58 protein-coding genes, 1 tRNA gene and 1 riboswitch (1 of these 60 cut by a window edge) are annotated in these 53908 nt (G+C 68.8%); of the genes, 25 read left to right on the top strand and 34 right to left on the bottom strand.

All coding sequences use genetic code 11. The features are described from left to right. Nucleotides 1–344 carry the 3' portion of a YajQ family cyclic di-GMP-binding protein gene (locus ACODTB_RS05130; protein WP_291112818.1) on the top strand. The gene continues 148 nt to the left of window position 1, outside the view, so the window shows 344 of its 492 coding nt (coding positions 149–492); its start codon lies beyond the left edge, outside the window; its stop codon occupies nucleotides 342–344. After that, nucleotides 345–1082 carry a retropepsin-like aspartic protease family protein gene (locus tag ACODTB_RS05125; RefSeq protein ID WP_291112819.1) on the top strand — a complete coding sequence of 246 codons (738 nt, stop codon included), beginning with the start codon at nucleotides 345–347 and terminating at the stop codon, nucleotides 1080–1082. An 86-nt stretch (nucleotides 1083–1168) separates the two neighbouring features. On the opposite strand, the gene ACODTB_RS05120 is transcribed toward ACODTB_RS05125, so the two are convergent. The 4 genes from ACODTB_RS05120 to ACODTB_RS05105 form a co-directional block, all read right to left on the bottom strand. Beyond that, nucleotides 1169–1543 carry a RidA family protein gene (locus tag ACODTB_RS05120; RefSeq protein WP_291112820.1) on the bottom strand — a complete coding sequence of 125 codons (375 nt, stop codon included), beginning with the start codon at nucleotides 1541–1543 and terminating at the stop codon, nucleotides 1169–1171. Next, a complete protein-coding gene (gene plsY, locus ACODTB_RS05115) occupies nucleotides 1540–2163 on the bottom strand; it encodes a glycerol-3-phosphate 1-O-acyltransferase PlsY (protein WP_291112821.1) in 624 nt (207 codons plus the stop codon). The genes ACODTB_RS05120 and plsY overlap by 4 nt, the downstream gene beginning before the upstream one ends. A 61-nt stretch (nucleotides 2164–2224) precedes the next feature. Further along, nucleotides 2225–2716: an aminoacyl-tRNA deacylase gene (locus ACODTB_RS05110; RefSeq protein ID WP_291112822.1), complete on the bottom strand. Its 492-nt coding sequence runs from the start codon at nucleotides 2714–2716 to the stop codon at nucleotides 2225–2227. Nucleotides 2717–2724: 8 nt separating this feature from the next. Next, nucleotides 2725–3768: an aldo/keto reductase gene (locus tag ACODTB_RS05105; RefSeq protein ID WP_488929141.1), complete on the bottom strand. Its 1044-nt coding sequence runs from the start codon at nucleotides 3766–3768 to the stop codon at nucleotides 2725–2727. Between the two features lie 113 nt (nucleotides 3769–3881). On the opposite strand from ACODTB_RS05105, the gene ACODTB_RS05100 reads away from it, so the two are divergent. Next, nucleotides 3882–4556, top strand: a complete 675-nt coding sequence (locus tag ACODTB_RS05100) for a YiaD family glycine zipper/OmpA-like lipoprotein (RefSeq protein ID WP_488929140.1) — start codon at nucleotides 3882–3884, stop codon at nucleotides 4554–4556. Between the two features lie 110 nt (nucleotides 4557–4666). On the opposite strand, the gene ACODTB_RS05095 is transcribed toward ACODTB_RS05100, so the two are convergent. The 5 genes from ACODTB_RS05095 to ACODTB_RS05075 all read right to left on the bottom strand — a co-directional run bounded on the left by ACODTB_RS05095 (nucleotide 4667) and on the right by ACODTB_RS05075 (nucleotide 10251). Next, nucleotides 4667–6121 carry a gamma-aminobutyraldehyde dehydrogenase gene (locus ACODTB_RS05095; RefSeq protein WP_488929139.1) on the bottom strand — a complete coding sequence of 485 codons (1455 nt, stop codon included), beginning with the start codon at nucleotides 6119–6121 and terminating at the stop codon, nucleotides 4667–4669. Between the two features lie 33 nt (nucleotides 6122–6154). After that, a complete protein-coding gene (locus ACODTB_RS05090) occupies nucleotides 6155–6961 on the bottom strand; it encodes an ABC transporter permease (protein ID WP_291115280.1) in 807 nt (268 codons plus the stop codon). Beyond that, on the bottom strand, nucleotides 6951–7907 hold the full coding sequence (locus ACODTB_RS05085) for an ABC transporter permease (RefSeq protein WP_291115281.1): 957 nt from the start codon (nucleotides 7905–7907) through the stop codon (nucleotides 6951–6953). The genes ACODTB_RS05090 and ACODTB_RS05085 overlap by 11 nt, the downstream gene beginning before the upstream one ends. Beyond that, complete coding sequence (locus tag ACODTB_RS05080; RefSeq protein WP_291115282.1) at nucleotides 7904–8920, bottom strand: ABC transporter ATP-binding protein; 1017 nt, start codon at nucleotides 8918–8920, stop codon at nucleotides 7904–7906. Before ACODTB_RS05080 ends, ACODTB_RS05085 begins: the two co-directional genes overlap by 4 nt. Nucleotides 8921–9063: 143 nt before the next feature. Next, complete coding sequence (locus ACODTB_RS05075) at nucleotides 9064–10251, bottom strand: ABC transporter substrate-binding protein (protein ID WP_291115283.1); 1188 nt, start codon at nucleotides 10249–10251, stop codon at nucleotides 9064–9066. Between the two features lie 211 nt (nucleotides 10252–10462). On the opposite strand from ACODTB_RS05075, the gene ACODTB_RS05070 reads away from it, so the two are divergent. Then, complete coding sequence (locus ACODTB_RS05070; RefSeq protein ID WP_291115284.1) at nucleotides 10463–11383, top strand: LysR substrate-binding domain-containing protein; 921 nt, start codon at nucleotides 10463–10465, stop codon at nucleotides 11381–11383. 406 nt (nucleotides 11384–11789) lie between these two features. Here ACODTB_RS05070 and ACODTB_RS05065 read toward each other — a convergent pair whose 3' ends face one another. Beyond that, the gene (locus ACODTB_RS05065) at nucleotides 11790–13535 is read right to left on the bottom strand and encodes an acetate--CoA ligase (protein WP_488929138.1); all 1746 of its coding nucleotides are present in this window, start codon (nucleotides 13533–13535) and stop codon (nucleotides 11790–11792) included. Between the two features lie 35 nt (nucleotides 13536–13570). Here ACODTB_RS05065 and ACODTB_RS05060 point away from each other — a divergent pair, with 35 nt between their 5' ends. The 7 genes from ACODTB_RS05060 to aqpZ all read left to right on the top strand — a co-directional run bounded on the left by ACODTB_RS05060 (nucleotide 13571) and on the right by aqpZ (nucleotide 20952). Next, on the top strand, nucleotides 13571–14488 hold the full coding sequence (locus tag ACODTB_RS05060; protein ID WP_291121837.1) for an alpha/beta fold hydrolase: 918 nt from the start codon (nucleotides 13571–13573) through the stop codon (nucleotides 14486–14488). 62 nt (nucleotides 14489–14550) lie between these two features. After that, entirely contained in the window at nucleotides 14551–15096 is a 546-nt protein-coding gene (locus tag ACODTB_RS05055; protein WP_291121838.1) for a hypothetical protein, read from the top strand. A 78-nt stretch (nucleotides 15097–15174) separates the two neighbouring features. After that, nucleotides 15175–16279, top strand: a protein-coding gene (prfB, locus tag ACODTB_RS05050; protein ID WP_291121839.1) for a peptide chain release factor 2 whose coding sequence is annotated in 2 segments (ribosomal slippage) — nucleotides 15175–15255 and nucleotides 15257–16279 — 1104 coding nt in all. Because the reading frame shifts where the segments join, the coding sequence is not laid out codon by codon here. Nucleotides 16280–16282: 3 nt separating this feature from the next. After that, entirely contained in the window at nucleotides 16283–18979 is a 2697-nt protein-coding gene (gene pepN, locus ACODTB_RS05045; protein WP_488929137.1) for an aminopeptidase N, read from the top strand. Between the two features lie 14 nt (nucleotides 18980–18993). Continuing rightward, nucleotides 18994–20001, top strand: coding sequence for a class 1 fructose-bisphosphatase (locus ACODTB_RS05040; protein WP_488929136.1), 1008 nt, complete (start codon nucleotides 18994–18996; stop codon nucleotides 19999–20001). A 28-nt stretch (nucleotides 20002–20029) separates the two neighbouring features. Then, nucleotides 20030–20105, top strand: a tRNA-Thr gene (locus tag ACODTB_RS05035). 142 nt (nucleotides 20106–20247) lie between these two features. Continuing rightward, on the top strand, nucleotides 20248–20952 hold the full coding sequence (gene aqpZ, locus ACODTB_RS05030; RefSeq protein ID WP_488929135.1) for an aquaporin Z: 705 nt from the start codon (nucleotides 20248–20250) through the stop codon (nucleotides 20950–20952). 33 nt (nucleotides 20953–20985) lie between these two features. On the opposite strand, the gene ACODTB_RS05025 is transcribed toward aqpZ, so the two are convergent. After that, the gene (locus ACODTB_RS05025) at nucleotides 20986–22233 is read right to left on the bottom strand and encodes an NAD(P)/FAD-dependent oxidoreductase (RefSeq protein ID WP_291121216.1); all 1248 of its coding nucleotides are present in this window, start codon (nucleotides 22231–22233) and stop codon (nucleotides 20986–20988) included. Between the two features lie 220 nt (nucleotides 22234–22453). Between ACODTB_RS05025 and ACODTB_RS05020 the strand changes: the two genes are divergently transcribed. Next, nucleotides 22454–23425 (top strand): porin, encoded by a 972-nt coding sequence (locus tag ACODTB_RS05020; protein ID WP_488929134.1) that lies wholly within the window; start codon nucleotides 22454–22456, stop codon nucleotides 23423–23425. A 233-nt stretch (nucleotides 23426–23658) separates the two neighbouring features. Here ACODTB_RS05020 and soxB read toward each other — a convergent pair whose 3' ends face one another. The 8 genes from soxB to soxC all read right to left on the bottom strand — a co-directional run bounded on the left by soxB (nucleotide 23659) and on the right by soxC (nucleotide 30864). Then, nucleotides 23659–25383: a thiosulfohydrolase SoxB gene (soxB, locus tag ACODTB_RS05015; protein ID WP_291121220.1), complete on the bottom strand. Its 1725-nt coding sequence runs from the start codon at nucleotides 25381–25383 to the stop codon at nucleotides 23659–23661. A gap of 89 nt (nucleotides 25384–25472) precedes the next feature. Next, nucleotides 25473–26123, bottom strand: coding sequence for a sulfur oxidation c-type cytochrome SoxX (soxX, locus tag ACODTB_RS05010; protein WP_291121222.1), 651 nt, complete (start codon nucleotides 26121–26123; stop codon nucleotides 25473–25475). A 16-nt stretch (nucleotides 26124–26139) separates the two neighbouring features. Next, entirely contained in the window at nucleotides 26140–26946 is an 807-nt protein-coding gene (soxA, locus tag ACODTB_RS05005; protein WP_488929133.1) for a sulfur oxidation c-type cytochrome SoxA, read from the bottom strand. 126 nt (nucleotides 26947–27072) lie between these two features. Continuing rightward, nucleotides 27073–27384, bottom strand: coding sequence for a thiosulfate oxidation carrier complex protein SoxZ (gene soxZ / locus ACODTB_RS05000; protein ID WP_291121223.1), 312 nt, complete (start codon nucleotides 27382–27384; stop codon nucleotides 27073–27075). A gap of 60 nt (nucleotides 27385–27444) precedes the next feature. Next, nucleotides 27445–27900 (bottom strand): thiosulfate oxidation carrier protein SoxY, encoded by a 456-nt coding sequence (gene soxY, locus ACODTB_RS04995; RefSeq protein ID WP_291121225.1) that lies wholly within the window; start codon nucleotides 27898–27900, stop codon nucleotides 27445–27447. Between the two features lie 37 nt (nucleotides 27901–27937). Next, nucleotides 27938–28267 (bottom strand): c-type cytochrome, encoded by a 330-nt coding sequence (locus ACODTB_RS04990; RefSeq protein WP_291121227.1) that lies wholly within the window; start codon nucleotides 28265–28267, stop codon nucleotides 27938–27940. 115 nt (nucleotides 28268–28382) lie between these two features. Continuing rightward, on the bottom strand, nucleotides 28383–29519 hold the full coding sequence (locus ACODTB_RS04985) for a c-type cytochrome (RefSeq protein ID WP_488929132.1): 1137 nt from the start codon (nucleotides 29517–29519) through the stop codon (nucleotides 28383–28385). Between the two features lies 1 nt (nucleotide 29520). After that, nucleotides 29521–30864: a sulfite dehydrogenase gene (gene soxC / locus ACODTB_RS04980; RefSeq protein ID WP_291121231.1), complete on the bottom strand. Its 1344-nt coding sequence runs from the start codon at nucleotides 30862–30864 to the stop codon at nucleotides 29521–29523. A 242-nt stretch (nucleotides 30865–31106) separates the two neighbouring features. On the opposite strand from soxC, the gene ACODTB_RS04975 reads away from it, so the two are divergent. The 4 genes from ACODTB_RS04975 to ACODTB_RS04960 all read left to right on the top strand — a co-directional run bounded on the left by ACODTB_RS04975 (nucleotide 31107) and on the right by ACODTB_RS04960 (nucleotide 35068). Beyond that, nucleotides 31107–31409 carry a c-type cytochrome gene (locus tag ACODTB_RS04975; protein ID WP_291121233.1) on the top strand — a complete coding sequence of 101 codons (303 nt, stop codon included), beginning with the start codon at nucleotides 31107–31109 and terminating at the stop codon, nucleotides 31407–31409. 11 nt (nucleotides 31410–31420) lie between these two features. Beyond that, nucleotides 31421–32698 (top strand): FCSD flavin-binding domain-containing protein, encoded by a 1278-nt coding sequence (locus ACODTB_RS04970; RefSeq protein ID WP_291121235.1) that lies wholly within the window; start codon nucleotides 31421–31423, stop codon nucleotides 32696–32698. 65 nt (nucleotides 32699–32763) lie between these two features. Further along, the gene (locus tag ACODTB_RS04965; protein ID WP_291121237.1) at nucleotides 32764–33561 is read left to right on the top strand and encodes an alpha/beta fold hydrolase; all 798 of its coding nucleotides are present in this window, start codon (nucleotides 32764–32766) and stop codon (nucleotides 33559–33561) included. A 30-nt stretch (nucleotides 33562–33591) separates the two neighbouring features. Continuing rightward, nucleotides 33592–33700: riboswitch (TPP riboswitch) on the top strand. A 66-nt stretch (nucleotides 33701–33766) separates the two neighbouring features. After that, nucleotides 33767–35068: a purine-cytosine permease family protein gene (locus tag ACODTB_RS04960; protein ID WP_488929171.1), complete on the top strand. Its 1302-nt coding sequence runs from the start codon at nucleotides 33767–33769 to the stop codon at nucleotides 35066–35068. A gap of 26 nt (nucleotides 35069–35094) precedes the next feature. Here the strand turns inward: ACODTB_RS04960 and thiD are convergent, their stop codons facing one another. Then, on the bottom strand, nucleotides 35095–35934 hold the full coding sequence (thiD, locus tag ACODTB_RS04955) for a bifunctional hydroxymethylpyrimidine kinase/phosphomethylpyrimidine kinase (protein WP_291121241.1): 840 nt from the start codon (nucleotides 35932–35934) through the stop codon (nucleotides 35095–35097). A 139-nt stretch (nucleotides 35935–36073) separates the two neighbouring features. Between thiD and ACODTB_RS04950 the strand changes: the two genes are divergently transcribed. From ACODTB_RS04950 to ACODTB_RS04935, 4 genes are all read left to right on the top strand, one after another. Continuing rightward, nucleotides 36074–37153: an FAD-dependent oxidoreductase gene (locus ACODTB_RS04950; RefSeq protein ID WP_291121243.1), complete on the top strand. Its 1080-nt coding sequence runs from the start codon at nucleotides 36074–36076 to the stop codon at nucleotides 37151–37153. Between the two features lie 16 nt (nucleotides 37154–37169). Continuing rightward, nucleotides 37170–37367 carry a sulfur carrier protein ThiS gene (gene thiS / locus ACODTB_RS04945; protein WP_291121245.1) on the top strand — a complete coding sequence of 66 codons (198 nt, stop codon included), beginning with the start codon at nucleotides 37170–37172 and terminating at the stop codon, nucleotides 37365–37367. Between the two features lie 18 nt (nucleotides 37368–37385). Further along, nucleotides 37386–38198 carry a thiazole synthase gene (locus ACODTB_RS04940; RefSeq protein WP_488929170.1) on the top strand — a complete coding sequence of 271 codons (813 nt, stop codon included), beginning with the start codon at nucleotides 37386–37388 and terminating at the stop codon, nucleotides 38196–38198. A 61-nt stretch (nucleotides 38199–38259) separates the two neighbouring features. Next, complete coding sequence (locus ACODTB_RS04935; RefSeq protein ID WP_291121248.1) at nucleotides 38260–39189, top strand: thiamine phosphate synthase; 930 nt, start codon at nucleotides 38260–38262, stop codon at nucleotides 39187–39189. Nucleotide 39190: 1 nt separating this feature from the next. On the opposite strand, the gene ACODTB_RS04930 is transcribed toward ACODTB_RS04935, so the two are convergent. After that, nucleotides 39191–39736: an MOSC domain-containing protein gene (locus ACODTB_RS04930; RefSeq protein ID WP_291121250.1), complete on the bottom strand. Its 546-nt coding sequence runs from the start codon at nucleotides 39734–39736 to the stop codon at nucleotides 39191–39193. A gap of 137 nt (nucleotides 39737–39873) precedes the next feature. Here ACODTB_RS04930 and ACODTB_RS04925 point away from each other — a divergent pair, with 137 nt between their 5' ends. Then, nucleotides 39874–40461, top strand: coding sequence for a glycine zipper 2TM domain-containing protein (locus tag ACODTB_RS04925; protein ID WP_488929131.1), 588 nt, complete (start codon nucleotides 39874–39876; stop codon nucleotides 40459–40461). A gap of 15 nt (nucleotides 40462–40476) precedes the next feature. Here ACODTB_RS04925 and ACODTB_RS04920 read toward each other — a convergent pair whose 3' ends face one another. Together ACODTB_RS04920 and ACODTB_RS04915 are read right to left on the bottom strand one after the other, a co-directional pair. Further along, on the bottom strand, nucleotides 40477–40962 hold the full coding sequence (locus ACODTB_RS04920) for a hypothetical protein (protein ID WP_291121254.1): 486 nt from the start codon (nucleotides 40960–40962) through the stop codon (nucleotides 40477–40479). A 149-nt stretch (nucleotides 40963–41111) separates the two neighbouring features. Further along, a complete protein-coding gene (locus ACODTB_RS04915) occupies nucleotides 41112–41633 on the bottom strand; it encodes a hypothetical protein (protein WP_291121255.1) in 522 nt (173 codons plus the stop codon). A 142-nt stretch (nucleotides 41634–41775) separates the two neighbouring features. On the opposite strand from ACODTB_RS04915, the gene ACODTB_RS04910 reads away from it, so the two are divergent. Next, on the top strand, nucleotides 41776–42015 hold the full coding sequence (locus ACODTB_RS04910; RefSeq protein WP_291121257.1) for a SlyX family protein: 240 nt from the start codon (nucleotides 41776–41778) through the stop codon (nucleotides 42013–42015). Between the two features lie 18 nt (nucleotides 42016–42033). Here the strand turns inward: ACODTB_RS04910 and ACODTB_RS04905 are convergent, their stop codons facing one another. The 6 genes from ACODTB_RS04905 to ACODTB_RS04880 all read right to left on the bottom strand — a co-directional run bounded on the left by ACODTB_RS04905 (nucleotide 42034) and on the right by ACODTB_RS04880 (nucleotide 47057). Continuing rightward, nucleotides 42034–42633 carry a flavin reductase family protein gene (locus tag ACODTB_RS04905; RefSeq protein ID WP_291121259.1) on the bottom strand — a complete coding sequence of 200 codons (600 nt, stop codon included), beginning with the start codon at nucleotides 42631–42633 and terminating at the stop codon, nucleotides 42034–42036. 24 nt (nucleotides 42634–42657) lie between these two features. Next, entirely contained in the window at nucleotides 42658–43383 is a 726-nt protein-coding gene (locus ACODTB_RS04900; RefSeq protein WP_291121261.1) for an enoyl-CoA hydratase/isomerase family protein, read from the bottom strand. 58 nt (nucleotides 43384–43441) lie between these two features. Next, nucleotides 43442–44182 (bottom strand): SDR family oxidoreductase, encoded by a 741-nt coding sequence (locus ACODTB_RS04895; RefSeq protein WP_291121263.1) that lies wholly within the window; start codon nucleotides 44180–44182, stop codon nucleotides 43442–43444. After that, nucleotides 44179–44637, bottom strand: coding sequence for a carboxymuconolactone decarboxylase family protein (locus tag ACODTB_RS04890; protein ID WP_291121265.1), 459 nt, complete (start codon nucleotides 44635–44637; stop codon nucleotides 44179–44181). The genes ACODTB_RS04895 and ACODTB_RS04890 overlap by 4 nt, the downstream gene beginning before the upstream one ends. A 242-nt stretch (nucleotides 44638–44879) precedes the next feature. Then, nucleotides 44880–45854, bottom strand: a complete 975-nt coding sequence (locus ACODTB_RS04885) for an RNA polymerase sigma-70 factor (RefSeq protein ID WP_291121267.1) — start codon at nucleotides 45852–45854, stop codon at nucleotides 44880–44882. Nucleotides 45855–45899: 45 nt separating this feature from the next. Then, a complete protein-coding gene (locus ACODTB_RS04880) occupies nucleotides 45900–47057 on the bottom strand; it encodes an aromatic ring-hydroxylating oxygenase subunit alpha (protein WP_291121269.1) in 1158 nt (385 codons plus the stop codon). 90 nt (nucleotides 47058–47147) lie between these two features. Here ACODTB_RS04880 and ACODTB_RS04875 point away from each other — a divergent pair, with 90 nt between their 5' ends. Then, on the top strand, nucleotides 47148–48119 hold the full coding sequence (locus ACODTB_RS04875; protein ID WP_291121271.1) for a diacylglycerol/lipid kinase family protein: 972 nt from the start codon (nucleotides 47148–47150) through the stop codon (nucleotides 48117–48119). Then, nucleotides 48116–48904, top strand: coding sequence for a metallophosphoesterase family protein (locus ACODTB_RS04870; protein ID WP_291121273.1), 789 nt, complete (start codon nucleotides 48116–48118; stop codon nucleotides 48902–48904). The genes ACODTB_RS04875 and ACODTB_RS04870 overlap by 4 nt, the downstream gene beginning before the upstream one ends. Nucleotides 48905–49026: 122 nt before the next feature. Here the strand turns inward: ACODTB_RS04870 and ACODTB_RS04865 are convergent, their stop codons facing one another. From ACODTB_RS04865 to ACODTB_RS04845, 5 genes are all read right to left on the bottom strand, one after another. Then, on the bottom strand, nucleotides 49027–49926 hold the full coding sequence (locus tag ACODTB_RS04865) for an NAD(P)/FAD-dependent oxidoreductase (RefSeq protein WP_291121275.1): 900 nt from the start codon (nucleotides 49924–49926) through the stop codon (nucleotides 49027–49029). Then, a complete protein-coding gene (locus ACODTB_RS04860) occupies nucleotides 49901–50374 on the bottom strand; it encodes an Rrf2 family transcriptional regulator (protein ID WP_291121277.1) in 474 nt (157 codons plus the stop codon). Before ACODTB_RS04860 ends, ACODTB_RS04865 begins: the two co-directional genes overlap by 26 nt. Nucleotides 50375–50431: 57 nt before the next feature. Beyond that, a complete protein-coding gene (locus ACODTB_RS04855; protein ID WP_291121279.1) occupies nucleotides 50432–50953 on the bottom strand; it encodes a GNAT family N-acetyltransferase in 522 nt (173 codons plus the stop codon). Beyond that, nucleotides 50950–51471, bottom strand: coding sequence for an Mpo1 family 2-hydroxy fatty acid dioxygenase (locus tag ACODTB_RS04850; protein WP_291121281.1), 522 nt, complete (start codon nucleotides 51469–51471; stop codon nucleotides 50950–50952). The genes ACODTB_RS04855 and ACODTB_RS04850 overlap by 4 nt, the downstream gene beginning before the upstream one ends. Before the next feature lie 79 nt (nucleotides 51472–51550). Then, nucleotides 51551–52351, bottom strand: a complete 801-nt coding sequence (locus ACODTB_RS04845) for a hypothetical protein (RefSeq protein WP_291121283.1) — start codon at nucleotides 52349–52351, stop codon at nucleotides 51551–51553. A gap of 33 nt (nucleotides 52352–52384) precedes the next feature. Between ACODTB_RS04845 and ACODTB_RS04840 the strand changes: the two genes are divergently transcribed. Next, nucleotides 52385–53908 (top strand): DEAD/DEAH box helicase (locus tag ACODTB_RS04840; RefSeq protein ID WP_488929130.1); only part of this gene is annotated, 1524 nt, incomplete at its 3' end.

Genomic DNA, 53908 nt, shown 5'->3' with positions numbered 1-53908 from the left:
TGCACGGCGACGCCGAGTTCCAGCTGCAGCAGATCGACGATGTGCTGCGCGGCAAGCTCACCAAACGCGGCGTGGACGCACGCTTCCTCGACGTCGGCAAGGTCGAAAAAGCCGGCGGCGACAAGGTCAAGCAGGTCGTCAAGGTGCGCAACGGCATCAGCACCGAAGACGGCAAGAAGATCCAGCAGGTCATCAAGGGCAGCAAGCTCAAGGTGCAGGGCGCGATCCAGGGCGATGCGGTGCGCGTGACCGGGGCCAAACGCGACGACCTGCAGACCGCCATGGCACTGATCCGCAGCGAGCTCAAGGACCTGCCGCTGTCCTTCAACAATTTCAGGGATTAAGTGAGCACCCCCTGCGCCGCCTTCGGCGTCACCCCCCTCCAGGGAGGCGGCGCTGGCGGCCCGGCAGAGCCGGTTCCGCGGCGCCTCTGGTCCAACAGCTTCGCGTTCGTGGCGGGCGTTCTTCTGGCGCTGCCCGCCCTGTCCCAGCAAGTCGCGCTGTCGGGTGTGGCCGGTGGCAAGGCGCTGGTGAACATCGATGGCGCCGCGCCGCGTTTCATGAGCCCCGGCCAGATCCAGCAAGGTGTGAAACTGCTGAGCCTGCAGGGCGAGGCGGCCGTGTTCGACATCAACGGCCAGCGCCTCACCCTGCGGGTGGGCGATGCGCCGGTCAGCCTGGGCCGGTCTTCATCGGGCCCGGATGGCGGTAGCGCCCAGCGCATCGTGCTCACCGCCGACGCCCAGGGTCACTTCATGCCCACTGGCCAGATCAACGGGCGCACCGTGCAGTTCATGGTGGACACTGGCGCGACGACGGTGATCCTCAGCGAATCCGATGCCAAACGCATCCAGCTGGACTACAGCAAGGGCCGCAAAGTGGGTGTGGCCACCGCCAATGGCCGCGTCGTTGGCCATCAGGTGCAACTGGAGTCGGTGCGCGTGGGCGATGCCCAGGTGTACAACATCGCGGCCATCGTGCTGCCGCAACCCATGACCTATGTGCTGCTGGGCAACAGCTTTCTCACGCGCTTCCAGATGCAGCGCCACAACGACCAGCTGACGCTGGAAAAACGCTATTAGAGCGTCACCCCCGCGGCGCTTCGCGCCACCCCCTCAAGGGGGCAACACCTGCGGCCCGGCAAAGCCGGTTCCGCGGTGTTTCTGGATCAAGAGGCCTGTGTTTGTGCGGCCGTCACCACGATCTCGATGCGCCAGGCCGGGTTGGCCAGCGCGGCCTGCACCGTGGCGCGCGGCGGCGCGGTGCCCGGCACCACCCACGCGTCCCACACCTCGTTCATGGCCGCGATGTCGCGGATGTCGGTGAGGTAGATCTGCGCGCGCAGGATGCGCGACTTGTCGCTGCCCGCTTCGAGCAGGCGCTGCTGCACCTGCTCCAGCACGTCCTGCGTCTGGCCCGCGATGTCGGTGTCGCCGCGCTCGGGCACCATGCCCGCGAGGTAGACCACGCCGTTGAACACGGCGGCCTCGCTGTAGCGCGCGGCCATGCCGATGCGGGTGATGTCCTTGTGCAGATCGCTCATTTCTTCTTCGCTCCGAGCTTGCTTTCCTTCCCGGCCAGCAGGCGGTTGATGTTTTCCGAATGCCGCCAGATCAGCAGCAGGCCCATGACGGCCAGGCTCAGCACCTGGACACCGGGCGCGTCCCAGGCCACGCGGTTGCCGAACAGGAAGTACGCGGGCGCGAAGACCGCCGTGACGATGGAGGCCAGCGACGAATAGCGGAAGAAGACCGCAATGATCAGCCAGGTCAGCAGCGAGGCCAGCCCCAGCCAGGGGTTGAAGGCCAGGATGACACCGGCCGCCGTGGCCACGCCCTTGCCACCCTGGAAGCGGAAGAACACCGGGTACAGATGGCCCAGGAAGGCCGCCAGCCCGACCAGCGCCACCGTGCCGTCGCCCAGGCCGTAGGGCTCACCCCACCACTTCACGGCCACCACGGGCAGCCAGCCCTTGAAGGCATCGAGCAGCAGGGTGATGACGGCCGCCGCCTTGTTGCCCGAGCGCAGCACGTTGGTGGCGCCCGGGTTCTTGCTGCCGTAGGTGCGCGGGTCGTTCAGCCCCATGAGGCGGCTCACCAGCACGGCGAAGGACAGCGAGCCGATCAGGTAGGCGGCCAGCGTGGCCAGCAAGGGGTAGGTCATGAAGAAAGCTCCTCGTTCTCGTGGGGCCACCGCGTCTGCGCGCGAAGCCGTGTCTGGGCGGCTATTCTGCCAGCGCGCAGTTCACCGGCTTGGCGCCCAGGGGACCAGCGAGCACCGCCGGATCGATGCCAACGAGGAAACCCCGGCGCCCGCCGTTGATCCAGATCTTCGGCAGGGTGAGCACCGTGGCTTCCACCCACACCGGCATGTCGCGCTTGAGGCCGAACGGCGAGGTGCCGCCCACGAAATAACCGCTGTGCCGGTTGGCGACCTCGGGCTTGCAGGGCTCGACCGACTTGGCGCCAATCTGCCGCGCGAGGTTCTTGGTGGAGACGGTGCGGTTGCCGTGCATCAGCACCGCCAGCGGCCTGGCCGCCTCGTCCTGCATGATCAGCGTCTTCACCACCGCGAAGGGGTCGAAGCCGAGCACCTGGGCGCTGTGCTGCGCGCCGCCGTGCTCCAGGTACTCGTAGGGGTGCTCGGTGAACACCACGCCGTGCGCCTTGAGCCAGGCGGTGGCGGGCGTTTCACTCACATGCGATTTTTTCGCCAACCTTCACCTCATTGCGCGGGATCGCGCGACTCCCAGCGGATGGCGTCGATCGCAGCCAGCAGTTCGGGCGAGAGTTTCGTGTCCCAGGCGTCCAGGCACTCGTCGAGCTGGGCCAGCGTGGTCACACCGATGATGGTGCTGGCCACGCGCCGGTTGGTGTAGCAGAAGGCCAGCGCGAGCTGCGAGGGCGTGAGGCCGTGCTCGCGCGCCAGCGCGTTGTAGCGGCGTGCGGTGTCCAGCGCCTCGGGGCGGCCCCAGCGTTGCTTGCGCATCGATTCGTAGATCGCCATGCGGCCGGCGTTGCCCACCAGGCCGGTTTCGTCGTACTTGCCGCTCAGCAGGCCGAAGCCCAGCGGCGAATACGCCAGCAGCGACACGTCCAGGCGGTGGCAGGTTTCATCGAGCCCGTTCTCGTAGCTGCGGTTGATCAGGCAATACGGGTTCTGCACCGTGGCCACGCGCGGCAGGCCGTGCTGCTCGGCCAGGCGCACGAACTCGTGCACGCCGTACGGGGTTTCGTTGGACAGGCCGACGGCCTTGACCTTGCCGGCCTTCACCAGCTCGGCCATCGCTTCAAGCTGCTCCAGCACCGAGGGCGCCGGCTTGTCCTTGGCCGGGTCGAAGTAGATTGCACCGAAGGCCGGCACGTTGCGCGCGGGCCAGTGGATCTGGTAGAGGTCGATCACCTCGGTCTGCAGGCGGCGCAGGCTGGCTTCGCAGGCCTCGATGATGCCGGCCTTGCTCATCTCCGGGCGCAGCCAGGGCATGCCGCGCGCCGGCCCTGCCACCTTGGTGGCCAGCACCACCTTGTCGCGCACGCCCGGGCGTTTGGCGAACCAGTTGCCCAGAATGGTTTCCGTCGAACCGCTGGTCTCGGCGCGCGCGGGCACCGAGTACATCTCGGCCGCGTCCAGGAAAGTGACCTCACGCTCCAGCGCGCGGTCCAGGATGCGGTGCGCGGTCGCCTCGTCCACCTGCTCGCCAAACGTCATGGTGCCCAGGCAGATCGGGGGCACGCTCAATGCGCTGGTGCCCAGTGAAACTTTTTTCATGCAAGTATTTGTAAATAGGAACGGGGGAAGGTTTTGTTGCAAACCCGCAGGGGTATAAGTTTAGGGTGCGTTGCACGTTTCAGCTGCCCATCAACAAACAGTGGAGAAAAACCATGAGCAACTTCAACATCCGAATGACCCGAGGCCTGACGGTCACCACCCTGGCAGCGGCACTGGCCCTGGCCGGCTGCGCGAACATGAGCGAAACCCAACAAGGCACGGCCAAGGGCGCGGGCATCGGCGCGGTCGCCGGGGCCCTGCTCGGTGCCGCCACGGGCGGTTCCAAGGGCGCGGCCACGGGCGCGGTGCTTGGCGCGGGTGCGGGCGCGGTGGGTGGCTACGTCTGGTCCAACAAGATGCAGGAACAGAAAAAGCAGATGGAAGCCGCCACCGCAGGCACCGGCATCGGGGTGAGCCAGACCACCGACAACCGCCTCAAGCTCGACGTGCCGGCCGACGCCGGCTTCGCCACCGGCCGCTCGACCGTGAGCCCCACGCTGCAGCGCGTGCTGGGCCAGTTCGCCGGCACGCTCAATGCCAACCCGGTGACCGCCGTGGCCATCGTCGGCCACACCGACAGCACCGGCAGCGACTCGGTGAACAACCCGCTGTCGTTCGACCGCGCCAACGCCACGCGCGACTACCTGGTCTCACGCGGCGTCGCCGCCAGCCGCATCGCCACCGACGGCCAGGGCTCGCGCCAGCCGGTCGCCGACAACGCCACGCCCCAAGGCCGCGCCGCCAACCGCCGCGTCGAGATCTACGTCGCCGAGCCGGCAGCAAGGTAAGAACAAGCCGGAGCGAGGCGTCCCCTCCAGAGACACCGAGGATCCGGCTCCGCCGGTCCCAGGTGTCGCCCCCCTTCAGGGGGGTCGCGCGCAGCGCGGCGGGGGGTGCTTCACAGCTTCGCCATCACATGGCGGGCAACGGTGTAGTCCTCCAGCGCGTACATCGACATGTCCTTGCCGTAGCCGCTGGCCTTCATGCCGCCGTGCGGCATCTCGTTGGCCAGCATGAAGTGGGTGTTGATCCAGGTGCAGCCGTACTGCAGCTTGCGCGCCACGCGCAGCGCGCGCGACACGTCCTGCGTCCACACCGATGAAGCCAGGCCGTACTCCGAATCGTTGGCCCAGGTCACGGCCTCCTCGGGGTCGGTGAAACGCGTCACCGACACCACCGGCCCGAACACCTCGCGGCGCACGATCTCGTCGTCCTGCCGCGCCCCCGCGATCACCGTGGGTTCGTAGAAGAAGCCGCCGCCCGGGCGCATCTTGCCGCCGGCGGTGATTTCCATGTGGCCCAGCATCTGCGCGCGCTCCACGAAGCTCGCCACACGGTCGCGCTGGCGGTCGGTGATCAGCGGACCCAGCTCCACGCCCGCCTCGTCCTGCGTGCCCATCTGGATCGTCTTGACCGCGCTGCTGAGGTCGGCCACCAGGCGGTCGTACACCTTGGCGCCGGCGTAGAGCCGGCAGGCCGCCGTGCAGTCCTGCCCGGCGTTGTAGTAGCCGAAGGTGCGGATGCCCTCGACCACGGCGTCGATGTCGGCGTCGTCGAACACCAGCACCGGGGCCTTGCCGCCCAGCTCCAGGTGCGTGCGCTTGAGCGTGCCGGTGGCGGCCTGCAGGATCTTGCGGCCGGTGGACACGTCGCCGGTGAGCGAAACCATGCGCACCAGCGGGTGCTCCACCAGCGGCTGGCCCACGCTGGGGCCGCGGCCGCAGACCACGTTGAACACGCCCTTGGGCAATATCTCGGCCACCACGCGCGCCAGCATCAGCGTGGTCAGCGGCGTCTGCTCGCTGGGTTTGAGCACCACGGTGTTGCCGGCCGCGAGCGCGGGCGCGCATTTCCACGCGGCCATCATCAGCGGGTAGTTCCAGGGCGCGATCGAACCGACCACGCCCACCGGGTCGCGCCGGATCATGCTGGTGTGCCCCGGCAGGTACTCGCCCGCCACCGAGCCGGTCATGCAGCGCGCCGCGCCCGCGAAGAAGCGGAAGCAATCGACGATGGCGGGGATCTCGTCCTCCAGCGCGCGCAGATAAGGCTTGCCGCAGTTGAGCGACTCCAGCCGAGCGAACTGCTCGGCACGCTGCTCGATCGCGTCGGCCACCTTGAGCAGCAGGCGCGAGCGCTCCATGGGCGTGGTCTCGCTCCAGCTGTCGAACGCGCGGCTGGCCCCCAGCACCGCCTTGTGGATCTGCTCGTACGAGGCCTCGGCCACCTGCGCGATGACCTCGCCCGTGGCCGGGTTCAGCACGCGCTCGCGCTCGCCCTCACCGGCCACGAACTGGCCATCGATGAACAGCTCGGTCGACATCGGGACTTGGAAATCGGGGGTCTTGCCCATGGTGGTCTCCGTCGGGGTGGAAGGGGTTCGGGCTCAGCGCCCGTTGGGTTGTTCGTCGGCGCGCGTCAGGTAGTACGCGGCCAGGATGGGAATGAAGGTGAGCGCGATGATGACCACCGCCACCACGTTGGTGACCGGCCGCTGGCGCGGACGGATCAGCTCCTGCAGCATCCAGATCGGCAGCGTGGTCTGCTGGCCGGCGGTGAAGGTGGTGACGATGACCTCGTCGAAGCTCAGCGCGAACGCCAGCAGGCCGCCGGCCAGCAGGGCCGAGCCGAGCTGCGGCAGGATCACGTAGCGAATCGTCTGGAAGCTGTCGGCGCCCAGGTCCATCGAGGCTTCGATCAGCGAAGGGCTGGTGCGCCGCAGCCGCGCGACCGCGTTGTTGTAGACCACCACCACGCAGAAGGTGGCGTGACCGACCACGATGGTCCAGAAGCTGAACGGGATCTCCATGGTGTGGTACGCGGTGCGCAGGGCGATGCCGGTGACGATGCCGGGCAGCGCGATCGGCAGGATCAGCAGCAGCGAGATCGCATCGCGTCCGAAGAAGCGCGTGCGCGCCAGACCGGCTGCGGCCAGCGTGCCCAGCACCATGGCCATTGCAGTGGCGATCAAGGCGACGCGGAACGACAGGCCGATGGCTGCCCACACGTCTTCGCGCGCCCAGGCCGCGGCAAACCATTGCGTGGTGAGGCCGGGTGGCGGGAACACGTAGCTCTTGTCCTCGGCGCTGAAGGCATAAAGGATGATGAGCGCGAGCGGGATGTGCAGGAACAGCACGCCGGCCCAGGTCGCGGCCTTCAGGCCCCAGCCGGCTTTGGACGGGTCAGAGCGCATCGAAAGCCCCCAGGCGTTTGGCGATCCACAGGTAGACGCCGATGACCACGATGGGCACCAGCGAGAACGCGGCGGCGAACGGCACGTTGCCCGCCACGCCCTGTTGGCGGTACACCACCTGGCCGATGAACAGCGTGGAGTCGCCGATCACCTGCGGAATGATGTAGTCGCCCAGCGTGAGCGAGAAGGTGAAGATGGAACCCGCCGCGATGCCCGGCATGGCGAGCGGAAAGATCACCTTCCAGAAGGTGGTGCCGCTGCGCGCGCCGAGGTCGCTCGAGGCTTCGAGCAGCGAGCCGGGGATGCGCTCGATGGCGGCCTGGATCGGCAGGATCATGAAGGGCAGCCACATATAGACGAACACGATGAAGGTGCCCAGGCGCGAGAACGAGAGCGAGTTGCCGCCGATGCCGGGTGTGGACAGCACGAGATCGAGCAGCCAGGTCATGTGCACCTCGGCCAGCACCCAGGAGATCGCGCCCTCCTTGGCCAGCAGCAGCTTCCAGGCGTAGAGCCGCACCAGGTAGCTGGACCACAGCGGCAGCATCACCGCGATGTAGAGCAGCGCCTTCTGCGGGCCGCGCGCATACCGTGCCATGCAGTAGGCGATGGGAAAGGCGATGAGCCCGCAGGCCAGCGTGACGCTGACCGCCATGGCCACGGTGCGCAGCACCACGTCCACGTTGGCGGGGTCGGTCATCTCGCGGAAGTTCTGCAGCGTGAAGCGCGTGCGGTCCACCACGCCGGAGAACTCGTCGAGCGCAAAGAAGCTGTTGGCCAGCAGCGCGAACAGGGAACCGAGGTAGATCACGCCGAACCACAGCAGCGGCGGCCCGAGCAGCGCGGCCATCAGCAGGCCACGGCGGGTGTAGAGCAGGTCCGAGAGCCGGCGCAGCGCGCCGCTGCGGGGCATCGGTGGTACCGAGGCGGACAGCGCCAGGCTCATGGCGCTGCGCCTGGCTGCAGCGGGTGCACGGCATCGGCCTGCCAGTGCAGGTGCACCGTGTCGCCGGGCACGGGCAGTTCGGGGTGCAACTCGGGGTTGAGATCCACCGAGATGGCCTCGCCACCCCAGTCCACCCGAACGCGCGAGAAGGAGCCGAAGTACTGCGCGTCGATCACCGCGCCGCTCAGGCGCGCCTGCGCCGAGGCACCCAGGCGGATGCGCTCGGGCCGCAGCATGACGCTGTCCACGCCCGCGATCTCGCGCGCCCGCGCGCCGTCGAACACATTGGCCGCGCCCACGAACTCGGCCACGAAGCGCGTGGCCGGCCGGTTGTAGATCGCCTGCGGCGCGCCCACCTGCTCCAGCCGGCCGTTGCTGAACACGCCGATGCGGTCGCTCATGGACAGCGCCTCGTGCTGGTCGTGCGTGATGAAGAGAAAGGTGATGCCCAACTGCCGCTGCAGGGCTTTCAGCTCGGTCTGCATCTGCTCGCGCAGCTTGAGGTCGAGCGCGCCCAGCGGCTCGTCGAGCAGCAGCACCTGCGGCTGGTTGATCAGCGCGCGCGCCAGCGCCACGCGCTGGCGCTGGCCACCCGAGAGCTGGCCCGGGCGGCGCTCGCCCACGCCCGAGAGCCGCACCAGGTCCAGCATCTGTTCGGCGCGCGCGTGCCGCGCCGGCTTGTCCACGCCCTGCACCATGAGGCCATAGGCCACGTTGTCGCGGATGTTCATGTGCGGGAACAGCGCGTAGTCCTGGAACACCGTGTTCACCGGCCGCGCGTACGGCGGCAGGTGCGACACGTCCTGCCCGCCGATGAGGATGCGGCCCGAGGTCGGCAGCGTGAAGCCGCCGATCATGCGCAGGCAGGTCGTCTTGCCCGAACCCGAAGGCCCGAGCAAGGTGAAGAACTCCCCGCCTTCGATGGTGAGGTCCACGCGGTCGACCGCGCGCACGGCCTGCGCGCCGGAGCCGAACACGCACGAGACAGCTTCCAGGGTGACAGCGACGGTCATGAAATAGATTCAGAAGAGGCGGCGAGAGAGAAGTGGCGCTTCATCCAGAGATGCCGAGGAACCGGCTTTGCCGGGCCTCAGGCATCGCCCCCTTGAGGGGGTGGCGCGAAGCGCCGCGGGGGTGTGCCGTCTCGAAGGCCGCTTCAGCGGCCGCCGAGAACGGCTATATAGTCCGAGACCCACTTGTGGTACGGCACGCAGTTGTTGTTCTGCGTGGTGCACTTGCTCGTCGGCGTCTTCCAGAACGAGATCTTGTCGAAGCTGTTGTAGCCCTGGTTGGCGCAGCCCTGGTCGCCCAGCAATTTGTTGCCCTTGCAGGCCGCAGGCACCGATGGCACCGAACCGAACCAGGCCGCGAGGTCACCCTGCAGCTTGGTGTTGAGCGAGTGCTCCATCCACAGGTAGGCGCAGTTGGGGTGCTTGGCGTCGGCGTGCAGCATGGTGGTGTCGGCCCAGCCGGTGGCGCCTTCGGCGGGCACCACGGTGGCCACGGGGCGGTTCTTGCTCTTGAGGATGTTGGCCATGAACTGCCAGCTGCTGGAGGCCACCACGCCTTCGTTGGTGAAGTCGTCGATCTGCACGAAGGCGTCGTGCCAGTACTTGCCGACCAGCTTGCGCTGGCCGCGCAGCAGGTCGAGCGCGGCCTTGTACTGGGCCTCGGTGAGTTCGTAGGGGTCCTTGATGCCCAGGGCCGGGTTCTTCTTCATCAGGTAGAGCGCGGCGTCGGCGATGTAGATCGGGCCGTCGAAGGCCTGCACGCGGCCCTTGTTGCTCTTGCCATCGGGCAGTGTGGTTTCCTCGAACACCACGTTCCAGCTGGTGGGCGGCTTGTCCTTGAAGACGGTGGTGTTGTACATGAGCACGTTCCAGCCCCACTGGTAGGGCGTGCCGTAGTGCGTGTTGTTCACGTAGTGCCAGGGCGCTTTCTGCAGGCGCGGGTCCACCGTCTTGTAACTGGGGATCAGGTCCACGTTGACGGGCTGCACCTTCTTGCCGGCGATCAGGCGCATGGAAGCGTCGCCCGAGGCGGTGACGAGGTCGAAGCCGCCTTCGTTCATGAGCGCCACCATTTCGTCGGAGGTGCCGGCGGTCTTCACGTTGACCTTGCAACTGGTCTTTTTCTCGAAGTCGGTGACCCAGTCGAAGTTCTTGTCGGTCTGGCCGCGTTCGATGTAGCCCGCCCAGGCCACGATGTCGACCTGGCCTTCGCCTTTGCCCAGTTTCTTGAGGGCCGACTGCGCCTGCGCGGCGGGGGCCAGGGTGGCCAGGGTGAGGGCCGTCGTCAGCAGACCCGCGACGGTGCGGGCGAGGGGGCGTTGTGCGAGTTTCATGGATCGATCACCTCTGGGTTGATAGCGGTTTCAGAAACGCAGCCCACCGCCCGGCGGGCCGACTGCAGCGCATCGTAGGAAGGCCGGCCGTGCTTTCAAAATTCAATATTGCTGCGGTAAGCTATCTCGAAAATAGGGAGCAAGGGTTTACCCATATCTTTTTTGCACCGCAACAGGGCAGCCCTCCCTGGCGTGGTGCGCAGGCCCCCGCATGAACCGGCACATCACGCTCAAGCAGTTCCGCTACTTCCTGGCGGTGGCCGAATCGGATTCCGTGGCCGCGGCTTCGCGCATGCTGAACATCGCGCAGTCGGCGATCACCAAGAGTGTGCTGGAACTGGAGGACGGGCTGGGCCTGGTGTTGTTCGAGCGCAGTCCGAAGGGGATGCGGCTGACGCCGGAGGGGCACCGTTTCCTGGTGAAGGCGCGGCGGGTGATCGGCGCGGTGGCGGATGCCACGCGGGGTGTGCACCAGGGGGCGACGCCCTTGGCCGGTTCGCTCACGATCGGGGTGACGAGTCTGGTGGCGGGGTACTACCTGTCGGAGGTGTTCGCGCGGTTCCGGCGCACGTGTCCGGGGGTGGATCTGCAGGTGGTGGAGGATGCGCCGCCCTTTCTGGAGCACCTGTTGATCAACGGCGAGCTGGACATCGCGATCATGGTGAGCAATGCGCTGGGTGAGCCGCAGGCTTTGGTGGCGGAGACGCTGACGCGGTCACCGAACCGGGTGTGGATGGCGGCGGACCATCCGCTGGCGTCGCAGGCGGAGGTGGGCTTGGCGGAGTGCGCGGGGCACGATCTGGTGGTGTTGCAGGCGGACCGCATCGAGTTGCTGATGCGCAGTGTGTGGGCACGCCATCAGCTGAAGCCGCGCACGGTGTTGCGCACGTCCTCTTTGGAAGCGGTGCGTTCTTTGGTGGGGGTGGGGGCCGGGCTGGCGGTGCTGCCGGATTTTCTGTACCGGCCTTGGACACTGGATGCGGAGCACGTGGAGGTGCGGACTTTGCGCGATGCCGTTCCGACTGTGGATGTGGGACTGGTGTGGCGGCGGGGGTCCCAGCCCCGGGCGGAGGTGCTGGAGTTCATCGAGGTGGCTCGGGATCAGTCTCGGTCTCGGCGGCCTCTCGCCTGAAGGCCTTCTGGCATGGACCTCGCGCTGCCGGATGGCGGGGTCCGCGTTCTCCGGCGCTGCTCGCGGGTGTCTGCCCGGGTCCGCCGCCATGACTTCATCAACCCCACCCCCTCGCTCACCCTCTGTAGCAACCGCGAATGGGCGCCTGCGCCCGCGAACCCCACCATCCGTCGAGAGGGAGGGAATGGAACGCCATTCAAGTGAAACTTGAATTCAACCACTTGAACACCACCATGCCACTGGGTCGATGGTGCGGGTGGGCGGGCGCAGGCGCCCATTCGCGGTTGCCACAGAGGCGGCTTGAGGCAACCGTGTTGACGAAGCGATGTGTGAGCGCCCGGGCAGCCGCCCGCGAGCAGCGCCGGAGAACGGCCACCCGCACCAGCGGCCCCGCACCAACGCAACGCTAGAAAGACGAGCGCGCCCTCTCCTCCTCCAGCAACCGCAAAACCCGCCGCTGCACCTTCCCCGTCGTCGTCATGGGCAAAGCATCGATGAACTCGATCTCCTTGGGGTACTCGTAGGGCGCCAACATCCCCTTCACATGCAGCTGAAGCGCCTTCACCAGCGCATCGTCCCCGGCGCACCCCGGGGCCAGCACCACAAAAGCCTTCACCACCGCCCCGCGTTCGGCATCCGGCTTGGGCACCACCGCCGCATTCGCCACCGCAGCGTGCTTCACCAGGCAGTTTTCGATCTCGCTCGGCCCGATGCGGTAACCCGCCGCCTTGAACACATCGTCCGCCCGCCCCTGGTACCAGAGATAGCCGTCGGCATCGCGCGTCGCCAGATCGCCCGTGCGGCACCAGCTGTCCGCCGGATCGCCCGTGTACTTCGCGCGCGTCGCACCCTCGTTCTTCCAGTAGCCGAGAAAAAACACCGGGTCGGGATGACCATGCACATCCCGCCGGTGCACCGCCACATCCCCCAGCACCCCTACCGGGCATTCCCGGCCTTCACCGTCCAGCACCGCCACCCGGTGCCCCGGGTAAGCCTTGCCCATGCTGCCCGGCTTCGCCGGCCATAACGGCGCGCAATTGCCCACGATGTAATTGATCTCGGTCTGGCCGAACATCTCGTTCACCGTCACCCCCAGCTGATCGCGGCACCATCCGAACACCGCATCCCCCACCGCCTCGCCGGCGCTCATCAGCGCCTGCAGCTTCAGCCGGTAGCGCGGCCGCACCACCGGCACCGCCTTCATCATCGCCTTCAGCGCCGTGGGAAACAGAAAGCTGTGCGTCACGCCGTGCCGCTGCATGAGCTCGAACGCCAGCTCGGGTGAGAAGCGGCCGTTGTGCCCCACGATGGGCCGGCCGAAGTACAGCGTGGGCAACAACGCATCCATGAGTCCACCCGTCCAGGCCCAGTCGGCCGGTGACCAGAACACCGCCTTCGACACCACCGAGGCATCGAAGGGGTCAAAGCCGAACCAGTTCTGGCTGCACACGAAACCGCTCAGATTGCCGATCAGCGCACGGTGCGGAATCAGCGCGCCTTTGGGGTTGCCGGTCGTGCCGCTGGTGTAGATCAACACGGCGGCCTCGTCGGCATAGGTGTTCACGGGCACGAAGTCCGTGGGCTCCTGCGCCAGCAGCTCGGTCCAGTCCAGGTCGGCGCGCATGCCCTCGGGCGTGCCGTCGCCATCGAGCCCGATCACCGCGCGCAGCAAGGGGCAGCGCTCGCGCACGCCCAGCAGCGCGGGCAGCGAAGGCTGGTCGCAGATGGCCACCACGGCCTCGCTGTCGTGCAGCCGGTATTCCAGTGCATCGGGGCCGAACAGCTGCGACAGCGGCATGCCCACCGCGCCCAGCTGCAGCACCGCCATGTAGGCCACGGCGGTCTCGAAGCGCTGCGGCAGCACGATGGCCACGCGGTCGCCGCGCTGCACGCCCAGCGCAGCCAGGGCGTTGGACAGGCGGTTGGCCTGGTCCATGAGTTCGGCGTAACGGTGGTGGCGCGGCTCGCGGCCCGGCGCGCAGGCGATCACCGCCGTGCGCAAGGCGGTGGCGGGCCGCTCGGCCCAGCGCCGCATGCAGACATCGGCGATGTTGAAATGCGTCGGCACCTGCCAGCCGAAGCGCCGGTGCAGGTGGTCGTAGAGGTCCTTCTCGGACTGGGGGGACTTGTCTCTGGCTTGACTCGATCGCATGGCCGGTCTCCGTCTCGTTCTCTATGATCGATCGAATGTACCAAGCCCGGAAACCATCCCGCACCGAATTCGTTCCGGTGCGCCACCTGAACTACCACGTGCGCCAATGGGGCCAGCCCCATGCCACGCAGGCACCGCTGGTGCTCGTGCATGGCTGGATGGACGTGTCCGCCTCCTGGCAGTTCGTGGTGGACGCGATGCGCGGCGATCGCTGGATCATCGCGCCCGACTGGCGCGGCTTTGGCCTCTCCAAGGCGGACGGCCCCGCGCCCGACAACTACTGGTTCCCCGACTACCTCGCCGACCTCGACATCCTGCTCGACCACTACGCCGGCGAACGCGCAGTGGACCTCGTGGGCCACAGCATGGGCGGCAACGTCGCCATGATCTACAGCGGCGTGCGGCCCCAGCGCATCCACCGCCTCGTCAACCTCGAAGGCTTCGGCATGCCCGAGACGCGGCCCGCGCAGGCGCCGGGGCGCTATGCGCAGTGGATCGACGAGGTCAAGGCCCTGCACCGGGGCGAGAACGGCCTCAAGGCCTACGGATCGGTCGACGGCGTGGCGCAGCGCCTCATGAAGACCAACCCGCGCCTGCCGCGCGACAAGGCCGACTGGCTGGCGCGCCACTGGGCCGCGCCGAACGCCGAGGGTGGCTGGGAGATCCTGGGCGACGCGGCGCACAAGGTGGTGGGCGCGAACCTGTACCGGCTCGACGAGGCGCTGGAGCTGTACCGCCGCATCAGCGCGCCCGTGCTCTCGGTGACCGCCAGCGACGACAGCCTGAGCCTGTGGTGGAAAGGCGCCTTCACCCTGGCCCAGTACCACGAACGCATCCAGGCTGTGCCCCGGCTGCGCAGCGCCGAGGTGCACGACGCCGGGCACATGATGCACCACGACCAGCCCGAAGCACTGGCCGGCCTGATCGAGGATTTCCTCCAGGCCCCGGGCTGATGTACGGATTGTTGCAGTCGCAACGCGGGTGGCGTGCATACTTGTGACCTATGGTTTTCAGCTTGCCCACACCCCCAGCCCGCCCCACTCCTTCACGCGCCCTGGCCACCTTCGCCCTGCTGGCGGCGCTGTCCTCGCCGGCCCTGGCCATCGACTGGACGCTGTGCCCCGGCATCAACGACCCCGTGGCCGAAGGTGCGACCGAACCCCGCTACGAGGGCTTTTTCTCGCCCTACACGCACCACTGGTCGCACGATCCGGAGCACAAGCCGGTGTTCGCCTTCAGCCTGAGCCGCCTGCTGCCCAACGACCGCAGCTGCGGCATCAGCCTGTTCCGCAACTCCTTCGGCCAGCCCTCGGCCTATGCCTTCGTGGGCAAGCAGTGGCCCGGCCTGCTGCCCAGCCAGCCCAAGGTGTATGTGTCGGTGACGGCCGGCATCCTGTACGGCTACGTGGGCCAGTACAAGGACAAGGTGCCCCTGAACGTGGGCGGGTTTTCACCCGCGATCATCCCGGCGGTGGGCTACCAGCTCTCACCCCGCTCCGCCCTCGAAGTCCAGATCCTGGGCACCGCGGCCTTCATGGTCGGGGCGAAGTGGCGCTTCTGACATCGGACGCCGCCTGCGGGCCCGGGCCGGCCATGAGAAAATCGCTGTCTTTGTACACAGACAGCAGGAAACAGTCCCATGGAAGCCGAACGCAGCAACGCCATCCGAAGCCAGCTCGAAGACCTGACCACCCGGGTGGTCGAGCTCCGGAGGTATCTTTGACTACGATGCCAAGGCATCGAAGCTGAAGGAAGTCGAGTCCGCGCTCGAGGACCCGACGGTCTGGAACGACCCCAAGCGCGCCCAGGACCTGGGCCGCGAGAAAAAATCCCTGGAAGACGTGGTGCTGGTGCTGGACCGCCTCACCGGCGAGCTGGCCGACAACACCGAGCTGTTCGAGATGTCGAGCGAGGACGGCGACACCGCCGGCCTGCTTACCATCGAAAGCGAAGCCGCCAAGCTGGCCGCCGAGGTGGAGAAGCTCGAATTCCGCCGCATGTTCAACAACCCGGCCGATCCGCTGAACTGTTTCGTGGACATCCAGGCCGGTGCGGGCGGCACCGAGGCCTGCGACTGGGCCAGCATGCTGCTGCGCCAGTACCTCAGGTACGCCGAACGCAAGGGTTTCAAGACCACCATCGAGGACGAGACCGAGGGCGACACCGCCGGCATCAAGAGCGCGACCATCAAGGTGGAAGGCGAGTACGCCTTCGGCCTGCTGCGCACCGAAACCGGCGTGCACCGCCTGGTGCGCAAGAGCCCGTTCGACTCCTCGGGCGGGCGCCACACCTCGTTCGCGTCCATCTTCGTCTACCCCGAGGTGGACGACTCGATCGAGATCGACATCAACCCGGCCGACGTGCGCACCGACACCTTCCGCGCCTCGGGCGCGGGCGGCCAGCACATCAACAAGACCGACTCGGCCGTGCGCCTCACGCACATCCCCACCGGCATCGTGGTGCAGTGCCAGGACGGCCGCAGCCAGCACAGCAACCGCGACGTGGCGTGGAAGCGCCTGCGCTCGCGCCTGTACGACCACGAAATGCGCAAGCGCATGGAAGAACAGCAGAAGCTCGAAGACAGCAAGACCGATGTGGGCTGGGGCCACCAGATCCGCTCGTACGTGCTGGACAACAGCCGCATCAAGGACCTGCGCACCAACGTCGAGATTTCCGCCACGCAGAAGGTGCTGGACGGCGACCTCGACCCCTTCATCGAAGCATCACTCAAACAGGGAGTTTGATCCATGAGCTCATTGCGTGAAGGCCCCACCACCGTGGTGCGCCGCGAGGACTACGCCGCCCCGGCCTACTGGATCGACACCGTCGATCTCAGCTTCGACCTGGACCCGGCCAAGACCCGCGTGCTCAACCGCATGCGCCTGCGCCGCAACCCGGACGTGCCGGCACAGGCCCTGCGTCTGGACGGCGAAGACCTCAGCGTCGCCCGGGTGCTGGTCAACGGGGCCGGCTGCTCCTTCAAGATCGAAGGCAGCCAGCTGGTGCTGGAGAGTCTCCCCGAGGGCAGCGAGGCCTTCGACCTGGAGATCTTCACGATCTGCGTGCCCGAGAAGAACACGCAGCTCATGGGTCTGTACGTGAGCCAGGGCACCTTCTTCACGCAATGCGAGGCCGAGGGCTTCCGCCGCATCACCTACTTCCTGGACCGCCCGGACGTGATGGCCAGCTACACCGTGACGCTGCGCGCCGACAAGGCCAAGTACCCGGTGCTGCTGTCCAACGGCAACCTGGTGGAAGAAGGCGCCCTGCCCGACGGCCGCCACTTCGCCAAGTGGGTCGATCCGCACAAGAAGCCGTGCTACCTGTTCGCCCTGGTCGCCGGCCAGCTGGTGGCGCGCGAGCAGCGCATCACCTCGCGCAGCGGCGGCAAGCACCTGCTGCAGGTCTACGTGCGCCCCGGCGACATGGACAAGACCGAGCACGCGATGAACTCGCTCATCGCCAGCGTGGCCTGGGACGAGGCCCGCTTCGGCCTGCCGCTCGACCTGGAGCGCTTCATGATCGTCGCTACCAGCGACTTCAACATGGGCGCGATGGAGAACAAGGGCCTCAACATCTTCAACACCAAGTACGTGCTGGCCAACGCCGCCACGGCCACCGACACCGACTTCGCCAACATTGAATCGGTGGTGGGCCACGAGTACTTCCACAACTGGACCGGCAACCGCGTCACCTGCCGCGACTGGTTCCAGCTCAGCCTGAAGGAAGGTCTCACCGTCTTCCGCGACCAGGAATTCAGCATGGACCTGTGCGCCGAGCCCTCGGCGCGCGCGGTCAAGCGCATCGAGGACGTGCGCGTGCTGCGCACCGCACAGTTCCCCGAGGACGCCGGCCCCATGGCCCACCCGGTGCGGCCCGACAGCTACTCCGAGATCAACAACTTCTACACCGTCACCGTCTACGAAAAAGGCGCCGAGGTCGTGCGCATGATGCAGACCCTGGTCGGCCGCGAGGGCTTCGCCAAGGGCATGAAGCTGTACTTCGAGCGGCACGACGGCCAGGCCGTCACCTGCGACGACTTCGCCCAGGCCATCGCCGACGCCAACCCCGAGAGCGACCTGCACCGACTGCTGCCCCAGTTCAAGCGCTGGTACAGCCAGGCCGGCACGCCGCACGTGCGCGCCGAAGGCGTGTACGACGCCGCCGCGCGCAGCTACACGCTCACGCTGTCGCAAAGCTGCATGCCCACGCCGGGCCAGGCGGCCAAGGAACCCTTCGTGATCCCGGTCTCGCTCGGCCTGCTCAGCCCCGAAGGCCAGCAACTGCCCCTGCAACTGGCGCACTGGACGCAAGCTGAGGCCGGCAGCCGCACCTTCGTGCTCACCCAGGCCAGCGAGAGCTTCACCTTCGTGAACCTCGACAGCGCGCCCGTGCCCTCGCTGCTGCGCGGCTTCTCGGCCCCCGTGGTGCTCGAATGCCACTACACCGATGCGCAGCTGCTCACCCTGCTCGCGGCCGACCCTGACCCGTTCAACCGCTGGGAAGCCGGCCAGCGCCTGGCCCTGCGCCGCGCGCTCATGGCCATCCTGGCCGAAGGCCCGGCGTCCACCGCCCCGCTCGACGGCGCCTTCCTCGGCGCCATGCGCGACGTGCTGCGCCACCAGCACCTGGACGCCGCGTTCAAGGAACTCGTGCTCACGCTGCCGAGCGAAACCTACATCGCCGAACAGCTCGCCGAGGTGGACCCGCAGCGCGTGCACGCGGTGCGCGAAGCCATGCGCGAACAGCTCGCCACCGCCCTGCAGGACGACTGGGCCTGGGCCTTCGAGCACCACAAGGACAACGGCGCCTACCACCCCGACCCGGTGAGCACCGGCCGCCGCGCGCTCGCCGGCCTGTCGCTCACCATGCTGTGCCTGGCCGCGCGCCACCACGGCGACGCCGTCTGGCCGGGCAAGGCCTACCAGCACTTCAAGGACGCCGGCAACATGACCGACCGCTTCAACGCGCTGTCGGCCCTGGTGGTGAGCGAACACGCGCTCGCCCGCGATGCGCTGGCCCGCTTCCACGCCCTGTTCCGCGACGAGGCCCTGGTGCTCGACAAGTGGTTCGCCCTGCAGGCGGGTGCGCCCGACCGTGCGGGCAACGTGCTGCCGACGGTGCGCAAGCTCATGGCGCACCCGGACTTCAACCTCAAGAACCCCAACCGCGCGCGCAGCGTGATCTTCAGCTACTGCAGCGCCAACCCGGGCGCATTCCACCGCGCCGACGCGGCGGGCTACCTGTTCTGGAGCGAGCGCGTGGTCGAACTCGACGCCTTCAACCCGCAGGTTGCCGCCCGCCTGGCGCGCGCGCTCGATCGCTGGAAGAAGCTGGCCGAACCCTACCGCGGTGCGGCGCGCGAAGCCATCGCCCGCGTGGCCGCCAAGCCCGACCTGAGCAACGACGTGCGCGAAGTAGTAACCCGCGCCTTGGCCGATTGACACGGAAACCCCACATGACCCAACGCATCTCCCTCACCCGCTACCTCGTCGAACAGCAACGCGTCGACGGCCACATCCCCTCCCAGCTGCGCCTGCTGCTCGAAGTGGTGGCGCGCGCCTGCAAGAGCATCAGCCAGGCCGTGAACAAGGGCGACCTCGGCGGCGTCCTCGGCGCGGCGACCACCGAGAACGTGCAAGGTGAAGTCCAGAAGAAGCTGGACATCATCGCCAACGAGGTGCTGATCGAGGCCAACGAATGGGGCGGCCACCTCGCCGCCATGGCCAGCGAGGAAATGGACAGCATCTACGTGGTGCCCAACCGCTACCCGCAGGGCGAGTACCTGCTGCTGTTCGATCCCCTGGACGGCTCCAGCAACATCGACGTGAACGTCAGCATCGGCACCATCTTCAGCGTGCTCAAGAAGCCCGACGGCAGTGCCGGCGTGAGCGAGCAGGACTTCCTGCAGAGCGGCGCCCACCAGGTGGCCGCTGGCTATTGCGTGTACGGCCCGCAGACCACGCTGGTGCTCACCGTGGGCGACGGTGTGGCCATGTTCACGCTCGACCGCGAGCAGGGCTCCTTCGTGCTGACCCAGGAAAACGTGAAGATCCCGGCCGACACCAAGGAATTCGCGATCAACATGAGCAACATGCGCCACTGGGACACCCCGGTGAAGCGCTACGTGGATGAATGCCTCGCCGGCCAGGAAGGCCCGCGCGGCAAGGACTTCAACATGCGCTGGATCGCCAGCATGGTGGCCGACGTGCACCGCATCCTCACGCGCGGCGGCATCTTCATGTACCCCTGGGACAAGCGCGAACCGAACAAGCCCGGCAAGCTGCGCCTGATGTACGAGGCCAACCCCATGAGCTGGCTGATCGAACAGGCCGGTGGCGCCGCCACCAACGGCCGCGAGCGCATCCTGGACATCGTGCCCGGCAAGCTGCACGAGCGCGTCAGTGTGATCCTGGGCTCGAAGAACGAGGTCGAGCGCGTCACCGCCTACCACCGGGAAGCCTGATCCACATCGGGCTATAATCTTAGGCGTTGCCGGTGTAGCTCAGTCGGTAGAGCAGCTCATTCGTAATGAGAAGGTCGGGTGTTCGATTCATCTCTCCGGCACCAACAAACGCTGAAAAGCCCGCCATGAAATCCATGGCGGGCTTTTTCTTTGGGGCGGCGCGGCCGTGCGCGCGCCCGTCGGCGTCGACCTAGAATCCGCCCACGCCCTGTGGCAACAGGCCGAACAACCCGACTTGGAGACAGCATGGAACACAGCAATCTGAAGAAGTGGTCTGCCGAATTTCTGGGGACCTTCTGGCTGACCTTGGGCGGCTGCGGCAGCGCGGTGCTGGCGGCGGCCTTTCCCCAGCTCGGCATCGGCTTCACCGGCGTCTCCCTGGCTTTCGGCCTGACGGTGCTGACCGGCGCCTACGCCTTCGGACCGATCTCCGGCGGCCATTTCAATCCAGCGGTCTCGGTGGGCCTCGCACTGGGGGGCCGCTTCCGCGCGGCCGAGCTGCCCGGTTATGTGATCGCGCAGGTGCTGGGCGCCGTGGTGGCGGCCGGCGTGTTGTACCTCATCGCCACGGGCAAGCCGGGCGCCAGTGTGGGCGGCTTCGCCACCAATGGCTACGGCCCGCACTCGCCCGGCGGCTACGGCCTCACGGCGGCGCTGATCACCGAGGTGGTGCTCACCGCCGTGTTCCTGCTCGTCATCCTCGGTGCCACGGCCAAGCGCGCGGCCGCCGGTTTCGGCGGCCTGGCCATCGGCCTGTGCCTGACCCTGATCCACCTGATCTCGATCCCGGTCACCAACACCTCGGTCAACCCGGCGCGCAGCACCGGCCCGGCGCTGTTCGGCCCGGCCGTCGCACTGGACCAGCTCTGGCTTTTCTGGCTGGCGCCGATCGTGGGTGCCGCGCTGGGCGCGCTGATCTGGCGCTCGCTGCTGGCCGCCGGCGACGACTGAACCGGCCGGGCGGCCGCGCCTCGCTCGGCCCGCCTACGCGAACCGGGCCGGCGAAAACGGCCGCACGTCCACGCGCGGCGTGGCGCCGGTCATCATCGCTGCCAGCAGCTCCCCCGTCACCGGCCCCAGCGTGAAGCCCTGGTGCCCATGGCCGAACGCGCACCACAGGCCGGGCACCGAGGGCACGGGGCCGAAGACGGGCTTCATATCGGGCATGCAGGGGCGCGTGCCCATCCAGGGTTCGGGGTCCACGCGCTCGCCGAGCGGGAAGCTCTGGCGCGCGATCGCCTCGGCGGCATCGATCTGCGTCGGCGTTCGCGGCGCGTCGACGTTCGCGAGTTCGGCGCCGGTGGTGAGGCGCAGGCCGTCCTTCATGGGCGCGACCACGTAGCCGTATTCGGCATCGATGACGGTGCTGTGCAGGGTCTTTCCCGGCAGGCGCGCGTAGTGCATGTGGTAGCCGCGCTTGGGGATCATGGGCGCCGTGTAGCCAAAGCGCGAGGTCAGCTGCAGGGTCCAAGGGCCCAGCGCCACCACCACCTGCTTCGCCGAGAGCGTGCGCCCGTCGGCGGTGTCCACCTGCCAGCCGCCCGAGCCGCTCTGGCGCAGGCCCAGGGCGTCACCCAGGTGCACCGCGCCACCGCGTTGTTCGAACAGGCGCGCATAGGCCTGCACCAGGTCGCCCGGGCTGCGGATGGCCACGGGGTCGGTCCAGCGCACCGCGCCGGCGAACTCGCCCACCAGCGCGGGCTCTTCGCGCGCCACGTCCGCGCCCGTGAGCTTGAGGTGGTGTACGCCGGCCTGGGCGCGCTCGTCGGCCACTTCGAAGAATTCGTGCAGTTCGCGCTCGCTGCGGTAAAGCATGAGGTAGCCCTGCCCCGCCACGAGATCCTCGGCGCCCGCGTCGCGCATCAGCGGCGCGTGCGTGTCCAGCGAGAGCGCAATCAGGGTCTCGTACTCGCGCGAGATCCGCTGATAGGGGCCGGTTGCCGAGTGGCGGTAGTAGGACCACAGCGGGCCCAGCATGCGCGCGGCATCACCGGCGTGGTAGCGCACGTCGACGCGCTGGTTGGTGGCCCCCGACAAGAGGAAGCCGAGGTCGCGCGGCAAGGCATAGGGTGCGATGGCTTCGCGCTGGATGATGCCGGCGTTGCCGTAGGAGGTTTCGAGCCCGGGCGCACGGCGATCGAGCAAGGCGACGGACTGGCCCCGGGCCTGCAGGTGCAGCGCGCAGCCCACGCCGACCATGCCCGCGCCGAGAACGATGATGTCGTGTGTCATGGTGCAGGTCATTCTAGTTGCTGCCCTTTTTATGGCGCGGTGATGACAGCCCTGGCACGTCGCAGGGCCATGTGTTGTATCTCGGGGCAAACCCGCTTGCGGGCGGCCGGTGTCACAGAGTTTTCGCCGCACTTCGATGAAATACGCAGGACTTCCTGCATGGTGCAGGGAGCAAGGGGACCTCCACGGGTCCCCCGTGCAATTTCATCGGAGCATCCAAATGAAGAAGAGCCTCGTCGCTCTGGCCGTTCTGGCCACCACGGGCGCCGCCCTGGCGCAGTCCAACGTCACGCTGTACGGCCGCATCGACACCTCGATCGGTTCCAACAAGGTCAATGGCGTGAGCAGCACGCAGATGTTCAGTGGCAACCTGTCGTCCACCCGCTGGGGCCTGCGCGGCAGCGAAGACCTGGGTGGCGGCCTCAAAGCGATCTTCGGTCTGGAGCAAGGCTTTGACAGCAGCGCCGGCACGCAAGCCGCTGGCAGCGCATTCGATCGCCAGTCCATCGTCGGCCTGAGCGGCGGCTTCGGCACGGTCAAGCTGGGCCGTCACGACACCTCGTTCGACGACATCCGCGACCTGAGCGTCAGCAGCAACCTCTGGGACTCGGAATTCAGCCCGACCAAGATCGCCTACACCGCCGGTGTGGCCGACTACTCGAGCCGCGCCAGCAACCAGATCCGCTACGAATCGCCGTCCTTCGGCGGCTTCAGCCTCGGCGCCAGCTACGGCCTGGACGAAGACGCGACCGTGAAGGCCGACACCACCGCGTTCAACCTGCGCTACCGCGCCGGCAATCTGGATGTGGGTGTGGGCTACCAGGAACAGAAGGCCAACAACCGCGAGTACACCACCGTCGGTGGCGCGTACAACTTCGGCGTGGCCCGCCTGTCGGCCGGCTACAACCGCGCTGAAATCAAGAACGGTGCCAAGGCCAACGGCTACGCCATCGGCGTGAACGTGCCGGTGGGCAACCTGGACTTCTCGGTGGGCTACGCCTACAGCAAGGCCGAGAACACCGCAGGTGCCACGACCGCCAAAGGTTCCGCGCTGTCCGCTGGCGTGACCTATGCCCTGTCCAAGCGCACCCGCGTGTACGGCGCCTACCTGGATGGCGACGTGGAGAACGGCGCTGGTGTCACCACGACCGACCGCCGCATGTACTCGGTCGGCGTGCGCCACGATTTCTGATCGGGCGCTCCCGCGTCAGTAAGTTACTTCCTTACCTTTTCCAAGGTTTCATGCCTCTCGCCCGGCAACGGGCGGGAGGCTTTTTGCGTTTTACCGAGCCTCAACGAGAGAGGCAACCCTCACCAGGGGCACCGAGGGTCCGGCTGCGCCGGCCCCAGGTGTCGTTCCCCCTCGAAGCGCCGAAGGCGCGCCACGGAGGGGGGAAGCCGCGAAGCGGCGCAGGGGGGTGTTTCTCACCCCGCCATGCCTGGGTTGCCTTCCATGCCGATGATTCGGGGGCTGTTGATCTTCACGCCCTTGATGACCTTCTTGTCACGCAGGTAGCCCGAGACCACGTCCCAGATCGGCTCGCCCTTGGCGCCTTCCTGCACCGACGCCCAGCCCGCGACCTTGTACGTCTTGCCGGCTTCAATGGGCTTGCCCTTGAGCATCATGTTGTTGATGCGCTGGCCCATCGCCGCCTTGGGCGAGACCGTGTACTGCATGCCGCCCACGCGCACCATGTCGCCGCCCTGCTGGTAGTAGGGGTCGGGGTTGAAGATGTTGTCGGCCACGTCTTCGAGGATGGTCTTGATCTGCTCGCCGGTGAACTCGTTGAGCGTGGTGGCCGGGTAGGTCATGGCCATCTGGTCCATCATGCGCTCGTAGGTGATGGTGTCGCCCGGCAGCAGCGAGGTGCCCCAGCGCACGCCGGGCGAGAAGGCCATGTCGGCGCCCTTGTTCTGCATCAGCGCGTCGCAGATGAGCTGATCCCACGAGCCGTTGAAGTTGCCGCGGCGGTACAGCAACTCTTCGGTGACGGCGAGCTTCTCGTCGAGCTTGTCCTTGTAGGGCGCGCGCACCTTGTCGATGAAGGCCTGCATCTCGGCGTCGGCCGGCAGCAGGTTGGAGAACACGGGCATCAGCTTGTAGCGGAAGTCCTGCACCTTGCCGCCGCGCACATCGAAATCGAGCACACCCAGGAACTTGCTGTTGGAGCCGGCGTTGGTCACGAGCGTCTGGCCGCCACCGTTCTTCACGATGGTGGGGGCAGGCATGCCGTCGTGCGTATGGCCGCCCAGGATGGCGTCCACGCCGCGCACGCGCGAGGCCATCTTGATGTCCACGTCCATGCCATTGTGCGAGAGCACCACGACGACCTGCGCACCTTTGCCGCGCACTTCGTCGACCATCTTCTGCATGTGCTCGTCCTGGATGCCGAAGGTCCAGTCGGGCACCATGTAGCGCGGGTTGGCGATGGGGGTGTACGGGAAGGCTTGGCCGATCACGGCGACCTGCACACCGTTCATCTCGCGCATCGCGTAGGGCTTGAAGACCATGTCCTCGAAGTCGGTGGTCTTGATGTTCTGCGCGAGGAATTCCATGTTCCCCTTGAGATCCTTCTCCACGATCTCCTGCACCCGCTTGGCACCGAAGGTGTGTTCCCAGTGCGAGGTCATCATGTTCACACCGAGCAGCTTGCAGGCGTCGACCATGTCCTGACCGTTGGTCCACAGCGAGGTGGCCGAGCCTTGCCAGGTGTCGCCGCCATCGAGCAGCAGCGCGTGCGGGCGGCTGGCCCGCAGCTGCTTGACCAGCGTGGCCAGGTGTGCAAAGCCACCCACCTTGCCGTAGGTCTTCGCGGCCTGGCTGAAGTTGAGGTACGAGAACGCGTGCGCATTCGCGGTGCCCGGTTTGATGTTGAAGTGCTTGAGCAGCTTCTCGCCCACGATGTGCGGCGCGCGGCCCACGGCCTCGGCCACGCCGAGGTTGACGCTGGGCTCGCGGAAGTAGATCGGCTGCAGCTGGGCGTGGCAGTCGGTGAAGTGCAGGAAGCTCACGTTGCCGAAGGTCGGCACGTCGTACAGCTTTTCACCCGCGCCGGGCGCGGCGGCCAGCACATCGCGGTGGTTCAGGGCCATGCCGGTGGCGCTGGCCACGGCGAGCACCTGCATGAATTCACGGCGACTGAAACTCATCTCTGTCCTTGATTGATAACTGATGACTGATATTTGAGCGAAATTTTTTTGAAGGGCCCCGGCTGCGCTGCGCAGCCGGGGCCGATCGCTCACTTGTTGACGGGCGAGGCCGGGTCCAGCAGCAGGGCCATCACGTCCTTGAGCTGCTTCTCGTTGAGGATGGCCATGTGCCCAACGCGCGGCATCTGCGAGCAGGCGTTGTAGGCGCGCGAGTTCCAGAGCTTGCCCCAGGTGTACTCCACGATGGCCTTGCCGCCGGCGCTGTTCGGGTCGGTGACGCCGCGCAGCTTGCCGTAGTTGTACAGGCTCGGGCCCAGGGTGCCAAAGGAGATCTCTTCCTTGCTGATCTGGTGGCAGTTGTAGCAATTGCCGCCGTTGGCGTCACCGGCCTTGTCGGTCCAGGTCATGCCCCGGCCGCTCTGCGCGATCTTCTCGCCCTCTTTCCAGTCACCCAGGAACTTGCCGTCGCTGGGCCACTTTACGGTCTTCATATTGGCCGCTTCGATGGCCTTGGCCACGGCCGGGTCGATGGTCTTGCCGGCGACGTCGGCGGCTGCGCACTCGCGGTTGGCGTCGTCCTGCACCAGGCGGTCCACCTTGGCGATGCCGCGGTCCTGGAAGGAGTTCTTGATGATGTCGGCCGCGGCCTTGTCGTACTCGGCGGCCGAAGGCGACACGGTGCACGCGGAGAGCGCGAGGGCCGCCACGGGCAGCAGGGCGAATGCAATGGCTTTGTTCATGGTCGGTGTCTCCGGTTCAGCGCTTGATGGCGGGCACGATGGACTCGGCGGTCTTGGCGTTCACGCCCATGTAGACACCGAGTGCAATGGTCGCGTCGCTGCCGAACTTGGGCTCGGGGAAGCGCTGCTGGCGGAAACAGTCGTTCAGGCGCAGCTGCATGCCCCACATCTGCGAGTTGGACACGCGGTAGGCCGGCCAGGCCGCGAAGCCGATGCCGTCGCCCGGGTTCTTGGTGAGGTTGGGCAGGTCCTGCAGGCGGATGCGCTTGTCGCTCTCGCCGTGGCAGGAGGCGCACGAGAAGTCGTGCGTGCCGCCGCGCGTGAAGAACATGCGCTTGCCGGCTTCGTACATCAGTTTTTCCTGCGCGTGCGATTGCGGCAGGTTGAAGCGCATGCCCTTGGAAGCGGTCGCCACGTAGGTGGCCAGGGCCGTCAGGTTGGCCATCTCGCCGCGGCCGAACGGCGTCTTGGCGATCTCGGCGCCGTTGAAGCCCTGCAGCGTTTCCATGCAGGTGATCAGGCGAGTCTCCAGGTCCTGCACGCGGCCGGTGTCCTTGAAGAAGCGCGGCATCTCCACGAAAGCGCCCTTGATGACCCCCGGGCCCTTGCCCAGATCACACTGTTCCAGCGAGGCGTTCTTCGGACCCCGCTTCTGTTTCCAGAGTTCTTCCCCCTTCATCTCGAACAGTTCGGCGGGGTTGCCGTCCTGCAGCATTTCCCGGTATTTCGCGATGCCTTCGGCGGTCGCGTCCTGGGCGTGCACGGCGCCAGCAGCCATCAGGCCACCGAACACCAGCGCGGCTGAAGCAAGCTGGAATTTCATGGGGAGTCTCCTCGTTGTTATCAAAAAAGGCGGTGGGGCGACACTTCCAGAGTCACCGCGGAACCGGCTTCGCCGGGCCGCTGGTGACGCCCCCTGGAGGGGGTCGCGCGAAGCGCGGCGGGGGTGTTATGCGATCGTCGCTTCGTCGGTGCGCGTGTCGCCCTTGGTGTCGACCCACTTCACGGAGACCTTGTCGCCCTTGGCTGCGCCCTTGAACTTGAAGGACAGGAAGGGGTTCTGCGCCACCGAGCCGGTGAACAGCGAGCTCAGCACGACCTTGCCGTTGTGCGTGGCCTCCACTTCCTTGATGAAGTGGGCGGGGATGAGGGCACCCGCCGCGTCGCGCCGCGTGCCGGGTTCCATGACGTGGGACATGAGGATGCGAACGGTGGTTTCGTCACCGGCGAGAGCGGCGCGGATGCGCATCGGATCGGCCATGATGGACTCCTGGATATCTGTGAATGGGTTGCGAGGGGAGACGTGGGATTCGGGGGGCGATCAGCCGCCGCAACCACCCAGCGTGACCTTGGTTTCCTTGGTGGCCGAGTAGAGCTTGCCATCTGCCTTGACCACGGCGATCACGTTGCTGCTCTGGCCCATCTTCAGGCGGGTCTGCACGTCGGCGGCGGTGCCGGCGGGGATGATGAAACCGGCCGACAGCGGCATCGGGTTCTTCTCGACGATCAGGTAGATTTCGGTGGTGTTGGGCAGCTTGCTGGTGGCGCCCACGGGCACCACGGCGCCGTTCTCGGCGATGTCGGGTGCAACCACGGTGACCTGGTCGCTGTTGGCGGGCGTGCCGCCCACGGCCTTGAGTGCCTCGGCCAGGGTCTTCACTTCGAAGCCGGCGCGGTCCACGGCAGCTTGCGCCTGGCTTTGGGTGATGAGACCCAGCGACACGAGCGTGGCGAAGGCTCCGGTGGTCTTGAGGGCGACTCGGCGTGAGTTGTTCATGGGGAGCTCCTGGTGAGAATGAAAAAACGCGGTGAGTTTACTGGGGGGCCCCAGCAAGGATCCAGCCGGCAAGCAGTTTGAGCTCGTCGTCCTTCAGATTCGGTTGTGGGGGCATGGGCACCGGGCCGTAGGCCCCTGAACCACCCGACTTGATGCGCGCCGCCACGGCGTCCAGCGCACCCGCCTGTCCCTTGTGCTTGGCGGCCACGTCCTTGAAGGCCGGGCCCACCAGCTTCTTGTCCACCGCGTGGCAGGCCATGCAGGCGCTCTTGGTCGCCAGCGCCTTGGCGGCAGCGGCGTCCTGGGCGTGGGCACCCGCGCTCCAAAGCGCGCCGGATGCTGCCAGGCACAGCAGGATCGATTTCATGGACATAGCGTACGGTCTCCTTGTCGTGGGGGGAATGGGGTTTACGAGTAAATGCAAATATTTAGAAGCATACCTTTCGTCGCCGAAAGGCCGCTTCCCGGGCGCCCAATGGCCTTCACTTCGCGCCGTTGACGATCCACTGCGCGATCGAGCGCGCGTCGGCTTCGCTGAGCTGGGGCTGCGGGGGCATGGGCACGGCGCCGTACACGCCCGAGCTGCCGCCCTGGATCTTGCCCATCAGGTAGGACTCCAGATCGGCCTTGCCCTTGTGCTTCGCGAGGATCTCGGTGAAGCCCGGGCCTACGATCTTGTTGCTCATGCCGTGGCAGGCGGTGCAGCTGTTGGCGCCGAGCAGGGCCTTGGGGTCTTTCACCGCCGGGGCGGCCGCGACCACCACGGCGGCAGGCGCCGGCCCACTGCCCACCGGCCCCTTGGGCGGCGGCTTGGTGGTGTCGGCGCCGCGCACCGGGCCGATCACGCGGTTCTGCTCCTGGATGTTGCCGTGCGCATCGCGCGCGAAGTCCGGCAGCGAGGAGCGGATGGTCGCCTCGACCGGGCAATCCTTCATGCAAGCCACGTTTTTCACGTCGCCCTTGCCTTCGAGCTTCCACAGCGGCTCGTGGAACACCATGCCGTTGCGGTTGGGCATGCGCTTCTGCACCTCGGCGATGTTCTGGTCGCTCAGCGTGAAATCGGCCGGCACCACCTCGGCCAGGCTCAGCAGGTAGGCCGTGACGGCGTAGACCTCGTCGGTCTTGAGCGTCTTGGGCGCGTTCCAGGGCATGGCGCGGTTGATGTAGTCCCACAGCGTGGAGAGCGTGGCCACCTTCATCATGGTGGTCTTCTGGGGGAAGATGCTGCCGGGCTCGAGGTTCTTCACCCGGCCGCGCTCGATGTCGGCCTTGGTCGTGCCACCCACGATGGGGGTGAACACCTCGTTCGATTCGCCGAAGCTGCCGTGGCAGGACGCGCATTGCGCTTCCCACACTTGCTCGCCCAGGGCCACCGAGCCCGCGCCCTTGGGCAGGCCCTTGAAGTCCGGGCGCACGTCGATGTCCCAGGCCTTCACCTCGGCCTTGGTTGCGTCCCGGCCCAGGTCGTGCCAGGGCTTCGTCTGAGCCAGCGCGCTGCCGGAGAAACCGATGACGAGCGAAGCGAGGAAAGTTCCAGAAACACCGCGGAACCGGCTCTGCCGGGCCGCAGGTGTTGCCCCCTTGAGGGGGTCGCGCGAAGCGCGGCGGGGGTGGTTCATATCAATACACCTGGACGTTGGAGACTTCGCCGTTTTCAGCGACCCGCCATGACTGGATGGCGTTCTGGTGGTAGATCGAGCGCGTTCCGCGCACGGCGCGCAGTTGGTTGATCTTGGGTTGTACGTAGCCGGTGCTGTCGATGGCGCGGCTCTGCAGCACGGCGGGCTTGCCGTCCCACACCCAGTCGATGTTGAAACGCGTCAGCGCCTTGGGCAGCAGCGGGCCTTCCAGCCGCGCGGTGCGCCAGTTGCGCCCGCCGTCGGTGCTCACGTCCACGCGCTTGACGGTGCCGCGGCCCGACCAGGCCAGGCCGGTGATGTTGTAGTAACCCTTGTCCAGCAGCGTCTGGCTGCCCGAGGGCGTGGTGATCACGCTCTTGCACTCCTGGATGCCGGTGTACTGGCGGTGCGTGCCGTCGGGCATGTGGTCGATGTAGTGCACGGCCTCGTCCTTGGTGGCCCATTTCTGGTCCCCCACCTCCAGGCGGCGCAGGTACTTCACCCAGCTCACGCCCTGGATGCCCGGCACCACCAGGCGCAGCGGGTAGCCGTTCTCGGGGCGCAGCATCTCGCCGTTCATGGCCCAGGCCACGAGGCAGTCGTCCATCGCACGGTCGATGTCGATGGTGCGCGTCATTGACGAGCCGTCGGCGCCCTCAGCCAGCACGTACTTGCCGTTCTTCTTGTCGTAGCCGCACATCTCCAGCAGCGTGGAGAGCAGCACACCGGTGAATTCGGAACAGCTCACCATGCCGTGCGTGTACTGCACCGAAGGCAGCGCCACGTTGCCCCACTCCGGCGCGGAGTTGGCGCCGCATTCGATGAAGTGGATGCGCGAGACGCTGGGCAGGCGCATCAGGTCGTCCATGGTGAAGACGCGTTCGCGCTTGACCAGGCCGTTGACCATCAGGCGGTGCTGGGAGGGATCGATGTCCCACCAGCCCTGGTGGTGGCGCTCGAAGTGCAGGCCGCTCGGGGTGATGATGCCGAACAGGCCCTGCAGCGGGGTGAAGCTCACCGAAGCCTGGGGCACGCGCGTGAGGCCCGGGCTCTGGCGTCGCTGCAGGTTGCCTTCCCACTTGCTGGGCAGGCCGTAGCCCAGCGTGGCCACGGGCTGGCCCAGGCCGGTGCTGTGCGCGGGCAGCTTGAGGATGGCGTCTTCGCCTTCGGCGGCCAGGGCGCGCGTGGAGGCGGCGGCGCTGGTCACGGCGCCCGCGCCCATGGCGAGGGCCTTGCCCATGAAGCTGCGGCGCGCCTTGCGCGCCTGCTCCAGCTTCTCGGTGCTCAGGTGGTTTTCCGGGGCGGGCAGCACGCGCCCGATGACGTCACTCAGGTCTGTTGACACGGTGGGATTCCTTGTGGGTGGGCGATGGCCTGTCGCCTGGGATGAGGGAATATATGAGTGATTGCTGATATTCGGATTAGTATAAACCCGTACCGCTGAGGGTTAACACCGTGAGCACCGCCCTGCCCCGCTGCTAGCATGAACCATCGAAATATGCGTACTTACGGATAGTTAGGCACCGCAAGGCCCGTCTGCTACATTTTTGGATGCACTTACGTTTCGACACCCCACAGGAGACCACGATGGTGAAAACGATGAAATGGCTGGCGGCGGGCGTGCTCTGCGCCGCGGCCATGGGGGCTCAGGCCCAGGTCAATCAGATCAAGGTGTGGGCCGCGGCCTGCGCCAACTGCCATGGCACCGATGGCCGCGCGCAGCCCGGCGCCATCTCGCTGGCCGGCCAGGGCAAGGACGATCTGCTGCAGAAGCTGCTGGACTTCAAGGCCGGCAAGCGGCCCGCGACCATCATGCACCAGCTCGCCAAGGGCTACACCGACGAGCAGCTGGGCGACATCGCCGGTTATTTCGCCGCCCAGAAGAAATAAGGAGCCCCACCATGAAACGCCGTCAATTCGTTCAAACGCTGGGGGCCGGTTCGGCCGTCGCCAGCCTGGGTCTCATGGGTGGCTGCGCCACCACCGGCAGCGGCGCCAAGGTCGTCGTGGTCGGTGGCGGCTACGGTGGCGCCACCGCCGCCAAGTACGTGCGCCTGTTCTCCGACTACGGCATCGACGTGACCCTGGTCGAGCCCAACGCGGCCTTCGTCTCCTGCCCCATCTCCAACCTCGTGCTCGGCGGCCACAAGACCATGGCCGACATCACCACGCCCTACGACAACCTGAGCAAGCGCCACGGCGTGAAGGTGGTGCGCGACAGGGTGGCCAGCATCGACCCGGCCAAGCGCACCGTCAAGCTGGCCAGCGGCGGCGAGCTGCCCTACGACCGCCTGATCCTCTCGCCCGGCATCGACTTCATGATGGACACCTTGCCCGGCATGGCCAAGCCCGGCGCGACCGACAAGGTGCTGCACGCCTGGAAGGCCGGCCCGCAGACGCTGGCGTTGCGCCAGCAGCTCGAGGCGATGCCCGATGGCGGCGTGTACGCGTTGTCCATCCCGCTCGCACCCTACCGCTGCCCCCCCGGCCCCTACGAGCGCGCCTGCATGGTGGCGAGCTACTTCAAGAAGGCCAAGCCGAAAAGCAAGGTGGTCATCTTCGACGCCAACGACGACATCACCTCGAAGAAGGGCCTGTTCATGAAGGCCTGGGACGAGCACTACAAGGGCCTGATCGAGTACCGCCCCAAGCACAAGCTGGTGGACGTGGACGCCGCCACCAACACGCTGAAGTTCGAGTTCAACGACGACTTCAAGGCCGGCGTGGCCAACGTGCTGCCCACGCAGCGCGCGGGCGACATCGCCGTGAAGACCGGCCTGGCCACCGCCAACGCGCGCTGGTGCGAGGTGGACTTCCTGACCTTCGAGTCCAAGGCCGCGAAGAACATCCACGTGCTCGGCGACGCGATCCAGATCGCTCCCGGCATGCCCAAGTCGGGCCACATGGCCAACCAGCACGGCAAGACCTGTGCGGCCGCCGTGGTCTCGCTGCTGCAGGGCAAGGAAGCGCCCTCGCTGCCGATCTACGCCAACACCTGCTACAGCTTCGTCACCGCCACCGACGTGGTGCACGTGGCCAGCGTGCACAAGTACGACGCGGCGCAGAAGACCATGCTGACGGTGCCCGGCTCGGGCGGCCTGTCCAGCGCGGCGAGCGAGCTCGAAGGCCAGTACGCCATGGCCTGGGCGCGCAACATCTGGGCCGACTCGCTGGCCTGAGCCCCGGCTTCGTGAAAGCCCCGCTCGCGGGGCTTTTTCTTGTCCGTTGTCCACCGAGGAGTTCCATGAAACGCCGTTCCTTCGCTTCGCTCGCCTTGTTCCCCCTGTTCGCGCGGCCCGCCCTGGCGGCCGAGCGCATCGGGGTGCTGATGCTGCATGGCAAGAACCCGGGCGGTCCCGCCAGTCCGCAGTACGCGCCCGTGAAGGCCGCAATGGAAAAACAGGGCTGGCTCGTCTCACTGCCCGACATGCCCTGGTCGCGCAACCGCTACCTGCAAGGCCACTGGGACGGCGCCATGGCCGAGATCGCCCAGCACGTGAAAGCCCTGCAGGACCAGGGCGCCACGCGCATCGTGCTCATGGGCCACAGCATGGGCGTGCCGGCCGCCATGAGCCATGCCGCGCGCGGCGGCACTGCGCATGCGCTGGTGCTGCTGGCGCCGGGCCACGTGCCACAGGGCTATTTCACGTCGCCCAGCCTCACGCCGGTGCGCGACAGCATCCACACCGCGCGAGAGCTGGTGGCCGCTGGCAAAGGCGAGGAAAGCCAGCGCTTCCTGGACATCAACCAGGGCCGACAGCAGCCAGTCGTCACCACCGCGAAGAATTTCCTCTCGTACTTCGACCCCGAGTCGGACGCCGACATGGGCGTGACCGCACCGAAGCTGCCGCCGAGCCTGCCCGTGCTCACCGCCGTTGGGGAAAAGGACCCCTTGTTCACCCGGGTGCGCGCCTACTATGTCGACAAACTGCCGACGAACCCGAAGACCCAACTGCTGGAAGTTCCGGGCGGGCACCTGGACACGCCCCAGGTGGCGCTCGACCAGGTCATGCAGTGGATTCCCCAGGCCGTCGGGGCCTGAGCCGTATACTTCGTCCCGCGCCGTTGCTGGCGCATCCGCTAGGGGTGTTGCCCCGGGTTTTCTGCCCGGGTGCGACTGAGAGAGTCCCTTTGAACCTGATTGAGGTAATCCTCGCGCAGGGAAGCAGGCCGAAGATCCCAGCCTCGCTGCAGGGCACCCGGCCCAGCCCACCTGCTTCAACACTGCTTGGAGCGTTTCCATGTCGATGACCCCGTCCCCGGCCAACCAGGCCCTGACCCCCGTGCCGCAAGGCAACCGGGTCTTCCACTTCCACGAACACGCCGCCCTCTGGTTCAGCCTGGGCACGGGCCTGCTGGTCATGCAGATCGGCGCCTACCTCGTGCCCGCCGTGGGCACGCGCGACGCGGTCATCGCCATCGTGCTGGGCTCGATCATCGGCGCCGGCCTGCTGGCCTGGACGGCGCGCCTGGGCTGCCAGACCGGCCTGTCCAGCGCTGGCCTGATGCACGCCACTTACGGCAGCGCCTTCGCGCGCCTGCCGGTGCTGCTCAACATCGCGCAACTGGTCGGCTGGACCACCTTCGAACTGGTCATCATGCAGGAAGGCACGGTCGCCATCCTGAAGCAGGCGCTGGGCGCCGAACCCGGCGGCCTGCTTGACGGCACCGGTGGCAAACTGCTGGCCACCCTGCTGTGGGGCGGCGTGCTCACCGCGCTCATGGCCGGCTCCATGCTCACGCTGGTGCGCCGCTTCGTGAGCCGCTTCGGCCTGCCGCTGGTGATCGCCTCGCTGGCCTGGCTTACCTGGCAGTTCGGCACGCGCCTGCAGGCGCAGGGTTTCGAAGGCTTCTGGAACCGGCCCGGCGCTGGTGGCATGGGCCTGTTCTCGGCCATGGACCTGGTGATCGCAATGCCGGTCTCCTGGCTGCCCCTGGTGGCCGACTACGCGCGCCATGGCAAGCGCACGGCCACCACGCTGGGCGGCACCTGGCTGGGCTATGCGCTGGCCAACATCTGGTGCTACGCGCTGGGCGTGCTGGTGGTCAGCACGGTGGAGCCGGGCACCAACCTCGTGGGCGCGCTGCTGCTCGCGCAGGGCGGCCTGATCGCGCTTGGCCTGATCCTGCTCGACGAAATGGACAACGCCTACGGCGACGCGCACTCGGGCGCGGTCTCGGTGCACAGCCTGCGCCCGCGCTGGAGCATCCGCGCCGCCGGCCTGGGTTTCGCCGTGGTCTGCACCGGCCTGGCGCTGCTGCTGCCCATGCACACGCTGGAGCCCTTCCTGCTGCTGCTCAGCTCGGTGTTCGTGCCGCTCTACGGTGTGATCCTGGGCCGCCTGGGCACCGGGGTGGCCACGGGCCCGGCCCGCACGGTGGACTGGAGCGCCGCCGCGCTGTGGGTGCTGGGCATCGCCTGCTACCACCTGCTCGCGAAGTTCGCGCCGCAACTCGGTTCGGCCCTGCCCACGCTGGCGCTGACCTTCGTGCTCGCCGCGCTCTCGCGGCCGCGCAATGCCGGCGGGCTCAGCCCGGCACGGGCCTGAACCGCATGCCGTCGCGCCGCTTCGCCTCAGCCCCGGGGCCGCTTGTGCAGCGCGAGCGGTGCGTGGCCGTGGTTGAGCGGCCCGTGACCGGCGCCGGTGTACACATTGGCGCCCATGGCGATGGCCTGCAGGATGTAGCTGCGCGCCTTGGCCACCGCCTGGTCCAGCGGGTTGCCCAGCGCGAGGTAGGCCGCGATGGCCGACGACAGCGTGCAGCCCGTGCCGTGCGTGTTGCGGCTTGCGATGCGCGGCGAGGCCAGGCGTTGCGCGGGCCCGTCGCCGCTCACCAGCAGGTCGGCGACCTCGTCGCCCGGCAGGTGGCCGCCCTTGAGCAGCACCGCCTTGGCCCCCAGCGCGAGCAGGTCGCGCGCGGCGGCGTCGAGTTCATCCGCATGGGCAATCGGCCGGCCCAGCAACAGCGCGGCCTCGTCCAGGTTGGGCGTGACCACCGTGGCCAGCGGGAACAGCTCGTCCACCAGCACCTGCACCGTGTCGGGCGCGATCAGGCGGTCGCCGCTGGTGGCCACCATCACCGGGTCGAGCACCACCTGCTTCACCTCATAGTGCCGCAGCGCCCAGGCCACGGTGCGCACGATCTCGGGCGCGTGCAGCATGCCGATCTTCACCGCATCCACCCCGATGTCGTCGAGCACCGCGCTCAGCTGCGCCTTGAGCATTTCGGGCGGCACGCCGTGGATGCCGCTCACGCCCAGCGTGTTCTGCGCGGTCAGCGCGGTGATGGCCGTCATGCCGTAGCAGCCCAGGGCCGCGAAGGTCTTGAGGTCGGCCTGGATGCCGGCGCCCCCGCCGCTGTCGGAGCCGGCGATGGAGAGGACGCGGGTGTAACGTTGCGCTTCGTTGCTCATGGCAGGGATTCTAGAGACACCCCCCGCGCGGCTGCGCCGCTCCCCCTCCGCAGCGCGAAGGGGGCGCACCCTGGGCCCGGCAAAGCCGGATCCTCGGGTGCTCTGGATTCATACCTCGCTCCTCCAGTCCCTCTTTGACATGAACGCATCCTCCAAACCCGACGCGGTGGTGCTCGGCGCCGGCCTGATGGGCCGGCTGCTGGCCTGCGCATTGGCGCAGCGCGGACACCGCGTCGAAGTGATCGACGCGGGCGGCCCCGAGGCCGCGCACGCCGCCGCGCGCGTGGCCGCCGCCATGCTCGCGCCGCTGGCCGAATCGGCCGTCACCGAACTCAACGTGGTCCGCATGGGCCAGCACGCACTCGCGCGCTGGCCGCAGCTGCTGGCCACGCTCGAACGCCCCGTGTTCTTCCAGCAGAGCGGCACGCTGGTGCTCTGGCACCGGCAGGACGCGGCCGAGGCCGAGCGCTTCGCCGGCCAGCTCGCGCGCACCAGCGCCGCCCTGCCCTCGCTGCCGCAGGCGCAGCGCCTGGACGGCGCCGCGCTCACCGCGCTGGAGCCAGCCCTGGCCCACCGCTTCGCGCAAGGCCTGTACCTGCCCGACGAAGGCCAGCTCGACAACCGCGAGCTGCTCGCCGCGCTCGCGCACCAGATGCAGGTGCTGGGCGTCGCGGTGCGCTGGCACACGGCGCGCACGCCCGACGAGGTGGACCCGGGGCCCGATGCCTGGCTCTTCGACTGCCGGGGTCTGGGCGCGCAGCCGCAGTGGCCCGCCTTGCGCGGGGTGCGCGGCGAGGTCGCGCGCATCCATGCGCCGGGCGTGAGCCTGTCGCGCCCCACGCGCCTGGTGCACCCGCGCTACCCCCTGTACATCGCGCCCAAGCAGGACGGCCTGTTCGTGATCGGCGCGACCGAGATCGAGTCCGACGACCTCTCGCCCGCCAGCGTGCGCTCCACGCTGGAGCTGCTGAGCGCGGCCTACACCGTCCACCCGGGCTTCGGCGAAGCGCGCATCGTCGAGCTGGGCGTGCAGTTGCGCCCCACCCTGCCCGACAACCTGCCCGCGCTGCGCCTCACCGGACCGCGCAGAATGGCGATCAATGGCCTGTACCGCCATGGCTTCATGATCGCGCCGGCCGTGCTGGACGCCGCGCTCGAAGTGGTGGACCAGGGCCACTCGCCGCTGGCCGACGCCCTTGGGCTGGCGGTCATCCGCTGAACGAACGGAACCTCGCATGAACGTGATCATCAACCAGGAAACCCGCGAACTGCCCGAAGGCGCCACGCTGGCCGACGCGCTGCTCGTCTGGGAGCCGCCCGCCGTGTTCGCCGCCGCCGTCAACCTGCAGTTCGTGCCCCGCACGGGTTACGCCCAGCACCGACTCAACGACGGCGACCGCATCGAAATCATCGCCCCCATCACCGGGGGCTGAGGACACACCGCCATGGACATGAACACCCCACCGCTCGCCCAGGAAGACCCGCTGGTGCTCTACGGCGAGACCTTCGCCGGGCGCCTGCTGCTGGGCACCTCCCGCTACCCCTCGCCCGCCACACTCGAAGCTGCGGTGAAGCGCTCACAGCCCGCCATGCTCACCGCCTCGCTGCGGCGCCAGGGCGCCGCGCAGCCCGAGGCCGGCGCGGCGTTCTGGAAGCTGCTGCAGGAACTGGCCGTGCCGGTGCTGCCCAACACCGCCGGCTGCCACACCACGCAAGAGGTGATCACCACCGCGCAGATGGCGCGCGAGGTGTTCAACACGCCCTGGATCAAGCTCGAACTCATCGGCGACGACTACAGCCTGCAGCCCGACACGCTCAACCTGGTGGACTGCGCGCGCCAGCTGATCAACGACGGCTTCAAGGTGCTGCCCTACTGCACCGAAGACCTGGTGCTGTGCCAGCGCCTGGTGGACGTGGGCTGCCAGGCCGTGATGCCCTGGGCCGCGCCCATCGGCACGGGCCAGGGCCCGGTCAACCCCTACGCCATGCGCCTGCTGCGCGAGCGCCTGAGCGTGCCGCTGATCGTGGACGCCGGCCTGGGCCTGCCCTCGCACGCCTGCACCGTGATGGAGTGGGGCTTCGACGCCGTGCTGCTCAACACCGCCGTGGCGCTCGCGCAGTCGCCGGTGGACATGGCCGGCGCCTTCGCCGACGCCGTGCGCGCCGGCCGCGCCGCCTACCGCTCGGGCGCCATGCAGCCCCAGGCCAGTGCGCAGCCGAGCACGCCCGTGATGGGCACCCCGTTCTGGCACCACGGTTCATGAGCGCAGCGCAGGGCCGCTCCCCGACAAGCTCGCACCGCAGTGCGCTGCACGGAGATTTCACATGAGCACCACGATCACCTCCACCGAAGCGATGGTCCAGGCCATCGTGGACGCCCACCGCGCCACGCTGGCCCTGCCCCTGGCCCCGCATGCCGTGCCGCCCGCGCCCGCCTCCGACGACCCGGTGTTCGTCGCCGCGCTGCAGGCCGCGCACGAACTCGGCTTCATCGACATCGACGCCGTCTGCGTGGCGCGCGCCTGGTCCACCCGCACGCGGCGCACCGGCCTTTTCGACGCCTCCCATTGGCCCGACGAGCCGGCCGACTTCGACATGGCGCCCTTCCCGCGCGAGCACGCCTTCGCGGCCTGCCCACCCGAGCTCGGTCTCTACGCCGTGATGCCCGATGCGGACTGGACGGTGCGCATGGCGCGCGCAGGCGTGCCCACGGTGCAGTTGCGCTTCAAGTCCGGCGACGCGCAAGCCATCCGCGCCGAGATCCGCGCCGCCGTGGCCGGCGTGCAGGGCACGGGCGCGCTGCTGTTCATCAACGACCACTGGCAGGAGGCCATCGAGGCTGGCGCTTATGGCGTTCACCTGGGCCAGGAAGACCTGCAGGCCATGGCCCCCGAAGACCTGGCGGCCATCCGGCGCGCCGGCCTGCGCCTGGGCCTGAGCACGCACGGCTACGCCGAGATGCTGATCGCCGACCGCCACAACCCGAGCTACATCGCCATGGGCGCGGTGTTTCCCACCACGCTCAAGCAGATGGCCACCGCACCCCAGGGCACGGGCCGCCTGCGCGCCTACGCGCCCCTGCTGCGCGGGGTCACGCACATGGCGATCGGCGGCATCGACCTCGGCAACCTGCCCGAGGTGCTGAAGAGTGGCGTGCGTTCGGTGGGGGTGGTGCGCGCCCTCATGGCCGCGCCCGATCTGGACGCGGCGGTGGCCGAATGGACGGCCGCGCTGGCGCGCGACACAGACGCCTGAACTAGACCGGTCGCAGCGGCACGTGCGGGACGGTGGCCCGCAGCACCCGGATGCGGTCCTGCGCGGAGACCTCGCCGCCGTGCAGCACCACCGCCATCACCCCGGCCTTGCGCACCAGCTCCCCATCGGCCGTGTGGCCGAGCACTGCGGCCAGCAGGCCGGGCTGGAAACGATCGATCTGCACGCAGGGGTTGCGCAAACCGGTAATGCGCACCCGCGCCTGGGCCCCCAGCTGCAGTTCGGTGCCGGTGGACAGCTCCAGCAGATCGATGCCTTCGGTGGTGATGTTCTCGCCCAGATCGCCGGGGTGCACCGTGTGCCCCTGGTGGGCCAGGGCGATAAACAACTCGGCCTGCAGCAGGTGCACCTGGCGCAGGTTGGGCTGGCTGGGATCGCGCGCCACGCGCGAGAGGTGCTGCACCGTCGCCCCGCAGTGCGCATCGCCCTGCACGCCCAAGCCCTCGAGCAGGGTGATCGCATGCACCCGCTCCTTGGAGAAGTGGTGCAGGCGGCTCCGGTGGACGGCGATCACTCGGGCGTCGTTCATGGTGCGTTCCGTTTTAGCACACAGGCCGTTTTCCAGTGAGCCCAGGGCCACCTCCACGTCGGTGTCCTGGCGCACAGACCCGCCCCCGGGGCGAGAGGCACATTGGACCGCATGAACCTGTCCCACAAGGAGCGACCATGAACCTCTTTCCTATCCCATTCCCCGTTTCTCACCGCCATGCCCTGCTGGCAGCGGTGGCTGTGCTGGGCCTCGCCGGCTGCGGCTCCCGCCCGCCCGTGAGTTCCCAGGCCTACCCTTCACCGGTGTACCAGTCGCCCGCCCCGGGCCAGGCGGTGGTGCGCGACTACCGGCGCCGCGAGTCGGAAACCCTGTACGAGGTGCCGGTGAGCGCCTCGCGCGCCATCTACGGCGGTGGGCAGCGCTGCTGGATCGAGCGCGAGGAAGTCGAGCGCCGGCGCAGCGTGCCGGGCGCGATCGTCGGCGGTGTCATCGGCGGCATTCTGGGCCACCAGATCGGCGGCGGTTCCGGGCGCGACATCGCCACCGTGGGTGGCGCGGTGGCGGGTGTGGCCGTGGGCTCCAACGTGGGCCGCAACAACCCGCAGACGCAGGAGGTGCAGCGCTGCTCCAACGTGAGCAGCGACAGCGCGCCCGAGTACTGGGACGTGAGCTACACCTTCCGTGGCGTGCAGCACCACGTGCAGATGAGCTCCCCTCCAGGGCGCACCATCCTGGTCAACGAGAACGGCGAACCGCGCCTCTGAGGGCGGGTCGCCGCGTCAGGCGCTGTCCGCCACGTGGCGGGCGGCGCGCCGGACTTCCGTCAGACGGGTCCGCAGGGCCAACGCGGGCCGTTCGCCTTCGAGCCATTCGTTGGGGGTCACGAACCAGAGCCCGAGTTCCGGGCCCTGCAGCACACCCCCCAATTCCGCGCACACCATCGGCACCTCCGGGTGCACCATGGCGCGTTCCAGGTCGAACTGGAACAGGGGCAGCACGATGCCCCAGGGGCTGTCCATGGCCACCGCCATGCCCGAGACGATCCAGCGCGCCACCAGCGAGACCGGCTGGGAGATCTGCAGTTGGGCGTCGCGCAGCGCCTGCTGCCGGATCAGGTCGGCCAGCTCGTCACCGCTGACCAGTCCCCCCGTGTCGGCGAACGCCGCGGCAATGGACATCCACCGGTGCGGCTCGCTCGCGGCGGGTGGCGGCGCCATCTGACAGCGCTTCATCGGAGCGGCGGTGGGCAGGTAGAGGTCGGCCATGGAATTCCCCTGGTAGATGGTCCCGTGCGGGGTGGTGCGCGAGGACATCCGAGAATGCCGCAGGCCATGCGCTGGGGTCTGGAACAAGGCACGCAGCGACATGCCGGGGGCACATACCGGCCGCACGCGGGCACCAAATGCGGTCAGGCTCAGCCGCCGAGCGCCACGTAGCGGTCGGCGCGGGCGGCGTACCGCACGGCCTGCAGGGTGGTCTGCATGGCCAGGGCCGGCCGCTCGCCGTGCAGCCATTCGTTGGGGGTCACGAACCACAGCGCCAGCTCCGCGCCTTCCAGCACATCGCGCAGTTCCGCCAGCACGACGGCCACCCCGGGTTGCAGCGAGGCGCGCGGCAGATCGAACTGGAACATGGGCAGCAGGTGGCCCCACGGGCTGTCGATCGACACCACCGAGCGCGACACGATCCAGCGGGCCACGAGCGACACCGGCTCGCTCACCCGCAGGCTCGTGTCCAGCAGGCACTGCTCCCGGATGCGCGTGGCCAGTTCGTCGCCGCTGATCAGGCCGCCGGTGTCGGCGAAGGCCGAGGCGGTGGCCATCCAATGGCACGGTGGCATGCCATCAGCCTGTTGCGGCGGTGCAGGCAGTTCGACCACAGTGTCGTTGAACCAGGTTGAGACGGGCGTTTCGGTGAACGGGCGGACATCGGCCATGGGGCTCCTCCAGGTGGGGTGCGCACAAGGCGCTTGGATGCCTTCGAGGGTGGCTCGCCCGCTTTCCAACGTCTGTGCGATGACACACAGTGGCTTTTGCGCCACGGCCCTGTCCTTCCCGTTCTTGTCGTCCAATAGGGGCATGACCACGACCTCCCCCGTCCCCGTCCTGGGCGCCGACACCGAGCAGCGCCTGACCGAACTCGAAATCAAGGCCAGCTACGCCGACGACCTGCTCGACACGCTCAACCAGCTGGTGGCGCGCCAGCAGGAACAGATCGACCTGCTGCTGCGCGAGGTCGGCCGCCTGCGCCAGCAGGGCGGGCCAGACGCCGCACCCGCCGTGCGCAACCTGCGCGACGAGCTGCCGCCGCACTACTGAGGCGAAGGCCTGCGGGCCTCAGCCGCTGCCCACCTGCAGCGACGCGCCCGTTGCGTAGAACTGCCCCCCGGCCACGTAGTGCAGGGTGCGCAGATGATCGGGCGCGCCATCGAAGTGCCAGCGCCCTGCGCGGAACACCCGCTCGTCCGCCCAGGCACCCACCACCTCGCCGATGAACAGGTCGTAGGTGGTCTGGTTGTGCGGTTCGGGCATCAGCCGGCACACCAGCCAGGCCACGCAGCCTTCCACCAGCGGCACGGCCTCGTGCCCGGGGGCGTGGAAGGTCTTCACCCCGTGGCGCGCGAGCTTGTCCGGCACGGTGAGTGCGCTGTCGGTGCCCACGCCAAGCGTGAGCGCGGCCAGGCCGACCGACGGCACGCACAGCGCAAAAGTGCCGCTGCCCTCCACCAGCGCGCGCGTGCGCGTGGCCTTGTCGATCACCACCGTCACCTTGGGCGGTGAAAAATCCAGCGCGCAGGCCCAGGCGGCCGACATCACGTTGACCTCACCCGCGTGGGCCGAGGACACGAGCACGGTGGGGCCGTGGTTGATGAGGCGGTAGGCCTTGTCGAGGGGAACGGGCTGGAAGAAGCGGGGTTCGGGTGCCGGGGTGGTCATGCCCGGCATTGTGCAGAGCCGGCCTCAGGTCCGCTGGTCGCCGGGGCCGGTGACCGCGTCCGCCAAGGGGTTCAACCGCTGGTGGACGGCGGTCTCGCGCGCCAGCGACGCGCCGAAGTCGCCCAGCTGCTCGCGGTGCACCAGTTGCTTGACTTCCGCCAGCAGCGCCGGGCTGCTGCGCGCGAGCTGTTGCGCCAGCTCGCGCGCCTGGGCCTGCAATGCGCTGTCCTCCACCACCTGCCACACCAGGCCCCAGCGCTCGGCATCCACGGCGGCCAGCTCCTGCCCCAGCATCAGCAGGCCCTTGGCCTTCTGCAGCCCGACCAGGCGCGGCAGCAGCGCGGCCACGCCGCCGGTGCCGAACAGGCCCACCTGCACCTCGGGCAGCGCGAAGCGCGCACCGCGCGCGGCCACGGCAAGGTCTCCGTTGAGCATGAGCTCGACCCCCGCGCCCACCACCCAGCCCTGCACCGCAATCACCACCGGCTGGGGGCAGCGCACGAGCAGCGAGGCCAGGGCCTGCAGGGTCTCGACGAAGGCGGGGGTGGGCGGGTCGTCGCGGTCCTTGCCGGCGCAGAAAGCGCGGCCTTCGCCGCTGAGCAGGATGACCCGCACTGCCGGGTCGGCCACGCCGGCCTGCACCGCCGCCAGCAGGTCGCGCGCGAGCGCGAGCGTGAGGGCATTGAGGCGTTCGGGCCGGTTCAGGCGCAGCTCAAGCACGCCCGCATCGAGGGTCTGGATCAGGTGCATGGGCGAGAGCGTACACGCGGCGCCATCGCAGGGCGCTGGGCCCGACCACCGGGCCCCGCTAGGAGGCCAGCCACTGCGCCAGAGAGACCTTCCCGATGCGCGCGTTGGGGCCGGGAATGAGGGCGTTGCCCTCCAGCGGCGAACCGAAATACGTGGCCCTGGGGTCCGACACCACCTCGCGCCGATCCTGGCGCGCCTGGAACACCTGGCGGACGAGCTGGTCCAGCGGCACGGCTTCGGGCCCCGCCACTTCGCAGGTGCCGTTGAGCGGTGCCTGCACCGCCACGTCCGCCAGCGCCACGGCCACGTCGCTCGCCGCGATGGGCCGCAACGGCGCCGAGGGCAGGCGCACGGTCTGGCCTTCGGTGGCCGCCTGGGCGATCGGCATCAGGAACTCGTGGAACTGGGTGGCGCGCACAAGGGTGTAGGGCACCGGCCCGGCCTGGATCAGCGCTTCCTGCGCCACCTTGGCACGGAAATAGCCGCTCGCCGGCACGCGCTCCGAACCCACCACCGACAGGGCGACGAAGTGCCCCACGCCGGCGCGCGCGCTGACGTCCAGCAGGTTGCGGGTGGAGGCGCGGAAGAAGTGCATCACTGCCTCGTCCTCGAACGATGGCGAGTTGCTGACGTCCACCACCACCTGCGCACCGGCCAGGGCCTCGCTCAGGCCCTCGCCCGTGACGGCGTTGACGCCCGACGACGGCGAGGCCGCCGTCACCGCATGGCCGGCCTGGCGCAGCAGGGCGGTGAGTTGCTTTCCGATGAGGCCGCTGCCTCCGATGACCACGATGTTCATGCGATCTCCTTCTCGGGGACGGGTGCGTGCATGCCCACGGCCATGCGGTTCCAGGCATTGATCTGGGCGATGGTCCAGCACAGCTCGACGATTTCCTGGTCGCTGAGCTGGTGCTGCAACTGCGCGAAATCCGCGTCGCGGTCAGCGTGGTGCTCCGCCAGGCGGGTCAGGGATTCGGCCCAGTTCAGCGCCGCACGCTCGCGCTCGCTGTACAGGCTGGTCTCGCGCCAGGTCACGAGGCTGTTGATGCGCTGCCAGCGCTCGCCGTGCTTGCGCAGGTCGCGCACGTGCATGTCCACGCAGAAGGCGCAGCCGTTGAGCTGCGAAACGCGCGTCTTCACGAGTTCGATCAGGATCGTGCCGAGCGAGGAGCCGGCGGTGGTGGCACCGACGGCAGCCATGGCCTGGTAGGCCTTGGGTGCGATCTCGGTCCAGGGGAGTCGGGGTGATTTCATGCTTCGTCTTTCAGAGGGTTGGGGAACACACCTCTGAAGACGGTCAAGGCCTCGGGTTTGTGACAGGTAGGGCCTGTTCACCCTATTTTTCCAAGATGCGTTGCGGATCAAAAAGGCCCTGCGCAAGGCGCGAAACGCAGACGGGCCGGTGGCCCGGCGAGGCTTCGCAACGCAGCGCAGGGCCTTTTTGGCCGCAACCCGAAGGGAATGGGTTGAAAACAGCGCCACTCTTCGTTGCACTCCTAGGCCAGACCCCCAGTCTGGCCGTCGTCGCGCGCCTCGATTGGCGCTGTTTTCAACCCATTCGCATTTGGAAAAATAGGGTCAACAGGCCCTAGGTCGCGGCCCAGCGCGACGGCGATGCGCGCGAGCTTGTCGGGGTTGCGTTGCACATGCAGGCGCAGGATGCGCTCGCCGTCGGTCACGAACGACTGCGCCGACTCCAGCCCGCCCCGGATGAAACGCAGCAGGCCCCACTGCCCGTTGAGCACCACGACCTCGAAGCGCACGCCTTCGCCGAAGCGCCGGTGCGTGGCGTAGTAGAGCTGCGCGATGCGCCGCCCGCCCACCAGCGGCACGCCGAAGCTGGGCACCTTGCCGCCGCCGTCGCCGATCAGTTGCGCGTCCTCGGCCAGCAGCGACTGCAGCCGGTGAAACTGCCCGGTGGCGGCCGCATCGGCAAAGCCGCGCAGCAGGCGCAGCTGGGCCTCGCGCGGCACGATGTGGCGCGGCCGGTCGTCCTGCAGCTGCGCCTTGGCGCGGTGCACGATCTGGCGGCAGGCGCTCTCGGTCTTGCCCAGGGCCTCGGCCACCTCGCCGTAGTCGGCGTCGAACACCTCGCGCAGCAGAAAGGCCGCGCGCGCCTCGGGTGCGAGCCGCTCCAGCATGGCGAGAAAAGCCACCGACACGTCGTCGGCGCGCTCCAGCAGCTGTTCGGGCGTCACCGGCGCATCGGCCAGCAGCGGCTCGGGCAGCCAGGTGCCGATGTAGTGCTCGCGCTGCACCTTGGCGCTGCGCAGGCGGTCGATCGCCAGGCGCGTGGTCACGGTCACCAGCCAGGCCTCGCTGCTGTCCAGATCGGCGTGCGCGGCCTCGTGCCAGCGCAGCCAGGCGTCCTGCACCACCTCCTCGGCTTCGGCTGGCGAGCCCAGCATGCGGTAGGCGATGCCCTGCAGCCGGGGGCGCAGGCGGTGGAAGGTGGTGGTGGGATCGTTCATGACCTGCCAGACGGGCGAGCGCCCGGTTTTGTGACAGGCGCGATGCTAAGCGCCCTCGCCCGCCATGCGCTGCACCGAGGCGTGGAAGGCCTCGCAGGCGAACTCGTTCTCGCCAAAACACAGGGCCTGGTTCGCCCCGCTGTCCAGCCCACGCTGCATGCTGGCCGCGAGCGCGAAGTCCTCGTCGATCGCGGTCCAGAACATGTCGAAGTTGCGCTGCCAGTAGCTGTCGCTGCGGGTGGCCAGGTGCTGGCGCGGCGCGATGAGCCAGCCATCCACCTGCGTGGTGGCGGCGTCGGTGGGCGAGAGCGCGAAGGCGTTGATGTGGTCGCCCTCCCAGAGCAGCAGGGTGGAGGGAAACAGGAAGTAGATGGTGTTGATCGTCTTCGCAAAGCCTTCCAGCGTGGCGGGCGGTTCGCTCAAATCCTCGAAGCTGCGCTTGGGCAGCACGATGCGCTGGTGGTCGCCCAGCTGGTCGTGCACCACCACGTTGTCGTGGAACAGGTAGGCGATGGTCTCGCGGTGGGCGTAGGCGAAGTGGTAACTCTCCAGGTTGGCGTCGAGCACCAGCTTCCAGTTCGAGGCCTGGGTGAAATGGCGGTGGCGCTGCACGCGCGCAGCGGCGTCGAAGCCCAGGCCGTCGATCTCCTCGCCCAAGGGGCCGAAGTACGCGGCCCAGTCGAACGCGGGCAAGGCCGTCGCCACCACCCAGACCAGGCCGAAGCGCTGCGCGCAGGGCAGCTCGACCAGGCCGGAGCTGGCCTTGGGCGCGTGGGGAAAGTCGCGGTCGTGCGGGCGGCCGACGCAGGCGCCGTCGCTGCCGTAGGTCCAGCTGTGGTACGGGCACACGAAGCGCTCGCGCCCCTGGCCACAGGCACCTTCGGGCACCAGCGCCGCGCCCCGGTGGCGGCACACGTTGATGAAGGCGCGCAGCTGCCCGTCGGCACGGCGGGTGAGCAGCACCGGCACCCCATGCACCGAACGCGCCAGCCAGTCGCCGCTCGCCTGCAGCGCGGCCGCGTCGGCCACCGCCTGCGGCAGCCGGCGCAGCGCGGCGAGTTCGCGCTGGTGGCGCGCGGGGTCGAGGTAGCGCGCCACGGGCGACCAGTTGCCGGGCAGGCGCTGGCGGTGTTCACCGCTCAGCGCGGCCTTCACGCGGTCGAACAGTTGGGCGGCGGGGGAGGTGGGCAGCGGCGCGTTCATGCCCACCATCATCGCCAGCCGGACCGGCTTGTGCCATGGGGTTTTCAACCAGCGCCGCTACACTGGACCGATCCCATCCCTTGGCCATCCATGCCCGAAGCCCCCCCTTTCGATCCGGCCTCGACGCTGCACTTCGTCATCAACAGCCGCTCCGGCAGCCAGGACGGCGACGGCACGCGAGCGACCATCGAGGCCGCGCTGCGCGCCTCGGGCCGGCCCGGCCAGCTGCACGTGTGCGAACCGGCCGACCTGCCGCGCCGCACGGCCGAACTGGCGCGACAGGCGCGCGAAACGAACGCCGCCATCGTGGCCGTGGGTGGCGACGGCACCATCAACACCGTGGCCCAGGCCGCCCACGCCGCCGGCTGCGCCCTGGGCGTGATCCCGCGCGGCACCTTCAACTATTTCGCGCGCACGCACGGCATCGCCACCGACGTGGCCGATGCCATGGCGCAACTGCTGGGCGCGCGGCCCGAGCCGGTGCAGGTGGCCGCCGTCAACGAGCACATCTTCCTGGTCAACGCGAGCCTGGGCCTGTACCCCGACCTGCTGGAGGACCGCGAGGTCTGGAAGAACCGATTCGGGCGCAGCCAGTGGGTGGCGATCTGGGCGGCCTTCGCCACCCTGTTTCGCGCGCAGCGGCGCCTGAAACTGCGCATCGGCCTGGACGGCGCGCAGCGCGAGGTGAAGACACTCACCTTGTTCGTGGGCAACAACCGCCTGCAGCTGGAGCAGGTGGGCGTGGTGCAAGGCCAGCGCCCCGACGGCGCGCGAGACAACGGCCGCGTCACGGCGGTGATGCTCAAACCCATCGGCACCCTGGCCCTGCTGCGCCTGATGTGGCAAGGCGCCATGGGCACGCTTGGCGAGGCCGACGACATCGAGCACTTCGAATTCCAGCAGATGGTGGTGCGCGCGCCGTCGGTGGCGGGCGCGCGTCGCCTGAAGGTCGCGGTCGATGGGGAAGTCCTGCGCATGAAGGCGCCGCTGGATGTGCGCGTGCTGCCGGTGCCCCTGTTCCTCCTCAAACCGGCACCCGCCGACCGCGAGGCCCCCGCTTGAGCGCGATCCTGCAGGTCTCGGACCCCCACTTCGGCACCGAGCGGGCGCCGGTGGTGCGGGCCCTGGTGCAGCTGGCCCAGCGGCTGCGGCCGGACCTCGTGGTGCTCTCGGGCGACATCACCCAGCGCGCCCGCGCGCCCCAGTTCGAGGCCGCGCGCCGCTTCATGGACCAGCTGGGCGCGCCCCGGCTGGTGATCCCGGGCAACCACGACATCCCGCTGTTCAACGGCTGGGCCCGGCTGGTGCGGCCCTACGCGGGCCACCGCGCGGCCTTCGGCGACGAACTCGAACCGCAGTTCAGCTCCACCGGGCTCATGGTGCTGGCCGTGAACACCACGCGCGCCCACCGGCACAAGAACGGTGAGGTGTCGGCGGCGCAGGTCGCGCGCGTGGCGGCGCGGCTGGCCGAGGCCACGCCGGCCCAGTTGCGCGTGGTGGTGGTGCACCAGCCGATTGACGTGCAGCGCCCGCAGGACGAACCCGACCGCCTGATCGGCCACGCTGCCGCGCAGCACGCCTGGGCCGCTGCTGGGGCCGACCTGGTGATGGGCGGCCACATCCACCTGCCCTATGTGATGCCCCTGCCTGGCCTGGCGCGGCCGATGTGGGCGGTGCAGGCCGGCACCGCCGTCTCGCACCGCGTGCGCCCTGGCGCACCCAACTCGGTGAACCTGGTGCGCTGGCATGCGGCCGAGCGCGCCTGCGCGATTGAGCAATGGGACTACGCGGCCACCGAAGAGGCGTTCGTGCAGGTGCGGGTGACGCGCCTGCAGCCCGGGAGGTAAAGCACCCCCTGCGCCGCTTCGCGGCGTCCCCCTCTCTGGCGCCTTCGGCTGGGAGGGGGACGGCATCTTGGGCCGGCGGAGCCGGACCCTCGATGCCCCTGGAGGGTGTCATCTCGTGCGAATCAGCCGAACATCAGGGTGCGGTGCGCGCTGGCCCCGGCCATGGCGCCCGCGCCCACCGAGATCGCCACGTTGCCGGCCGCGCGCGCGGCATCGCCGCAGGCGAACACGCCGGGCACGCTGGTGCCCTGCATCGCGTCGGTGCGGATGAAGGCACCCGTGGGGCCTTCGTCCATGGCGCAGCCCAGCTGCGCCGCCACCGGGCTGGCCATGTGCGTGCGCGCCATGGTGAACAGGCCGTCCAGGGCGAAGCGGCGGCCATCGCGCAGCTCCACCGTGGCGGTGTCCACCAGGCGCGCCACCGCGCCGGTTTCCACCGCGACACCGCGCGCGGCCAGCGCGGCGCGCTGCGCATCGTCGGGCACGAAGGCTTCGTTGAGGAACAACGTGGTCGAGCCCCAGTCCGGCAACATCAGCGCGTGGTGCATGGACATCTCGCTGACCGCCAGCACGCCGATGCGCCCGTTGTCGAGCTCGTAGCCGTGGCAGTACGGACAGTGGAAGACGCCTCGACCCCAACGCTCGGCCAGGCCTTCGATGGCGGGCAGCTCGTCCACCACACCGGTGGCGATCACCAGGGTGCGGGCCTGCTCGGTGTGGCCGCCGTCGAGCGCCACGCCAAAACCCTCGCCCTGCGCCTCGGCGCGCGCCACGGTGCCGTCCAGCCAGCGCACATTGGGGTAGGCGAGCAACTGGGCCTTGCCCTCGGCGGCGATGTCGCCGGGCGCGCGGCCGTCCTGGCCCAGGAAGCCGTGCGAAGCGCTGGCGAAGCGGTTGCGGCGCAGGCCGGCGTCGATCACGAGCACCCGGCGGCGCGCCCGCGCGAGCTGCAGGGCGGCGGACAGACCGGCGTAGCTGCCGCCGATCACGATGGCGTCATTCGGGGAGGTGGTGGTGAGCATGGTGGCTCCTGGCATGGGGGTGGGCGTCGAAACGGCGGTTGAAATCGGCCGCGAGGTCGGCCAGCGTCACGCGGCCCAGTCGCTGCACCAGCAGCGCCTGGGCCTCCTGCAGCGCACCCGACAGCGCCTGGTTGACCGCCTGCTCCACCAGGCACGCGGGGTTGTCCGAGCGGTGGCCGATGGCGAACACGGTGGGTGCGCCGACCGCGTCGTACACGTCGCGCAGGGTCACGGTCTTGAGGTTGCAGGCCAGCACCCAGCCGCCGCCGTGGCCCCGTTCGGAGCTCACGAAGCCGGCCTCGCGCAGGCCGGCGAGGGTGCGGCGCACCACCACCGGGCTGCTGCCCTGCAGGCAGGCGGCCAGGGCCTCGGAGGTCATGGGCCGCTCGCTCTGCGCCATGTGCAGCAGCAGGTGAAGGATGGACGAGAGCTTGCTGTCGAGTTTCATGTAACTTGAATAGTTACATGAAAACAACTTCAGCGCCGCCGCGCGCTGATCAGCCCGTCAGCGCGTGTGGTTTTCGGCTTCCGGCGGCCGCACGTCGAAGGCCTCGTGGTAGCTCACCTCGCCGTGCGGCACCCGCCCGTTGAAGGCCAGGGCCTGGAAATACTCGGGTGGCACGCCCGGCAGCAGCAGCGTGGGCACGGCGCGAAAACCGAAGCGGCCGTAGAAGGCCGGTTCGCCGAGCAGCACGCAGCCACCCGCGCCCTGCTCGCGCAGGCGCTGCAGGGCCGCGCGCATGAGCCCGCTGCCCACGCCCAGCCCCTGGTAACCGGGCAGCACCGAGATCGGGCCCAGGCCGAACCAGTGCCGTGTGCCGTCCGACACCGTCACCGGCGACACCGCCACATGGCCCACCACGGCGCCCTGCCGCTCATCGACCAGCGACACGGCGAGCTGCCCCGCGGCGCGCAGGGCGTCGACGATGAGGTGCTCGGTGTGGCTGGTGTGCGGCGCGCGCTGGAAGGCCGCCGCCGTCAGGGCGTGGATGGCTTCGACGTCGCCGGGCGACTCGGGCCGGATCACTTGGCGAGCTCGCGGCCGCCGTGCACCGGGCCCGCGCGCGACTCGACCACCGCCTCCACCTCGCGGCGCAGGCCCATCAGGAAGGCGAGCTCGGCCACCACGAACAGCGGGCCGATGATCAGCCCCATGACGTCGTCCACGAAGGCCGGCTTGCGGCCTTCGAAGATGTGGCCGACGAACTGGATCACCCAGCCCACCACGAACAGGCCCACGCCGAAGGTGGCCCAGGCGCCGGGGGACAGGCCGGCCGTGGCATGCGCCACCGCCAGGCAGGCCGCGAGCAGCAGGCCCATCACCACGCCGAAGCGCAGGTCCAGCCGCAGGTAGTAGAGCGTGGCGGCGATCACCGCCAGCGTGGCCAGGGACAGGGGCAGGCCCGCCACGTCGAAGGCCGGGCGCGCCAGCAGCACCACGACCGAGAGCACGATCATGGGAATGCCGATGAAGTGCGTGACGATGTTGCGGCGGTCGCGGTGGTAGGCCGCGTACTGGCTCAGGTGGTCGTTCAGGGTTTTCATCGTGGTCTCCGAGAAACAGCACAGGCGCACATCATCGCCAGAGTGGCCCTGCCGCGCCAGTGGGATTTCACCGATCGGGTCACAGCAGCGACTGCGGATCGTCCTCCGGCCGCACCGCCGGCCCGCTGCGCGCCAGCGCCATCCACACGTGGAAGGGCAGGCGTTCGACCGCGCGGCGCGGCGCCTCGCGCGCCACCACCAGGCGCTCGCCTTCGAGCTGCATCACGCCGCACTCGGGTGGCACTTCCTCGGGCGTGGCGATGGGGCGGCCCTTGGCGTCCTGCCCCAGCACGTACCAGCAGGCGCTGGCCAGGCCCAGGTAGGCGGCGCGTTTGGCGGGTTTGCGCAGGTCGCCCAGCAGATCGGCCCGGCTCACCTTGATCTCGTGCACCACGGGCTCCAGGTAGGCCTCCACGGTGGTGTGGCGCACCGAGAACACGTCCGGAGAGGCCATGCACCAGCCATGCTCGGGAGCCGTCGCGGCGCTGGCCTCGCTCTCGAAAGCGCAGGCCTGCAGCGGGCCGCCGGTGTCCGCAGCGGGCTCGCCGCCGAGCAGCGCGCGCGGCAGCGGCACGCGCAGCATCAGGCCGCGCCAGCTGAGCCGCCCAGCCTGCGCCATCGCCGTGGCCACGCGCTCCACCAGGGCCTCGTGCGGCGTGCGCGCGGCCTTGTTCTGGCTGAACACCTCGGCCAGCCGCTGGATGCCGGCCTCGGTCACGCGCAGGCTCTCGAAACCCTCGGGCGAAGGCCGGCGCTCCAGCAGGCCGGCGGCGAGCAGTTCCACCTCCAGCATGTCGTGGCAGGGCCAGCCGGCGGAGCGGTAGATCTCGCGCAGGCGCTGGTGGTGGCGCCGCGTCAGGGCGGGGGCGATCGCAGGCATCCACTGACTATATATCCAGTACCATGGCGGGTCATGTCGGCCAACCCACCGTCCATCGACACGACCACCGCCTCGGTGGCGGTGCGCGTGCTGTGCGCCTTCGCGGCCAAGGCGGGCGACCTGGACCTGCGCTTCACGCCCTCACCCAGCGCGCAGGACGGCATCGCCGGCCACGCCACCGTGACCGCGCGGCGCGCGGCGGGCTACCAGCGCGAGGTGCCGCTGAGCGCGCGCTTCGGGGAGTTGCGGGTGCAGGGCCGGGCCGATGGCTTCGACCCGGCGGTGCCGCGGCTGGAGGAGATCAAGACGCACCGGGGCGATGCCGCGCGCATCCCCGACAACCACCGCGAACTGCACTGGGCGCAGGCGCGGGTCTACGGCTGGATGCTGTGCGAACAACACGCGCTGGAGCGCATCGAACTCGCGCTGGTCTACTTCAACATCGACACCGGGCAGGAGACGGTGCTGCCCGTCTGGCACAGCGCGGTGGAGCTCAAGGCCTTCTTCGAAACGCTGTGCGCGCGCTACGCGGGCTGGGCGCGAGCCGAGCTGGCGCACCGCGCCGCGCGCGATGAGGCGCTGCGCGCGCTGGGCTTTCCGTTCGAGGGCTTCCGGCCCGGGCAACGCGAACTGGCCGCCGCCGTCTACCGCTGCCACGGCGCCGGGCGCCACCTGCTCGCGCAGGCGCCCACGGGCATCGGCAAGACCATGGCCACGCTGTTCGCGGCCCTGCGCGCCGCGCCCGCCCAGGGCACGCACAAGCTCTTCTACCTGACCGCCAAGACGCCCGGGCGCCAGCTCGCGCTGCACGCCCTGCAGCGCATGAAGGCGCAGCCGCTGCGCGTGCTCGAACTGGTCGCGCGCGACAAGGCCTGCGAGCACCCGGACAAGGCCTGCCACGGCGAGTCCTGCCCACTCGCACGCGGCTTCTACGACCGCCTGCCGGCCGCGCGCGAGGCCGCCGCGCAGGCGGGCTGGCTCGACAAGGCCGCACTGCGCGAGATCGCCCTGCGCCACGAGGTCTGCCCGTACTACCTGGGCCAGGACCTGCTGCGCTGGAGCGACGTGGTGGTGGGCGACTTCAACCACTTCTTCGACCTCAGCGCGCACGCCTGGTCGCTCACGGTGGGCGACGGGCTGCGCGTGGGCCTGCTGGTGGACGAGGCACACAACCTGATCGAACGCGCGCGGCTCATGTACAGCGCCGAGCTGCGCCCCGCCGCCTTCCAGGCCGTGCGCAAGGGCGCACCGGCCGCGCTGAAGAAGACCATGGACCGGTTGCAGCGCCCCTGGAGCGCGCTGGCGCGCCTGCAGACGCAGGACCACACGGTGCTGCCCGAACTGCCGGGTGCGTTCATCGAGGCGCTGCAACACCACAGCGCGGCGCTGTCGGACCACCTCGCGCTCGAGCCCGAGGGCAGCGGCGCGGCCGGCCTGCAGGACTGGCTGTTCGAGGTGCAGCGCTTCCTGCGCGTGGCCGAGGTGTTCGCCGACCATTCGCTGGTGGACCTCACGCCCCCGCCGCGGGGGGGGGGGGGGGGGGGGGGGGGGGGGGGG

The organism is Hydrogenophaga sp. FG152 (assembly GCF_057809615.1).
This window is presented reverse-complemented; position numbering and strand designations above follow the sequence as displayed.

Bases quoted from the DNA above. Each gene is read 5' to 3' on its own strand.
- ACODTB_RS05120 (WP_291112820.1), bottom strand. From the start codon at position 1,543: ATGAGCGATCTGCACAAGGACATCACCCGCATCGGCATGGCCGCGCGC.
- plsY (WP_291112821.1), bottom strand. From the start codon at position 2,163: ATGACCTACCCCTTGCTGGCCACGCTGGCCGCCTACCTGATCGGCTCG.
- ACODTB_RS05105 (WP_488929141.1), bottom strand. From the start codon at position 3,768: ATGAAAAAAGTTTCACTGGGCACCAGCGCATTGAGCGTGCCCCCGATC.
- ACODTB_RS05100 (WP_488929140.1), top strand. From the start codon at position 3,882: ATGAGCAACTTCAACATCCGAATGACCCGAGGCCTGACGGTCACCACC.
- ACODTB_RS05095 (WP_488929139.1), bottom strand. From the start codon at position 6,121: ATGGGCAAGACCCCCGATTTCCAAGTCCCGATGTCGACCGAGCTGTTC.
- ACODTB_RS05090 (WP_291115280.1), bottom strand. From the start codon at position 6,961: ATGCGCTCTGACCCGTCCAAAGCCGGCTGGGGCCTGAAGGCCGCGACC.
- ACODTB_RS05085 (WP_291115281.1), bottom strand. From the start codon at position 7,907: ATGAGCCTGGCGCTGTCCGCCTCGGTACCACCGATGCCCCGCAGCGGC.
- ACODTB_RS05080 (WP_291115282.1), bottom strand. From the start codon at position 8,920: ATGACCGTCGCTGTCACCCTGGAAGCTGTCTCGTGCGTGTTCGGCTCC.
- ACODTB_RS05075 (WP_291115283.1), bottom strand. From the start codon at position 10,251: ATGAAACTCGCACAACGCCCCCTCGCCCGCACCGTCGCGGGTCTGCTG.
- ACODTB_RS05070 (WP_291115284.1), top strand. From the start codon at position 10,463: ATGAACCGGCACATCACGCTCAAGCAGTTCCGCTACTTCCTGGCGGTG.
- ACODTB_RS05065 (WP_488929138.1), bottom strand. From the start codon at position 13,535: ATGCGATCGAGTCAAGCCAGAGACAAGTCCCCCCAGTCCGAGAAGGAC.
- ACODTB_RS05060 (WP_291121837.1), top strand. From the start codon at position 13,571: ATGTACCAAGCCCGGAAACCATCCCGCACCGAATTCGTTCCGGTGCGC.
- pepN (WP_488929137.1), top strand. From the start codon at position 16,283: ATGAGCTCATTGCGTGAAGGCCCCACCACCGTGGTGCGCCGCGAGGAC.
- ACODTB_RS05040 (WP_488929136.1), top strand. From the start codon at position 18,994: ATGACCCAACGCATCTCCCTCACCCGCTACCTCGTCGAACAGCAACGC.
- aqpZ (WP_488929135.1), top strand. From the start codon at position 20,248: ATGGAACACAGCAATCTGAAGAAGTGGTCTGCCGAATTTCTGGGGACC.
- ACODTB_RS05025 (WP_291121216.1), bottom strand. From the start codon at position 22,233: ATGACACACGACATCATCGTTCTCGGCGCGGGCATGGTCGGCGTGGGC.
- ACODTB_RS05020 (WP_488929134.1), top strand. From the start codon at position 22,454: ATGAAGAAGAGCCTCGTCGCTCTGGCCGTTCTGGCCACCACGGGCGCC.
- soxB (WP_291121220.1), bottom strand. From the start codon at position 25,383: ATGAGTTTCAGTCGCCGTGAATTCATGCAGGTGCTCGCCGTGGCCAGC.
- soxX (WP_291121222.1), bottom strand. From the start codon at position 26,123: ATGAACAAAGCCATTGCATTCGCCCTGCTGCCCGTGGCGGCCCTCGCG.
- soxA (WP_488929133.1), bottom strand. From the start codon at position 26,946: ATGAAATTCCAGCTTGCTTCAGCCGCGCTGGTGTTCGGTGGCCTGATG.
- soxZ (WP_291121223.1), bottom strand. From the start codon at position 27,384: ATGGCCGATCCGATGCGCATCCGCGCCGCTCTCGCCGGTGACGAAACC.
- soxY (WP_291121225.1), bottom strand. From the start codon at position 27,900: ATGAACAACTCACGCCGAGTCGCCCTCAAGACCACCGGAGCCTTCGCC.
- ACODTB_RS04990 (WP_291121227.1), bottom strand. From the start codon at position 28,267: ATGAAATCGATCCTGCTGTGCCTGGCAGCATCCGGCGCGCTTTGGAGC.
- ACODTB_RS04985 (WP_488929132.1), bottom strand. From the start codon at position 29,519: ATGAACCACCCCCGCCGCGCTTCGCGCGACCCCCTCAAGGGGGCAACA.
- ACODTB_RS04975 (WP_291121233.1), top strand. From the start codon at position 31,107: ATGGTGAAAACGATGAAATGGCTGGCGGCGGGCGTGCTCTGCGCCGCG.
- ACODTB_RS04970 (WP_291121235.1), top strand. From the start codon at position 31,421: ATGAAACGCCGTCAATTCGTTCAAACGCTGGGGGCCGGTTCGGCCGTC.
- ACODTB_RS04965 (WP_291121237.1), top strand. From the start codon at position 32,764: ATGAAACGCCGTTCCTTCGCTTCGCTCGCCTTGTTCCCCCTGTTCGCG.
- ACODTB_RS04960 (WP_488929171.1), top strand. From the start codon at position 33,767: ATGACCCCGTCCCCGGCCAACCAGGCCCTGACCCCCGTGCCGCAAGGC.
- thiD (WP_291121241.1), bottom strand. From the start codon at position 35,934: ATGAGCAACGAAGCGCAACGTTACACCCGCGTCCTCTCCATCGCCGGC.
- ACODTB_RS04950 (WP_291121243.1), top strand. From the start codon at position 36,074: ATGAACGCATCCTCCAAACCCGACGCGGTGGTGCTCGGCGCCGGCCTG.
- thiS (WP_291121245.1), top strand. From the start codon at position 37,170: ATGAACGTGATCATCAACCAGGAAACCCGCGAACTGCCCGAAGGCGCC.
- ACODTB_RS04940 (WP_488929170.1), top strand. From the start codon at position 37,386: ATGAACACCCCACCGCTCGCCCAGGAAGACCCGCTGGTGCTCTACGGC.
- ACODTB_RS04935 (WP_291121248.1), top strand. From the start codon at position 38,260: ATGAGCACCACGATCACCTCCACCGAAGCGATGGTCCAGGCCATCGTG.
- ACODTB_RS04930 (WP_291121250.1), bottom strand. From the start codon at position 39,736: ATGAACGACGCCCGAGTGATCGCCGTCCACCGGAGCCGCCTGCACCAC.
- ACODTB_RS04925 (WP_488929131.1), top strand. From the start codon at position 39,874: ATGAACCTCTTTCCTATCCCATTCCCCGTTTCTCACCGCCATGCCCTG.
- ACODTB_RS04920 (WP_291121254.1), bottom strand. From the start codon at position 40,962: ATGGCCGACCTCTACCTGCCCACCGCCGCTCCGATGAAGCGCTGTCAG.
- ACODTB_RS04915 (WP_291121255.1), bottom strand. From the start codon at position 41,633: ATGGCCGATGTCCGCCCGTTCACCGAAACGCCCGTCTCAACCTGGTTC.
- ACODTB_RS04910 (WP_291121257.1), top strand. From the start codon at position 41,776: ATGACCACGACCTCCCCCGTCCCCGTCCTGGGCGCCGACACCGAGCAG.
- ACODTB_RS04905 (WP_291121259.1), bottom strand. From the start codon at position 42,633: ATGACCACCCCGGCACCCGAACCCCGCTTCTTCCAGCCCGTTCCCCTC.
- ACODTB_RS04900 (WP_291121261.1), bottom strand. From the start codon at position 43,383: ATGCACCTGATCCAGACCCTCGATGCGGGCGTGCTTGAGCTGCGCCTG.
- ACODTB_RS04895 (WP_291121263.1), bottom strand. From the start codon at position 44,182: ATGAACATCGTGGTCATCGGAGGCAGCGGCCTCATCGGAAAGCAACTC.
- ACODTB_RS04890 (WP_291121265.1), bottom strand. From the start codon at position 44,637: ATGAAATCACCCCGACTCCCCTGGACCGAGATCGCACCCAAGGCCTAC.
- ACODTB_RS04885 (WP_291121267.1), bottom strand. From the start codon at position 45,854: ATGAACGATCCCACCACCACCTTCCACCGCCTGCGCCCCCGGCTGCAG.
- ACODTB_RS04880 (WP_291121269.1), bottom strand. From the start codon at position 47,057: ATGAACGCGCCGCTGCCCACCTCCCCCGCCGCCCAACTGTTCGACCGC.
- ACODTB_RS04875 (WP_291121271.1), top strand. From the start codon at position 47,148: ATGCCCGAAGCCCCCCCTTTCGATCCGGCCTCGACGCTGCACTTCGTC.
- ACODTB_RS04865 (WP_291121275.1), bottom strand. From the start codon at position 49,926: ATGCTCACCACCACCTCCCCGAATGACGCCATCGTGATCGGCGGCAGC.
- ACODTB_RS04860 (WP_291121277.1), bottom strand. From the start codon at position 50,374: ATGAAACTCGACAGCAAGCTCTCGTCCATCCTTCACCTGCTGCTGCAC.
- ACODTB_RS04850 (WP_291121281.1), bottom strand. From the start codon at position 51,471: ATGAAAACCCTGAACGACCACCTGAGCCAGTACGCGGCCTACCACCGC.
- ACODTB_RS04845 (WP_291121283.1), bottom strand. From the start codon at position 52,351: ATGCCTGCGATCGCCCCCGCCCTGACGCGGCGCCACCACCAGCGCCTG.